This window comes from Streptomyces sp. NPDC104831 (genome assembly GCF_055583025.1).
On record NZ_JBVJOT010000030.1, the window covers coordinates 1 to 56997 of the forward strand.

A 56997-nucleotide genomic window follows, 5' to 3' on the forward strand; every position below is an offset into this window, starting at 1 on the left:
CGCCGGAGAGTTGGTGGTCGGGGCTGCGGGAGCGGGGGTGGGACGTCTTGTTGCATCCCCTCCCCCGAAGGAGCTCCCCTCGCTTCCCTGCTGTCGGCCCCCGCACGCGCGCGTGCGGGGCCCGACGTGTCGTCGGCGCCCGGTGCTCCCACGTCCGCGCGCGGTCTGCGGAGTGTCGGAACATGACCGGTTATGTCCGATCCATCAAGATATGCACGAAATCATTCTGTCGTGTAGGTCCGGTGGAGAGGAGTCCCAGGGTGAGCAGCGCATCGATGCCGCCGCACGGCTTCGCGACCGTCCGGGGGCGCGGCTACCGCCCCGACCAGGTCGACGCCTGCCTGGAGGCGCTGTCCGGGGACCGGGACGCCGCCTGGGAGCGGGCCGCCCGGCTGACCGTGCTCGCCAAGGACATGGAGGCCGAGGCGGTACGGCTGCGCGAGGCCGTCGCCCAGCTCGTGCCGCAGACGTACGAGACGCTGGGGGAGGGCGCGCAGCGGCTCTTCCAGCGGGTGCAGAACGAGGCGGCGGACCTCAGGGAGCGCGCCCGGCGCGCGGCCGGGCAGCAGGTCGCGCGGGCCGAGGCGGAGGCCGAGCGGGTCCGCCGGGAGGCACGGGAGGCGGCGGACGCCGTCCGGGCGGCGGCCGACGAGCACGCGCGGGGTCGGATCCTGGCCGCGCGGGCCGAGGCCAACGGCATCCGCGTCGGGGCCCGGCGCGAGGTGCGGGCGGCGCGCATGGAAGCGCTCGCGGCGGTGCGCGAGGCGCGGCAGCGCGCCGCCGGGACGCTCGCCGAGCACTCCCGGCGCAACGCCGGGCGCTGGGCCGCGGCCGAACGCGAGGCGGCCGAGCGGGCGGCGGAGCTGGACGCCCGGCACGCCGAGCGCGCGGACCGGGCCGACGCGGCACTGGCGGCGGCCGAGCGGGCGCTCCAGGAAGCCGGGAGGTACGCCCGGCGGTGCGAGGAGGAGGCACGCGCGCGTGCCGCCGGGATCGTCGCCGAGGCGCGGGCGCGCGAGGAGCGCATCGCCCAGGAGACCGAACGGGTGCTGCGCGAGCACGGTGACACCTGGGACGACGTCCAGGCGCACGTCGACTCGGCGCGCGACCGCCTGATGTCGCTGACCGGCAGGGTGGTCACCGAGTAGCCGGGCCGCCCGCCCCGGTCCGCCGGGTCATTCGGGGAGCACCGGGAACCGCCGGGGCGCCACCAGCAGCAGCACCACGAACGCCAGGGCCGCCGCGCACGCCGCACCGAGGTAGACGGCGTGCACCGCGTCGGCGATGGCCCGCCGGGTCGCCTCCGGGGCCGTGCCGGCGTCCAGCGCGCGGGTGACGGAGTCCAGGTCGCCGGCCCCGCCGAGCCGGGCGGCCAGCACCCCGTTGGCGATGGCGCCGAACAGGGACGCGCCGATCGTCTGGCCGGTCTGCCGGCAGAACAGCACCGAGGCGGTCGTGGTGCCCCGCTCCGACCAGCCCACCGTCGACTGCACCCCGACGATCAGCGGCAGCTGGTACAGGCCGAGCGCGCCGCCGAGCAGCAGCATCAGCAGCGTCGGCTGCCACCAGGACCCGGGGTAGGGCAGGAACGGGAACACGCTGAGGACGAGCGCGCCGAGGCCGATGCCGAGCAGCGCGGTGTCCCGGAAGCCGATGCGCCGGTAGACGTGCTGGCTGAGCGCGGCGGACACCGGCCAGCTGAGCGTCCACACCGACAGCACGAACCCGGCGGCGACCGGGCCGAGTCCGAGCACCGACTGCGCGTACGTCGGCAGGAACACCGCGGGCGCGACCATCAGCAGTCCGAGCGCGCCGAGCGACAGGTTGACGGCGGCGATCGTGCGGCGCCGCCACACCCACCCCGGGATGATGGGCTGCGCGGCCCGCCGCTCCACCGCGACCACCACGGCGACCAGGGCGAGGCCCGCGCCGAACAGGGCCAGCGACGGGGCCGACAGCCACGGCCAGGCGACCCCGCCCTGCACCAGCGCGGTCAGCAGCACCCCGCCGCACGCGAACACCGCGAGCGCGCCGGCCCAGTCCACGCGGGCGCGGCGGGCGGTCTCCCGTTCCGGTTCGTGCAGGTGACGCACGATCAGCCACAGGGCGGCGGCGCCGATCGGCAGGTTGATCAGGAAGATCCAGCGCCAGTCGGCGTAGGCGGCGAGCACTCCGCCGAGCCCGGGGCCGGCGACCGCGGAGACCGCCCAGACCGTGGACAGCCGGGACTGGATCCTCGGCCGCTCCGCCAGCGGGTACAGGTCGGCGGCGAGTGTCTGTATGGTGCCCTGCAACGCCCCGCCGCCCAGGCCCTGGACGATGCGGAACGCGATCAGCGCGGCCATGTTCCAGGCCGTCGCGCACAGCAGCGAGCCCGCCAGGAACACGGCCGCGCCCACCACCAGCACCGGTTTGCGGCCGAAGGTGTCGGAGAGCTTGCCGTAGACGGGGAGCGTGACGGTGACGGCGAGCAGGTAGCCGGAGAACAGCCAGGAGAAGACGGAGAACCCGCCGAGGTCGCCGACGATCTGCGGTACGGCCGTGGAGACGACGGTGGAGTCGAGCGCGGCCAGGGCCATCGCCAGCATCAGCGCGGCCACGACCGCCCCCCGCCGTCGTTCCCCCTGGCCCCGGGCCGTGCCGCCGCGTATCGCGGGTGTCGTGCTCCCCACCGTGGATCCCCTCCCCTGCTTCCCGTCGGAAGCTACCCAGGTGCCCCCTGCACCTATGTGTGGGACGACAGCTTTCCACGGCGGGCCGTCCGGGGCCCGGCGCGGCGCAGGGCGGAGGCCGCGCGCGCCGAAGGGTGGAGGAACCCCCGGGAGTGTCTCCACCCGGCGGTGGAGTCCCCCTAGGGGTTCCTCCGTACCTCGGCTCGGGGAGGGCTCGTCCCGGCGGAGGAGGAGCCGGGCCGGGCGCGGTCCTTAACCTGGTCCTACGCCGTCGGGGGGCGGCGGACCGCACCGGCGGGGGTGGGGTTTTCCCCCGGGGAAGAGGGGGCCGCGCACCAGCGCGCGACGCCCTCGCCGACCGCGAGACTCATCGGCGTAATCAAGACGACGCACCGGCACCAGGGGTGCCGCGCATGACCTGTCGACCGACATAGGAGACATACCGTGACATCGGCTGTGACCATTCCCAGGCACGGGGGTACTGGAGGGCGTACGGCCGTCGCGGCGCGGGCGCGGCAGGTCGTGAAGGCGTACGGGTCGGGGGAGACCCGCGTTGTCGCGCTGAACAGCGTCGACGTGGACATCGCCCGCGGGCGGTTCACCGCGATCATGGGCCCTTCCGGGTCCGGCAAGTCGACCCTGATGCACTGCCTCGCCGGCCTGGACACGGTGACGAGCGGTCAGATCTACCTGGACGAGACCGAGATCACCGGGCTGAAGGACAAGAAGCTGACCCAGCTGCGCCGGGACCGCATCGGCTTCATCTTCCAGGCGTTCAACCTGCTGCCCACGCTGAACGCCGTCGAGAACATCACGCTGCCCATGGACATCGCCGGCCGCAAGCCCGACCGGGCCTGGCTGGACCGGGTGGTGGAGACCGTCGGGCTCGCCGGGCGCCTCAAGCACCGCCCGACCCAGCTCTCCGGCGGCCAGCAGCAGCGCGTCGCCGTGGCCCGCGCCCTCGCCGCCCGCCCGGAGATCATCTTCGGGGACGAGCCGACCGGAAACCTCGACTCGCGCGCGGGCGCCGAGGTGCTGGGCTTCCTGCGCCGCTCGGTGGACGAACTCGGCCAGACCATCGTCATGGTCACCCACGACCCGGTGGCCGCCTCCTACGCCGACCGCGTGCTCTACCTCGCCGACGGCCGCATCGTCGACGAGATGCACCAGCCGACGGCCGAACAGGTCCTGGACCGCATGAAGGACTTCGACGCCCGGGGGCGTACGTCGTGACCGTCCTGAAGACCTCGATGCGCAACTTCCTCGCGCACAAGGGCCGCATGGCGCTGTCGGCGGTCGCCGTGCTGCTGTCGGTGGCGTTCGTGTGCGGCACCCTGGTGTTCACCGACACCATGAACACCACCTTCGACAAGCTGTTCCAGGCCACGGCCTCCGACGTCCAGGTCGGCGCCAAGAGCGCCTCCGACACCGGGGAGACGACCTCCCGCACCGGCAAGCCGCCGGTCCTGCCGGCCTCCGTCGTCGGCAAGGTCCGCGGCGCCCGGGGCGTGAAGTCGGCCGAGGGCACGGTGTTCTCCACCTCGGTGACCGTCGTCGACGCCGGCAAGGACAAGCTGTCGCCCGGCAACGGCGGACCCACCATCGTCGGCAGCTGGAACGGCAACGACGCCCGCACCATGGAGATCACCTCCGGCACCGCGCCCAAGGGCCCGGACCAGGTGATGGTCGACGCCGACACCGCCGACCGGCACGGCCTCGAGCGAGGCGACGACATCGGCCTGATCACGGCCGTCGGCACGCACCACGCGCGCGTGTCCGGCATCGCCGCCTTCAAGGTCACCAACCCCGGCGCGGCGATCTTCTACCTGGACACCCGGACCGCCCAGCAGACCCTCGTCGGCCGCACCGGTGTCTACACCACCGTCAACGTCACCGCCGACCGGGGCGTGAGCGACGAGCAGCTGAAGAAGAACGTCGTCGCCGTCCTCGGACACGACTACAAGGTGCAGACCGCCAAGGAGGTCGCCGACGCCAACCAGAAGCAGGTCCAGAGCTTCCTGAACGTCATGAAGTACGCGATGCTCGGCTTCGCCGGGATCGCCTTCCTGGTCGGCATCTTCCTGATCATCAACACCTTCTCCATGCTGGTCGCCCAGCGCACCCGGGAGATCGGCCTGCTGCGCGCCATCGGCTCCTCCCGCAAACAGGTCAACCGCTCGGTGCTGGTCGAGGCGCTGCTGCTCGGCGTGTTCGGCTCCGTGCTCGGCGTCGGCGCGGGCGTCGGCCTCGCCATCGGCCTGATGAAGCTCATGGGGCGGATGGACATGAAGCTGTCCACCGACGACCTGACGGTGGCCTGGACCACCCCCGCCCTCGGCCTGCTCCTCGGCGTGGTCGTCACCGTCCTCGCCGCCTACCTGCCCGCCCGGCGCGCCGGCAAGGTCTCCCCGATGGCCGCCCTGCGCGACGCCGGCACCCCCTCCGACGCCCGCTCCGGTGCCGTCCGCGCCGCCCTCGGCCTGCTGCTGACCGCCGCCGGCGCCTGGAGCCTGTACGTCGCCGCCACCGCCGAGAAGGCCAAGACCGGCTCCGGCTGGCTGGGCCTGGGCGTGCTGCTCACCCTGGTCGGCTTCGTCGTCGTCGGCCCGCTGCTCGCCGGCGCCCTGGTCCGCGTCCTCGGCGCGGTCCTGCTGCGGGTCTTCGGGCCCGTCGGCCGGATGGCCGAGCGCAACGCGCTGCGCAACCCGCGCCGCACCGGCGCCACCGGCGCCGCCCTGATGATCGGCCTGGCCCTGGTGGCCTGCCTGTCCGTCGTCGGCTCCTCCATGGTGGCCTCCGCCACCGACCAGCTGGACAAGACCGTCGGCACCGACTTCATCGTCCAGGACGACAACGGGCAGGTCATCACCAAGCAGGCGGTCCAGGCCGTCAAGGACACGCCGGGCCTGGCCCGGGTCACCGAGTACAAGCTCCTGGACGCGTCCCTGACCACACCGGACGGCCGCACCACCAGGAACGGGACGATCAACGCGGCCGACCCGACGTACGCCCGGGACGTGCGCACCGAGACCGTCGCCGGCAGCCTCGCCGACGCCTACGGGCCGGACTCGATGTCCGTCTTCGAGGGCTTCGCCGAGGACCACGGCATCAAGCTCGGCTCCACGGTCGCCGTCCGCTTCAAGGACGGCGGGACGGCGAAGCTGACCGTCCGCGCGATCACCAGCGACGAGGTCGTCGTCGACAAGGGCGCGATGTACGCCTCCATCGCCACGGTCGCCAAGTACGTCCCCGCCGACCGGATGCCGCTGGACGACCTGGTGTTCGCCACGGCGAAGGACGGCCAGGAGGACGCCGCCTACCGGGCGCTGAAGTCGGCGCTGCACGAGTTCCCGCAGTACACCGTGCGTGACCAGACCGACTACAAGCAGGAACTGAAGGACCAGATCGGCCAGCTGCTGAACATGATCTACGGCCTGCTGGCGCTGGCGATCATCGTCGCGGTCCTCGGCGTGGTGAACACCCTGGCGCTGTCCGTGGTCGAGCGGACCCGGGAGATCGGCCTCATGCGGGCCGTCGGCCTCTCCCGCCGCCAGCTGCGCCGCATGATCCGCCTGGAGTCCGTGGTGATCGCCGTCTTCGGCGCCCTGCTGGGCCTCGGCCTCGGCATGGGCTGGGGCGCCACCGCGCAGAAGCTCCTCGCCCTGGAGGGACTGACCGTCCTGGACATCCCCTGGCCGACGATCGCCGGCGTGTTCATCGGATCCGCCTTCGTGGGCCTGTTCGCCGCCCTGGTCCCGGCGTTCAGGGCCGCCCGGATGAACGTGCTGAACGCGATCGCGACCGACTAGCCGCACCGGCCCGGTCCGGCCCCCGCGCACGGGGGGCCGGACCGGGGCCACGGCCACCGCACACGGGGGTTGCGGGGGAGCGCCCGGCGCCGGGAAGCCCGCCAGGGCATCCCGGCGCCGGCCCGCGTGCGCACGGGGCACCGCCCGGCGCGGGCACCCCCGTCCGCGGGCACCTTCCGCACCCGTGGCCCCGGGACTTGTCCACAGGGCCGGGCCCGAGGTTGTCCACAGGCCACCGCACGGCCGCCGACACCGTCGTACGCTGGACAGCCCCGGCCCGCCGCACGAGTCGGGCCCTTCGTGTCGCCGACCCCCTGGACGGAAAAAGCCTCCATGAGCCTGCACGGTCTGCTCGACGCCGTCGTCAAGGACCCCGCCCTCGCGGAAGCGATGCGCGCGGCAGCGGACGGCAACCGCCCGCACGTCGACCTGATCGGCCCCCCGGCGGCCCGCCCCTTCGCCGTCGCCGCCCTGGCCCGGGACGCCGGCCGCCCGGTGCTGGCGGTCACCGCGACCGGCCGCGAGGCGGAGGACCTCGCCGCCGCCCTGCGCTCCCTGCTGCCGCCCGAGGGCGTCGTGGAGTACCCCTCCTGGGAGACCCTCCCGCATGAGCGGCTCAGCCCGCGCAGCGACACCGTCGGCCGCCGCCTCGCCGTCCTGCGCCGCCTCGCCCACCCCCGCCCCGACGACCCCGAGACCGGCCCCGTCTCCGTCGTCGTGGCCCCCGTGCGCTCCGTGCTCCAGCCGCAGGTCAAGGGCCTCGGCGACCTGGAGCCGGTGGCCCTGCGCACCGGCCAGAGCATCGATCTGGACGAGGTCGTCGAAGCCCTCGCGGCCGCCGCCTACGCCCGCGTGGAGCTGGTCGAGAAGCGCGGCGAGTTCGCCGTGCGCGGCGGCATCCTGGACGTGTTCCCGCCCACCGAGGAACACCCCCTGCGCATCGAGTTCTGGGGCGACGAGGTCGAGGAGATCCGCTACTTCAAGGTCGCCGACCAGCGCTCCCTCGAAGTCGCCGAACACGGCCTGTGGGCGCCCCCCTGCCGCGAGCTGCTGCTCACCGACGACGTCCGCGCACGCGCGCGCGCCCTCGCCGAGGACCACCCCGAGCTGGGCGAACTGCTCGGCAAGATCGCCGAGGGCATCGCCGTGGAGGGCATGGAGTCCCTGGCCCCGGTCCTGGTGGACGACATGGAGCTGCTCCTCGACGTGCTGCCCAAGGGCGCCATGGCCGTCGTCTGCGACCCCGAGCGGGTCCGCACCCGCGCCGCCGACCTCGTCGCCACCAGCCAGGAGTTCCTGCAGGCGTCCTGGGCGGCCACCGCGGGCGGCGGCGAGGCCCCCATCGACGTCGGCGCGGCCTCCCTGTGGTCCATCGCCGACGTCCGCGACCGCGCGCGCGAGCTGGACATGATGTGGTGGTCGGTCTCCCCGTTCGCCGCCGACGCCGACGCGGCGGGCGACGCCGACACCCTCAAGCTCGGCATGCGCGCCCCCGAGACCTACCGCGGCGACACCGCGCGCGCCCTCGCCGACACCAAGGGCTGGCTCGCCGACGGCTGGCGCACGGTGTTCGTCACCGAGGGCCACGGCCCGGCCGCCCGCACGGTGGAGGTGCTCGGCGGCGAGGGCATCGCCGCCCGCCTCGACTCCGACCTCGGCGAACTGAGCCCGTCGGTGGTGCACGTCTCCTGCGGCTCCATCGAGTACGGCTTCGTGGACCCCGCGCTGGGCCTCGCCGTGCTCACCGAGACCGACCTCTCCGGTCAGCGCACCGCCGGCCGCGAGGGCGCCCGCATGCCGGCCCGCCGCCGCAAGACCATCGACCCGCTCACCCTGGAGCCGGGCGACTACATCGTCCACGAACAGCACGGCGTCGGCCGCTACATCGAGATGGTGCAGCGCACCGTGCAGGGCGCCACCCGCGAGTACCTGGTCGTGGAGTACGCGCCCGCCAAGCGCGGCCAGCCCGGCGACCGGCTGTACATCCCGACCGACCAGCTGGAGCAGATCACCAAGTACGTCGGCGGCGAGGCACCCACCCTGCACCGCCTCGGCGGCGCCGACTGGACCAAGACCAAGGCCCGCGCCAAGAAGGCCGTCAAGGAGATCGCCGCCGACCTGATCAAGCTGTACAGCGCGCGCATGGCCGCCCCCGGCCACGCCTTCGGCACCGACACCCCCTGGCAGCGCGAGCTGGAGGACGCCTTCCCCTACGCCGAGACCCCGGACCAGCTCACCACCATCGCCGAGGTCAAGGAGGACATGGAGAAGTCGGTCCCCATGGACCGCCTGATCTGCGGCGACGTCGGCTACGGCAAGACCGAGATCGCGGTGCGGGCCGCCTTCAAGGCCGTACAGGACGGCAAGCAGGTCGCCGTCCTGGTGCCCACCACCCTGCTGGTCCAGCAGCACTACGGCACGTTCTCCGAGCGGTACGCGCAGTTCCCCGTCAACGTGCGCGCCCTGTCCCGCTTCCAGACCGACACCGAGGCCAAGGCCGTCCTGGAGGGCCTGAAGGAAGGCTCGGTGGACGTCGTCATCGGCACCCACCGCCTGTTCTCCTCCGAGACCAAGTTCAAGGACCTCGGCCTGGTCATCGTCGACGAGGAGCAGCGCTTCGGCGTCGAGCACAAGGAGCAGCTGAAGAAGCTCCGCGCCAACGTCGACGTGCTGACGATGTCCGCCACCCCGATCCCGCGCACCCTGGAGATGGCGGTCACCGGCATCCGCGAGATGTCCACGATCACCACGCCCCCCGAGGAGCGCCACCCGGTGCTCACCTTCGTCGGGCCGTACGAGGAGAAGCAGATCGGCGCCGCCGTCCGCCGCGAACTGCTGCGCGAGGGCCAGGTCTTCTACATCCACAACCGTGTCGAGTCCATCGACCGCGCGGCGGCCAGGCTCCGCGAGATCGTCCCCGAGGCGCGCATCGCCACCGCCCACGGCCAGATGTCGGAATCCGCGCTGGAACAGGTCGTGGTCGACTTCTGGGAGAAGAAGTTCGACGTGCTGGTGTCGACCACGATCGTGGAGTCCGGCATCGACATCTCCAACGCCAACACCCTCATCGTGGAGCGCGGCGATACCTTCGGCCTGTCCCAGCTGCACCAGCTGCGCGGCCGGGTCGGCCGGGGCCGCGAGCGCGGGTACGCCTACTTCCTGTACCCGCCGGAGAAGCCGCTGACGGAGACCGCGCACGAGCGCCTGGCCACCATCGCCCAGCACACCGAGATGGGCGCGGGCATGTACGTCGCGATGAAGGACCTGGAGATCCGCGGCGCCGGGAACCTGCTCGGCGGCGAGCAGTCCGGCCACATCGCCGGCGTCGGCTTCGACCTGTACGTCCGCATGGTCGGCGAGGCCGTCGCCGACTACCGGCGCCAGCTGGAGACCGGCGGGATCGAGGAGGAGCCGCCGCTGGAGGTCAAGATCGAGCTGCCCGTCGACGCGCACGTCCCGCACGACTACGCGCCCGGCGAGCGCCTGCGCCTGCAGGCGTACCGCTCGATCGCCTCCGCCAACAGCGAGGAGGACGTCAAGGCCGTCCGCGAGGAACTCACCGACCGCTACGGCAAGCTGCCCGAACCGGTGGAGAACCTGCTGCTGGTGGCCGGCCTCAGGATGCTCGCGCGCGCCTGCGGCGTCGGCGAGATCGTGCTCCAGGGCACCAATATCCGCTTCGCGCCGGTGGAGCTGCGCGAGTCGCAGGAGCTGCGCCTCAAGCGGCTCTACCCCGGCACGGTCATCAAGTCCACCGCCCACCAGGTGCTGGTCCCGCGCCCGAAGACCGCGAAGGTCGGCGGCAAGCCCCTGGTCGGCCGCGAACTGCTGGCCTGGGTCGGCGAGTTCCTCACCTCCGTCCTGGGCTAGCGCGGGGTGTACGGCGACGGGGGCGGCGCGGGGGAACGACGGGCGGGGCACGGGACCGGGGGCGCGCGTGCGGATCGGTGAACCGGCGGAGGCGACCGGCACGACCCCGCGCGCCCTGCGCCACGGCCATGGCGCCCCAGCGCGGCGCTGACCACCGAGGCGGGCCCGTCCTCGGCGGTCAGGCCGGCGGACAGGGGGGTGATCAGCGGGTGTCCCTCGGCGGTCTTCGCCAGCGGCTCCGCCCGGCGGCCGACGGCGACGACCCGGGCGCCCCCGGCGGCGAACGCGCGCGCGGCGGCCCGGCCGATGCCGGTGCCGGCGCCGGTCACGAGGACGGCACGAGGGGGCTGGTCCACGGGGGTGCTGTTCTCGGTCACGCGGGGATTCTCGGACCCTGACGCCAAGGACAAGGTCAAGCGGGACTCGCCGGGCGGACAAACCGGTACGTGTCGCCCTATCAGATGATGAGGCCCCATCTGCTGGACGGCGACGGGAAGTTACCGTGGGGAGCGGAACGATCCGCCCCGCTCCTGACGGGCGGACCAGCACGAGCAAGGGGGACGCACCGTGACGCGTCTGAGGGGCGGGGTGGTCACCGCCGTGGCCATGCTGGTCGCCGCGACCGGCTGTACGGCCGAGCAGAGCAAGGGGTCCGCCGGGCCCGAGGAGACCGGAGGCGGGGGCGCGGCCCTGTCCGCCGCCGCCTCACTGACCGTCAAGGGGCGGGCTCCGAAGACCGGTTACTCCCGCGACCGGTTCGGCACCGCCTGGGCGGACACCGACTCCAACTCCTGCGACACCCGCGACGACATCCTCAAACGCGACCTGAAGAACGTGAGGTTCACCGGCGGCGACTGCAAGGTCTCCTCCGGCCTGCTGGACCCCGACCCCTACTCCGGCAAGGAGATCACCTACCGGCGCGGGCGCAGCCAGGTCGACATCGACCACGTCGTGGCCCTCTCCGACGCCTGGCAGAAGGGCGCCAAGTACTGGGACGCGGCCAAGCGCATCGCCCTGGCCAACGACCCGCTCAACCTGCTCGCGGTCGACGCCAGCACCAACCGCGGCAAGGGCGACGGCGACGCGGCCACCTGGCTCCCGCCCAACAAGGACTACCGGTGCGGATACGTCGCCGCCCAGGTCGCGGTCAAGAAGAAGTACGGCCTGTGGGTCACCGCCGCCGAACAGTCGGCCATGAAGAAGGTCCTCGCCGGCTGCCCGGACCAGAAGCTGCCCACCGGCGGCAACCCGACCCGGGCACCCGAACGCTTCCGGGCCCGCTGACCGGGTAGCTTCCGGGCCCGCTGACCGGGTAAACCGCTGTCCCGGGGGGGTGCGGCCCCGCCTACCGTGTCCGTCATGGACATCAAGGTCAGCAGCATCGCCGAGCGGCCCGACCGGCTGCCGGCGGTGTTCGGCATGCCCGACACCTGGCCGGAGTTCGTCACCAACGACCCCGTGGGCGTCACCCACTACGGCCGCATCCCCACCGAACTCCCGGAATACGCCCTGTTCGCCGAGGACGTCGACGGCCAGGTCGTCGCCCACGCCTACAGCGTGCCCTTCGCCCTCGACGCGCCCGGCCGGGGCACCCTGCCCGCCCGGGGCTGGGACCAGGTCCTCGCCTGGGCCTTCGCCGACCTGCGGCACGGCATCCGCCCGGACACGGTGAGCGCCGTCTCGGTCACCATCGCCCCGCACGCCCAGGGCCGGGGGCTGTCCGCCGTGCTGCTCGCCGCGATGCGGGACAACGCCCGCGCCCGCGGCTTCCGCGAGGTCGTCGCCCCCGTCCGGCCGAGCGCCAAGCACCGTGAACCGCACACCCCGATCGCCGAGTACGCCCGCCGGGTCCGCCCTGACGGGCTGCCCGAGGACCCGTGGCTGCGCGTCCACGCCCGGGCCGGGGCCACCTTCGACTCCATCGCCCCGGCCTCCATGACCGTCGGCGGCTCGCTGGAGGAGTGGCGCCGCTGGACGGGGCTGCGCTTCGACCGCCCCGGCGACATCGAGGTGCCCGGCGCGCTGGTCCCGGTCCGCTGCGAACCGGAGCGCGGGTACGCCGTCTACGTCGAACCCAACGTCTGGCTGCGGCACCCGCTGTGACCCGGCGCCGGGCCCGGCCCCCTACCGGTCCTTACAGCGAGTCCAGGTCGATGATCTTCCCCGCGGGCTTGTCCGCGGGGACCGGACGGCCGTAGTCGCCGAACGCCAGGTGTATCTGCTCCTTGGCCTTGGCCCCGCTGTCGATCCGCAGCAGGTACGGCTTGCCCTCGGTCGCCACGTGCGCCGTGTAGTCGTCCTTGCCGTCCTTCTCGTGCAGGACGATCGCGGGCGTGCCGTCGACCTTGGTGGTCTTGCCGCGGGTGGCCTCCGTGTCGCCGTCGCTCACGTCGCCGAGGATCGTGTCCAGGTCGCAGAAGCTCGCGATGTCCTTGGCGTCCTGGCCCTTGACGGCCATCTTGGTCCACTTGCCGGCGAGCATGTCGACGGCCGCGTCGGTGTCCTCCTTGGACTCGCCCTCGCTCTGGGCGCGCAGGAACTTCTCGTCGTACTTCATGTAGACGGTGCTGCCGGTCTTGATCAGATCGGTCCTGCCCTGGCCGCCGATGCTCATCGTGCCGGCGCAGCGGCCCTTCTTGTCGAGGGCGATGTCGATCGCGATGACGCCCTTGCTCTCGTCGTCGGGGACCTGGCCCTTCAGGCGCAGGGACGAGGCGCCGGTGGTGGTCTTCATCGCGCGCTCGGCGATCTCACCACCGCTCAGCCCGGCGAACGGGCCCTTCGGCTTGCTGTCGGCCGAGTCGTTCCCCGACTGGCAGCCGGTGGTGAGTCCCGCGGTGGCCGCGGCGGCGAGACAGAGAGCGGCGAATGCGGTACGACGCATGACGGTTCCTTGCTGAGAGAGGTGTTCTGATGAGCGGGGAGCCGAGGGCTCCGGGGTGAGTGGTACGGGGATGAGCGGTACGGGGGTGAGCGGTAGGGGCGCGGGTGGTGCGGGTGTCGGGGTGTGCGGGGCCGGCGCGGGGTGAGTGTCCCCGCCCCGGGGTGGGCAAACGGGGTCAGGCCTTCTTCCAGTCGCCGCAGTCGGTCGTCTTGAAGTAGCCGTCCGAGGCGCTGATGGTGACGACGGCCGTGCCGGTCACGTTGTTGTTGGCGATGATCGAGTCCAGGCCCTGGCCGGCGTCCTTGCTGCGCTCCCAGTAGCAGGAGTCGTCGGCGTTCCCGGTCGACTTGTAGGTGCCCGGCGCGATGTCCGTACCCACCTTGAACATACCCCCGTCGCCCTCCATGGAGGTGGCGGGCGTGCCCTTCGCCTTCGGGTCGACGGCCTCCCAGTCGGCGCAGCCGTTGGACTTGAACAGCTTGTCGGTGGCCTTGATGGTCACGTAACTCGTGCCGCTCACGTTGTCGTTGGCGAGCGTGGAGTCCAGTTCGCCGGAGGCGTCCTTGGCGCGCTCCCAGTAGCACATGTCATCGGTGTTGCCGGTCGTCCGGTACGTCCCCGGCTTGATGTCGGTGCCGACCTGGTACTCGCCGTCGCCCCCGAAGGCGGCCTTCTTCTCCTCGGCGGCCTTGGCGGCGCCCGAGTCCTCCGAGCCGTCCGCGCCCTTGCCGCCGCCGTCACCGGGCCGGTGCCCGGCCGAGGCCGAGGAACCGGCCTTGGCGCCGCCGCCGGAACCGCCGTCCTTGTCGTCGTTGCCGGCGGTGGCGGACACGGCCCCGATGACGGCGAGCCCCACTACCGCGCCGATCGCGACCTTGGCCTTCATGCCCATGACGAATCCCTCCCCGAATGCGGCGGCCTCCCCCTCCGGTGACCGCTCGTTCGCTGGGTCAATAACAGCAGAGCGTGTGAACCGAGTCAACACGATTCACACCTTTGAGTCTGTACACGGCCGTGAACCCATGGATCTTGTGTACGCCGGTATGCTCGGCGCACACACGGGACGAGGGGAGCGAAGCCGGTGCAGGACAACGCGACAGAGGTGACCGCGGCCGGGATCGCCCGGCTCGCCGGGGTGGGGCGGGCCGCCGTCAGCAACTGGCGCCGCAGGCACGCCGATTTCCCCAAGCCTGTCGGCGGCAGCGAGACCAGCCCGTCCTTCGCCCTGGCCGAGGTCGAGACCTGGCTGCGCAAGCAGGGCAAACTCGCGGAAGTACCCCTGCGGGAACGGGTCTGGCAGCAGCTCGCCGGCCATCCGGAAGGCCCGCTGACGGCCCTGGTGCACGCGGGATGCGCGCTGCTGCTGATCCACGAACGCCCCACGGTCTGGCTCGACGCGAGCGCCGGCTCCGACGCGAGGCTGGCCGCGATGCTGCCGGGGGCGCTGGAGAAGGTGCTGACACCTCGATTGGGAGGCGCGCGGGGACGCGGGGGTGGCGGCCGGGGAGTGGGCGCGGGAGCGGGCGCGGGCGCGGGCGGCGGTGTGAACGCGGCTTTCGGGCGGTCCGGTGGGAGCGCCCCTCTCCAGAACCCGGCTGTGAACGCGGATTCGGCGTCGTCCGATGTGAACGCCGGCGCCACCACGCCCGACGTGCACACGGACGCCACCGCGTCCCGTGTGAACGCCGACCCCACCACGCCGACTGTGAACTCCTCGCCGGCGACGCCGACTGTGAACACTCCGCCCCGTGTTCACGCCGAACCAGCCGTTCACGCCACACCACCCGTGCACGCGAAGCCGGCGATGCACACCGCCGCGCCCACCCCCACCCCACCCGCGCCCACCCCGCCGTTCACCTCCACCCCGCCCCTGCCTCCCACCCCCGCCCTCACCACCCCCACCGGCCCCCAGCTCCTCCCCTCCGTCCCCTTCCTGCGCGGCGCCGCCGAACTCGCCGCCGAGATCGGCGCCCGGCAGACGTTCGAGTTCCTGCTCGGCCGGCACCTGGACGCCAACCCGCGCCAGTACACGCTCACCCCGGCCGAACTGGCGGGCCTCATGGCCGACCTGGCCGGCCCCGCCCGCACCGTCCTGGACCCGGCCTGCGGCACCGGCGCCCTGCTGCGCGCCGTCGACCCCCGCCCCGACCAGGAGCTGTACGCCCAGGACAGCGCCCCCGAACTCGCCGCGCTCAGCGCGCTGCGGCTGGCGCTGCACAGCCGGGCCACCGTGCGCGCCGCCGTCGGCGACACCCTGCGCGCCGACGCCCACCCCGCGCTGCGCGCCGACGCGGTCCTGTGCCATCCGCCGTTCAACGAGCGCAACTGGGGCCACGACGAACTCGCCTACGACCCCCGCTGGGAGTACGGCTTCCCGGCGCGCACGGAGTCCGAGCTGGCCTGGGCGCAGCACGCGCTGGCCCGGCTGGCCGACGGCGGCACCGCCGTCCTGCTGATGCCGCCGGCCGCCGCCTCCCGCCGCTCCGGGCGCCGGATCCGCGCCGATCTGCTGCGCCGGGGCGCGCTGCGGGCCGTGGTCGCGCTGCCGGTCGGCGCGGCCCCGCCGTACAACATCCCGCTGCACCTGTGGGTGCTGCGCCGCCCCGGCCGCACACCGGCGGCCCCCGAGGTGCTCCTCGTGGACACGGGACGGTTCGCCGGGGAGGCGCGCGGCGGCCCCGACTGGGAGGCGGTACGGGACGCGGTGCTGGACGCCTGGCGGACCTACGCGCGCGCGGGGCGGCTCGCGGAGCGGCCCGGGCTCGCCCGGTCCGTGCCGGTCATCGAACTCCTCGACGACGACGTGGACCTCGCCCCCGCCCGCCATCTGCCGCCGGCCGCGCTGGCCGAGGGCGCCGAGCAGCTCACCCAGGTGCGCGAACGCCTGGGCGCGACCCTGCGCCTGACCGCCGACCTCACCCCGCCGCCCGCCGCCCCGGCACCGCCCGCGCGCTGGCCGCTGACCACCGTCGGCGAACTCGCGCGCGGGGGCGCGCTGGTGATGCGTACCGGCGGAAACGGCGGCCACGCGCGCGTGCCGGTGCTCACCGACCACGACGTCCTCGCCGGGACGGCGCCCTCCGGCACGCTGCCCGAGAGCGAGGAGGAGGCCGTGCTGACCGAACCGGGCGACATCGTCGTGCCGGTGCTCGGCGGCGGTGCGGTGGCGCGGGTGATCGACGAGGCGACGGGGGGCGCCGCCCTGGGGCGCAACCTGGTGCTGCTGCGCCCCGATCGGACGGCGCTCGACCCGTGGTTCCTGGCCGGGTTCCTGCGCGGTACCGCGAACAACCGGCAGGCCAGCAGCTACGCCTCCACCGCGACCCGGCTGGACGTGCGCCGGCTGCACCTGCCCCGGCTGCCGCTGGAGGAGCAGCGGCGCTACGGCGCGCGGTTCCGCGCGCTCGACGAGTTCGAGCGGGCCCTGCGGCACGCGAGCCGGCTCGGGGAGCAGCTGGTGCGCGGGATGTACGACGGGCTCACCGACGGCACGGTGGCCCCGGACTGATCCCGCGCGGCCACCGGACAACGGTTCGGCACAACCCCGATCACTTGTCCCTGGCGGGCCATATGCTCGAAGCGACAACCGCGCGCCCGGCGCGGTCCGGGCCCCCGCGGACCGGCACGGGCGGGCGGCCACGCCCACTTCCAGGATCGGGAGCAGCCATGCAAGGCCACGGCTACGGACAGCCGGTGAAGCAGCCGCCGCACACCGCGTGGCTGGTTTTCCTGCGTGTGCTGTTCGTGGCGCTCGGGATCCTCACCTTCGGCTTCCTGTCCTGGGTGATGCTGCTGCGGCTGGCGGCCGTCACGCGCCGGTCGCTGGACTGGGGGCTGTTCGTGGCGGTGCTGGCCGCCGACGCCCTGGGCGTCGTCCTGCTGGCGGTGGAGCCCGGCGACGAGATCCACACCGCGGGCGGCTACGCGGGCCTGTTGCTGGTGATCGGCACGCTCGTGGGCGCGATCGCGTACTACCTGGCCGCGGACATCCGCCACTTCCTGCTGCGCCAGGAGGCGTACGCGACGCCGCCCGGCGCCCCGGCGTACGGCTACCCGGCCCCCGCGACGCCGTACGGCGCGACGACCGTACCGACCGCGCCGACCGCTGCGGGCACCCCGGTCGTACCGGCTCCGCCGACCATGCCGATCACCCCGATCGCCCAGGCCGCGCACGGGGCGCCCGTCGCGCCGCACACCCCGCCCCCGGTGCCGCACACGCCCGTGCCCGCGCCCCCGCCGGCCGGCCCGGCGCCGCATCGCCCGGCGCCCGCGCGGATCGACCAGGTGCGCGCGGAGCTGGACGAGCTGAGCGACTACCTGCGCCGGCGGGACGGCCACGAGGGCGGCCGGTGAGCGGGGCGACGGGACGCGTCGTCGCCGGTCGCTACGAACTGTCCACGCTCATCGGGCAGGGCGGCATGGGCCAGGTCTGGACGGCGTACGACCGGCGGCTGGACCGGCGGGTGGCGGTGAAGCTGCTGCGCCCGGACAAGGTGGCGGGCCAGGAGGCGGACGAGCTGCGCCGCCGCTTCCTGCGCGAGTGCCGGGTCACCGCGCAGGTGGACCACCCCGGCCTGGTGACCGTGCACGACGCGGGCAGCGAGGGCGAGGAGCTGTTCCTCGTGATGCAGTACGTCGACGGCGCCGACCTGTCCGACCACCTCGCCGAGCACGACCCGTACCCGTGGCCGTGGGCGGTCGCGGTGGCCGCGCAGCTGTGCGCCGTGCTGAGCGCCGTGCACGCCGTGCCGATCGTGCACCGCGACCTCAAGCCGCGCAACGTGATGGTGAAGCAGGACGGCACGATCACCGTGCTCGACCTCGGCGTGGCCTCGGTGATGGACACCGACACCACCCGCCTCACCCACACCGGCTCCCCGATCGGCTCGCCCGCCTACATGGCGCCCGAGCAGGCGATGGGCGGCGCGGTCGGCCCGTACACCGACCTGTACGCGCTCGGTGTGCTCCTGCACGAACTGCTCAGCGGCGAGGTGCCGTTCGCGGGCTCCACGGCGCTCGGCGTGCTGCACCGGCACCTGTACGAGCCCCCGCTGCCCGTGCGCCGGATCCGCCCCGAGGTCCCCGAGGCGCTGGAGGCGCTGGTGCTGCGCCTGCTCGCCAAGGACCCGCAGCACCGGCCGGCGTCCGCGCAGGAGGTCTACGAGGACCTGGCACTGCTGCTGCCCGGGCGCGGCACCCCCACCGGGGCGCCCCTGGACCCCACGCGCCCCTTCCTGCGCCCGCACGCCCCCTGGCCGGACCGCGCGCGGACACCCGCGCCGCGGCCCGCCCCCGTCGCGCCCGCGCCGCCGGTGGCCGAGAAGCCGGACGTCGCCGCCGCCGTGGACGAGGTCAAGCGGCTGCTGGGGGAGGGCCGCATCACCCAGGCCGTGGACATCCTGGGCGCGATCCTGCCGGCCGCCGCCGAGCAGCACGGCGAGCACTCCCCGGTCGTCCGCACCCTGCGCAAGCAGTACGTGGCCACCCTGCTGGACGACGGCCAGTACCGGCGCGCGCTGCCCGAACTGCGCCGGCTCGCCGACGAACGCGCCGCCGAGGCCGGCCAGGCGGACCCGCAGTCGCTGCGCTACCGCTACGAGGCCGCGCAGTGCCTGGAGCAGCTCGGCGAACCGGCGGCGGCGCTCGCCGAGTACCGCGCGCTGCTGCCGTACTACGAGAACCAGTACGTCTCCGGGGACCCGCACCTCGCCCACGAGGTGCGCCGGCGCATCGGCCATCTGCTGCTCGCGCTCGGCGACCGGCCGGCCGCCCACGACACGCTCGCGCGGCTGGTGCTGGACGTCGAGCGGCTGCACGGCCCCGGCCACCCGCTGGCCGTGGAGGTGCGGCGGACCCTCCAGTGGCTCGGACAGGTGCGCGGATAGATTGTCCGTCGGTTTCGTCAGGCACGCACGGGTGCAAGCCGCCGTGCGCGACAAAGGGGTGGGGCAATGGCCGGTCACCGGCAGTCCAAGAAGCGCAGATACATCGCCTGGGGAGTGGCCGGCACGGTGGTCGCCGCCGGCGCCGGCATCGCCGCCCAGACCTCCATGGCCGCCACTTCCTGGCCGGCGCAGAAGACGTTCACCGGCCGTGCGTTCGACACCTGCACCGCGCCCTCGCTGTCCGCGATGAAGGCATGGAACACCGGCTTCTACGGCGCCGCCGCCGTCTACGTGGGCGGCAGGAACCGCGGCTGCGCGCAGCCCAACCTCACCGCGTCCTGGGTGAAGTCGGTGAACTCCCTCGGCTGGAAGCTCGTCCCGATCTACGTCGGCGCCCAGCCGCCCTGCCAGACCGGCTCCAGCCCCGAGAAGCTGAGCGCCGCCACGGCCGCCTCCCTGGGCGCGAAGGACGCCGCCGACGCCGTGGCCAAGGCGTCCGCGCTGCGCATGAAGGCCGGCAGCCCCATCTACCTCGACATGGAGGCGTACGACGTCAAGGACAAGGCGTGCAACGACGCCGTGCTGACGTACGTGCGCTCCTTCATGAAGACGCTGCGCGCCAAGACCTACCGCGGCGGCTACTACGGCTTCACCGGCTCCAGCGCCAAGGCCGTCGCCACCGCGGCCGACAAGAAGGACCTGCCGGGCAACCTCTGGTACGCGCTGTACGACAAGAAGAACACGACGACCGCGGACTGGCCGTGGGGCGCCGCCCAGTTCACCCCCCACAGCCGCGGCCACCAGTACATGGTCAACAGCAAGGAGACGCGCGGCGGCGTCACGCTGACCGTCGACCGCAACGCCTGGGACGCCCCGGTGGCCGTCATCGGCTGATCCGGCGGACCGCCGCGAAGCGGCGCGGCGGTGCCCGAAGCGGGCGCGAATCGTTGGTCGAATGGGTTGGCCGCGGCCTGCCCACTGCCTACCATCGATCATCGCAAGACTTTGTGCACCGTCGCACAATCTCCCCCAGGAGGTTTCCTTGCACCGCCGCCGTCGCACCGCGCTCGTCCTCACCGCCGCGATCGCCGCCGCGGCCCCCCTGCTGACCGCCTGCGGAAGCGACGCGCATCCGGGCGCCGCGGCCGTCGTCGGCGGGCAGCGGATCACCGTCGCCCAGCTGGAGAACCGGGTCGACGAGGTCCGCCGGGCCCAGCGGGCCGCGGTGCCGGACGACACGCAGTACCAGCAGGTCGTCTCCTCCACCAGCAGCCTCACCCGCGACACCCTGCACAACATGGTGCTCGACCGGGTCCTGCACCACGCCGCCCGGGACAAGGGCGTCTCGGTCACCCGCAAGGAGATCCAGCAGATGCGCGCCGGCCTGGAGCAGCAGGCCGGCGGCGGCAGGGGCCTGGAGATGGCCTGGCTGCAGAAGTACGGCATCTCACCGGCCCGTCTCGACGACAACCTGCGCCTGCAACTGGAGGCGCAGAAGCTCGCCGCCAAGCTCGGCACCGACACCAGCCAGCCCGCGTTCTGGCAAGCCCTGTCCAAGGCGTCCACGAACCTCCACGTCGACCTCAACCCGCGCTACGGCACCTGGGACGTGCAGAAGAGCAGCCGGGTGGACGCCAAGACCCCGTGGGTCCGGGAGATCACGGCGGCGGGCGGGCAGCCGGTGACGGCGTAGGCGGGACGGTGTGGGCGGCGGGTTAGGTCATACGATCACACGAGTCCTCGGCCCTGTGGACAACTCGATCCACGCTCTCGCGCCGTGGGTTACGTTCGGATCGTGAACGAATCCAGTGCCGAAGCCCGTCCCGCCCCCGGCCCGGAGGCCGCGCCCGGCCGCGTCGTCCTGCTGACCACCAGCCACCGCGTCGCCCCCGGCCTGCTGTCCTGGCCCGCCTGGCAGGCCCTCGGCGCCGCCGACGCCGTGCTGTGCGCGGACGGCGCGCATCCCCAGCTGCCGTATCTGCGCGAGGCCGGGATAGCGGTGACGCAGGCGTCCCCCACCGCGCCGGAGCTGGTCGACGCCTGCGCCGGCGGGCGGACGGTGGTGGTCGTGGCGACCGGCGAGGGCGAGCCGGCGCTCACCGACGGCCTCGCCCGCCTGGCCGGCTCCGGCCGGGTCGCCATGCCCGAGCTGGAGCTGCTCCCCGCCTCCTACGACCTGCCCGGCGCCCGCCTGCTCGACCTGGTCCAGGTCATGGACCGCATCCGCGCCGAGTGCCCCTGGTCCTCCCGGCAGACCCACGAGGGCCTGGCCAAGTACGGCATCGAGGAGGCCTACGAACTGGTCGAGGCGATCGAGGCCGGCGACCGCGCGGAGCTGCGCGAGGAGCTGGGCGACGTCCTCCTCCAGGTCGTCTTCCACTCCCGGATCGCCGAGGAGCACCCGGACGCGCCGTTCTCCGTCGACGACGTGGCGGGCGGCATCGTCGCCAAGCTCGTCCACCGCCACCCGCACGTCTTCGGCGACGAGGTGGCCGAGACCCCGGAGGACGTCAAGGAGCATTGGCTGCGCACCAAGGCCGAGGAGAAGCGGCGCACCTCCGTGACGGAGGGCGTCCCGCTCGGCCAGCCCGGCCTGGCCCTCGCCGCCAAGCTCGCCTCCCGGGTGCGTACGGCGGGCCTGGAGGTGCCCCTGCCCCGGGGGGAGGGCATCGGGTACGAACTGCTGGCGCTGGCGGTGCGCGCCGAGGCGGACGGCGTCGACCCCGAGGCGGCGCTGCGGGCGGCGGCCCGGGTGTACCGGGACGCGATCAAGGACAGCGAGGCGGCGCGCGCGGCCGGCGGCGGAGAGGAGGGCGAGGGAGCCGAGGGGGACGAGGGGGACGAAGGGTAGGTACGGCCTCGGCGCCCTGCTCGACCGGCAGGGCAGGGCAGGGGAGGGCAGGGGAAGAGGAGTTCCGGTGCGGTCACCGCGAGGCGGCCGGCCTCGGTCACCGCGCCGCCCGCAAGGCCCCCGGCGGGCCGCCCGGGGCTCCGGATACGGTCGAGGAGTGACCGAGCAGCACCATCCCGACCAGCCGGGCCCCGACCAGCCGGCCCCCGCCCTCTTCACGTGGGAGTTCGCCGCCGACCCCTATCCCGCCTACGCCTGGCTGCGCGAGCACGCCCCGGTGCACCGCACGCGGCTGCCGAGCGGGGTCGAGGCGTGGCTGGTCACCCGGTACGCCGATGCCCGGCAGGCCCTGGCCGACCAGCGGCTGAGCAAGAACCCGGCGCACCACGACGAGCCCGCGCACGCCAAGGGCAAGACCGGCATCCCCGGCGAGCGCAAGGCCGAGCTGATGACGCACCTGCTGAACATCGACCCCCCGGACCACACCCGGCTGCGGCGGCTGGTCAGCAAGGCGTTCACCCCGCGCCGGGTCGCCGAGTTCGCGCCCCGGGTGCAGGAGCTGACCGACCGGCTCATCGGCCGGTTCGCCGAGACCGGCTCCGCCGACCTCATCCACGACTTCGCCTTCCCGCTGCCCATCTACGCCATCTGCGACCTGCTCGGCGTCCCGCGCGAGGACCAGGACGACTTCCGGGACTGGGCGGGCATGATGATCCGGCACGGGGGCGGACCGAGGGGCGGGGTCGCACGGTCGGTGAAGAAGATGCGCGGCTACCTCGCCGAGCTGATCCACCGCAAGCGCGAGGCGCTGTCCGCCACGCCCGCGCCCGGCGAGGACCTGATCTCCGGCCTCATCCGCGCCTCCGACCACGGCGAGCACCTCACCGAGAACGAGGCCGCCGCCATGGCCTTCATCCTGCTGTTCGCCGGCTTCGAGACCACCGTCAACCTCATCGGCAACGGCACCTACGCCCTGCTCACCCACCCCGGGCAGCGCGCCCGGCTCCAGGACTCCCTGGCCCGCGGCGAACGGGACCTGCTGGAGACCGGCGTCGAGGAACTGCTGCGCTACGACGGCCCGGTGGAGCTGGCCACCTGGCGGTTCGCCACCGAGCCGCTGACCATCGGCGGGCAGCGGATCGCGCCGGGCGACCCGGTGCTCGTCGTCCTCGCCGCCGCCGACCGGGACCCCGAGCGGTTCGCCGGCCCGGACGTGCTGGACCTCGGCCGCCGCGACAACCAGCACCTCGGCTACGGCCACGGCATCCACTACTGCCTGGGCGCGCCGCTCGCCCGGCTGGAGGGCCAGACCGCGCTGGCCACCCTGTTCACCCGCCTGCCCGACCTGCGGCTGGCCGCCGATCCGGCCGAGCTGCGCTGGCGCGGCGGGCTCATCATGCGCGGCCTGCGCACCCTGCCGGTGGAGTTCACGCCGACCGCCTGAACACAGTCTCTCCCCGAGGAAATGACACTTTCTCAACTCTGTGATCTTCACGTGATCTGTGCGGCATGAACTTGTGACAAGTGATCGTCTGCCGATACGTTCACCCATCAGCGCGGCGAGCGGCTCCAACCGCCGCGCCGGCCCTGCTGTCGCTCGAAAGGCTTCTGCATGCTCTCCGGGAACGGCCGACACCGTCGCCCCCGCCAGGCTCCGGCCCTCCTCGTCGCGGCCGGCGTGACCGGCTCCGCCATCGCCATCCCGCTGCTCGGCGCCGCGAGCGCCAACGCGGCCGACGGCACCACGTGGGACAAGGTGGCCGAGTGCGAGAGCGGCGGCTCCTGGAGCGCGGACACCGGGAACGGGTACCACGGCGGCCTGCAGATCTCGCAGGACGACTGGGACAAGTACGGCGGCGGCCAGTACGCGGCCAGCGCCGACCAGGCCAGCCGCCAGCAGCAGATCGCCGTCGCCGAGAAGATCCTGGCCGACCGGGGCACCACCCCCTGGGCCACCTGTGCCCTGCTGTCCGGCCTGACGCGGGACTCGGGCTCCATGGACGTCGACACGGGCGTGGGCGGCTCCGGCGGCACCGGTGACCCGTCCGGATCGGCCGGCGGCTCCGGCACCTCCGCGACCCCCGACGCCTCCGACCCGTCCGGGCTGCCGGACGCGTCGCCCTCCACCGGCACCGGCCCCGCCGACGGCTCCTCCTCGGCGGACCCGACCGGCACGCCCACCGCCGAGCCGGGCAAGGGGAAGGGCAGCGGCAAGGGGAAGGGCAAGGGCACCGGCGCCGGCAAGGACGCGGGTACGGGCGCGGACAAGGAGGCCGGCGAGGACGCGGGCGGGGCGGCGGACAAGGCCACGGGCGAGGACGCCGGTTCCACCGGGACCGAAACCCCCAAGTCCGACAAGTCCGCCACGCCGGACACCGGAAGCCTCCCGGGCGCCGAGGGCTCCCCGACGCCCACCCCGGACACCGGGGTCGTGAACAACCCGCAGCGGGCGGCCGGTTCCTGGAGCCTGGTCGACACCGGCACCGTCGGCACCGGCGGGCGCCACCGGGGCGGGAGCGCGGACGAAAATGTGACAAACGGTCAGAACGCCACCCCGTCCGGCCGGCACGCCTCCCGCGAACCGGACACCTACACGGTCCGCGCGGGCGACTCGCTGTCCTCCATCGCCGACTCCCTTGACGTCGACGGCGGGTGGCACGCGCTGTACGCCGGCAACAAGAAGGCCATCGGCGCCGACCCGGACCGCATCACCGCCGGTCAGACCCTGGATGTCCAGGGCGAAACGGGCTGAAAACGGCGGGACTTGACGCCCCGCTTGATGCCTGGATGTCCGGTTTGGCGAAAGTGTGGGATGAGTCTCAGAAGCCCTGATCGTCTTTGAAATTCCGGCGATCACCTGTCTACGGTCGAAGCCGCTCGTCACCACGAGCCCCGGCAGCCGCCACGCCGAATCCTGCCAGCGGCCGCCCGGGAACAGTCGTCGCGTCAAGCGCCGTAGGCAGGAGCGGGGGACCCAAGGTAAGTGCCGGGCCCAGCAGTTGAAGCTGGGACCGGCTGGGGGTGAAGCCGCGTCACGCGCAAGCGGACGACGCGGCCGGGCAACTCAACCGGCCCGAACCCGACAGCTCACCTCGCAGGCGTCGGTGAGGGGAATCGATCCATGCTGTTTACCGGCAAGGGCAAGCACCGTCGTCCGTCCAAGGCCGTCCGCGCCGTCACGCTCGCCGGTGTCACCGGCGCCGCCGTCGCCGCCCCGCTGATGGCGGCCGGCAACGCCTCCGCCGCCACCGCCTCCCAGTGGGACACGGTCGCCCAGTGCGAGTCCGGCGGCAACTGGTCCATCAACACCGGCAACGGCTACTACGGCGGTCTGCAGTTCTCCGCCTCCACCTGGGCCGCGTACGGCGGCACGCAGTACGCCTCCACCGCCGACAAGGCCTCCAAGGCGCAGCAGATCTCCGTCGCCGAGAAGGTCCTCGCCGCCCAGGGCAAGGGCGCCTGGCCGGTCTGCGGCACGGGCCTGTCGAGCTCCCCCTACAACGGCTCCGCCCCGAGCACCCCGGCGCCGTCCGCCCCGTCCACGCCGTCCACCCAGGGCTCGGGCACCTCCACCCGCTCCGCCGACCAGCAGGCCGCCTCCCGCTCCGCCGAGCGCCCGGCCGCCTCCACCGGCACGAGCAAGAGCACCGGCGGCAGCACGGGCAAGACCGTCACCACCCCGACCGGCAAGAAGGTCGAGAAGGGCGACGGCGAGTACAAGGTCGTCCAGGGCGACACGCTCGGCACCATCGCCGCGCGGCACCAGGTCGCGGGCGGCTGGGAGAAGCTGTTCGAGCTGAACAAGGACATCGTCCAGGACGCCGACCTCATCTACCCGGGTCAGCAGCTCCACCTGAAGTGATCGCCGGCCGCCCGGCCGGCCCCCAGGGCCCGCACATCCCGGCGGGCCCCCCGAGAGCCACGGACCCGCACGGGCGGGCGTACCCCTGAAGTCCCCGGGGTGCGCGCGTCCCGGCGGATCCCCCCGCAAGACCCCGTGCGGGTCACCCCCGTCCCCACGGGCTCCCCGCCCCGGCGCGTTCTCCCCCGTACGCGCCGGGGCGGGGCTTTTTGCGTGCCCGCCCCGGCACCCGGCGCCCCCCGGCCACCCCGACCCCCTTTGTTTCGATCCAAAACAAAAGGTACCGTCGGTCTGTCCACGGGACGGTCGGTCGGTGGCCGAGGCGCCCGGGACGGTTAGGCTCTAGTCGCAAGGCACACCAGCCCCGCACTTCCAGCGTCACATCCAAGAAGGAGATGCTCGTGCCGTCCATCGACGTCGTCGTAGCCCGGGAAATCCTGGACTCCCGAGGCAACCCCACGGTCGAGGTCGAGGTCGGCCTCGACGACGGCAGCACGGGTCGTGCCGCCGTCCCGTCCGGCGCCTCGACCGGCGCCTTCGAGGCCATCGAGCTGCGCGACGGTGACCCGAACCGCTACCAGGGCAAGGGCGTCGAGAAGGCCGTCCTGGCCGTCATCGAGCAGATCGGCCCCGAGCTGGTCGGCTACGACGCCACCGAGCAGCGCCTGATCGACCAGGCCATGTTCGACCTGGACGCCACCGACAACAAGGGCTCCCTCGGCGCCAACGCCATCCTCGGCGTCTCGCTCGCCGTCGCCCACGCCGCCTCCGAGGCCAGCGACCTGCCGCTCTTCCGCTACCTGGGCGGCCCGAACGCGCACCTGCTGCCGGTGCCGATGATGAACATCCTGAACGGCGGCTCGCACGCCGACTCCAACGTGGACATCCAGGAGTTCATGATCGCCCCGATCGGCGCGGAGTCCTTCTCCGAGGCGCTGCGCTGGGGCACCGAGGTCTACCACACCCTGAAGAAGGTCCTGAAGAACAAGGGCCTGTCCACCGGCCTCGGCGACGAGGGCGGCTTCGCCCCCAACCTCGGCTCCAACCGCGAGGCCCTCGACCTCATCCTCGAGGCGATCAAGGAGGCCGGCTACACCCCCGGCGAGCAGATCGCCCTGGCGCTCGACGTCGCCGCGTCCGAGTTCTACAAGGACGGCTCGTACGTCTTCGAGGGCAAGAACCGCACCGCCGCCGAGATGACCGAGTACTACGCCGAGCTGGTCGAGGCGTACCCGCTGGTCTCCATCGAGGACCCGCTGTTCGAGGACGACTGGGAGGGCTGGAAGACCATCACCGACAAGCTCGGTGACAAGGTCCAGCTCGTCGGCGACGACCTGTTCGTCACCAACCCGGAGCGCCTGGCCAGGGGCATCGAGGAGGGCGCCGCCAACGCCCTGCTGGTCAAGGTCAACCAGATCGGCTCGCTGACCGAGACCCTGGACGCCGTCGAGCTGGCCCAGCGCAACGGCTTCAAGTGCATGATGTCCCACCGCTCCGGCGAGACCGAGGACGTCACCATCGCCGACCTGGCCGTCGCCACCAACTGCGGCCAGATCAAGACCGGCGCCCCGGCCCGCTCCGAGCGCGTCGCCAAGTACAACCAGCTGCTGCGCATCGAGGAGATCCTCGACGACGCCGCGGTGTACGCCGGCCGCAGCGCCTTCCCGCGCTTCAAGGGCTGAGCCGACCCCACCCGGGGCAAGTCCTAGCCAGTCGTACGTACGTCCCCGGACCCGGTCCCGTACCGTGTCCGGGGACGTACGCGCGTGTGACGGGAGGCGGGGAAGATGGGCGTGAGGGACCGTGACCGGTTCTCCACCGCGACCAGGATCAGGCTGCTCGGCGAGCAGACCGCGGCCCGCGTCTACCGCTCGCAGACCAAACGGCAGGCCCGCCGCTCCCGGCTCACCGGCCGCGCGGCGCTGCTCGCGCTGGTGCTGTGCACGATGGTCGTCGCCCTCGCCTACCCGATGCGGCAGTACGTCTCCCAGCGCGCGGAGATCGCCGACCTCCAGCGCCGGCAGCAGCAGGCCCGCGAGCGGGTCGAGCAGCTGCGGGACCTCAAGGCGCGCTGGCAGGACGACGCCTACGCCGAGCAGCAGATCCGCCGCCGGCTGCACTACGTACGGCCCGGCGAGACCGGGTACGTGGTCGTCGACCCCGGCGCGGCCAAGCAGTCCCGCGCCGACCTCGGGGCCGCCCGCCGGCCCTGGTACGCGAACGTCTGGGACGGCGTCGACAAGTCCGACGCCTCCGACCAGTGAACCGACAGAAAGTCTCCGACAGCCAGTCATGGAAACCCCTCCGCCGCCCACTCCGCGCACCGAGCCCACCGACGCGGACGTAGAGGCCTTCAAGCAGCAGCTGGGCCGCCCGCCGCGGGGCCTCAGGGCCATCGCGCACCGCTGCCCGTGCGGTCAGCCGGACGTCGTGGAGACGGCACCGCGCCTTCCCGACGGCACGCCCTTCCCGACGCTGTACTACCTGACGTGCCCGAAGGCGTCCTCCGCCATCGGCACGCTGGAGGCCGACGGCGTGATGAAGGAGATGACCGAGCGGCTCGGGCGCGACCCGGAACTGGCAGCCGCCTACCGGGCCGCGCACGAGGACTACCTCCGGCGCCGCGACGAGATCGAGGTCCTCCAGGGCTTCCCGAGCGCGGGCGGCATGCCCGACCGGGTGAAGTGCCTGCACGTCCTCGTCGCCCACTCGCTGGCCGCCGGCCCGGGCGTGAACCCGCTCGGCGACGAGGCCCTGGCGATGCTGCCCGAGTGGTGGCGCAAGGGCGCCTGCGTGACGCCCGAGACGACCGAGGGGGACGAGAAGTGACCCGTGTGGCCGCCGTCGACTGCGGTACGAACTCCATCCGGCTGCTGGTCGCGGACGCCGACCCGGCGACGGGCGAACTGACCGAGCTGGACCGCCGGATGACGATCGTGCGGCTCGGCCAGGGCGTCGACCGCACCGGACGGCTCGCCCCCGAGGCGCTGGAGCGCACCTTCGCCGCCTGCCGCGAGTACGCGGAGGTCATCAAGGAGCACGGCGCCGAGCGGGTCCGTTTCGTCGCCACCTCCGCCTCCCGGGACGCCGAGAACCGCGAGGACTTCACGCGCGGCGTCCTGGACATCCTCGGGGTGGAGCCGGAGGTCATCACCGGCGACCGGGAGGCCGAGTTCTCCTTCACCGGCGCCACTAAGGAACTCACCGGCCGCACCGACCTCGCCCGGCCCTACCTGGTGGTGGACATCGGCGGCGGCTCCACCGAGTTCGTCGTCGGCGACGACCACGTCCGCGCCGCGCGGTCGGTGGACATCGGCTGCGTGCGCATGACCGAGCGGCACCTGGTGCACGACGGGAAGGTGTCCGACCCGCCCGCCCCGGAGCGGATCGCCGCCATAAGGGCCGACGTCGAGGCCGCCCTGGACCTGGCCGAGCGGACGGTCCCGCTGCGCGAGGCGCGCACCCTGGTGGGCCTCGCAGGGTCCGTCACCACGGTGGCCGCGATCGCCCAGGAGCTGCCCGAGTACGACTCCGCGCGCATCCACCACTCCCGGATCTCCCGGGACCGGGTGCGCGAGATCACCGAGTGGCTGCTGCGCTCCACGCACGCCGAGCGCGCCGCCGTGCCCTCCATGCACCCCGGCCGGGTCGACGTCATCGGCGCGGGCGCCCTCGTCCTGCTGGCGATCATGGAGCGCACGGGCGCCGAGGAGGTCGTGGTGAGCGAGCACGACATCCTCGACGGCATCGCGTGGTCGGTGGCGTAGCTCTCTTTTGTTACCGGTCGGTAGCAATCCGCTGAGCAGGTTCGATAACGTTTGAGCGACCTCAAGGGCCCCCTCGGGGGCCCTTTGCCGCAGGCGCGCGGAAAAGTTCGTGAAGTTCTTCACAAGGATTTCGGTCCCGGGGGACCCCCGAAAGGGGCCGGTTGGCCCTTCCGGGGGGTCAAAAGCCGTTTGAACATGTTCAGATGAAGGGCGCGAAGGGGCCCTGGAGGAGGTTGTTCCGGAGGTGTCACGACGCGCTCACGGTCCCCCCGGCCCTCCGGAGAGGCTGCTCACGCGGCCTTGACAACGGGGCGAACCGCCGCGCGGTTCCCCTCGGTCCGCATGACCTGCGTCACGCGGGGCGCGGAGTTTAACACAGGGCCTGTCGGTTCTTGTGAAGGGGCGCACGAGCGACCCCCTCGGGGCAGGTGGATACTCGATGGCATGAGCACCACGGAGCGTCCCAGGATCCTCGTAGTAGGCGGTGGGTACGTAGGCCTGTACGCAGCTCGGCGCATCCTCAAGAAGATGCGCTACGGCGAGGCGACCGTCACGGTCGTCGACCCCCGGTCGTACATGACCTACCAGCCCTTCCTCCCCGAAGCCGCCGCCGGCAACATCTCCCCTCGCCATGTCGTCGTCCCGCTGCGACGCGTGCTGCCGAAGGCGGAGATCCTCACCGGCCGGGTCACCACCATCGACCAGGACCGCAAGGTCGCCACGATCGCCCCGCTGGTGGGCGAGGCGTACGAGCTGCCCTTCGACTACCTGGTCATCGCCATGGGCGCGGTCTCCCGCACCTTCCCGATCCCCGGCCTCGCCGAGCAGGGCATCGGCATGAAGGGCATCGAGGAGTCCATCGGCCTGCGCAACCACGTCCTGGAGCAGCTGGACAAGGCCGACTCCACGACCGACGAGGAGATCCGCCGCAAGGCGCTCACCTTCGTCTTCATCGGCGGTGGCTTCGCGGGTGCGGAGACCATCGGCGAGGTCGAGGACATGGCCCGGGACGCGGCCAAGTACTACAAGAACGTGTCCCGTGAGGACATGCGCTTCATCCTCGTCGACGCCGCCGACAAGATCCTTCCCGAGGTCGGCCCGAAGCTCGGCCAGTACGGCAAGGAGCACCTGGAGAGCCGGGGCGTGGAGATCTACCTCTCCACCTCGATGGACTCCTGCGTCGACGGCCACGTGGTGCTCAAGAACGGCCTCGAGGTCGACGCCAACACGATCGTGTGGACGGCCGGCGTCAAGCCGAACCCGGCGCTCGCCCGCTTCGGCCTGCCCCTCGGCCCGCGCGGCCACGTCGACTGCGAGCCCACGCTCCAGGTCAAGGGCACGGACTACATCTGGGCCGCCGGTGACAACGCACAGGTCCCGGACCTCGTCGGCCGCAAGGCGGGCAACGAGAACGCCTGGTGCCCGCCGAACGCCCAGCACGCGCTGCGCCAGGCCCGGGTCCTCGGCGACAACGTGATCTCCGGCATGCGGGGCTTCCCGCAGAAGGAGTACGAGCACGCCAACAAGGGCGCCGTCGCCGGCCTCGGCCTGCACAAGGGCGTGGCGATGATCGTCATGGGCAAGATGAAGATCAAGCTCAAGGGCCGCCTCGCCTGGTACATGCACCGCGGCTACCACGGGCTGGCGATGCCGACCTGGAACCGCAAGATCCGCGTCTTCGCCGACTGGACGCTCGGCATGTTCCTCAAGCGCGAGGTCGTCTCCCTCGGCGCGATGGAGAACCCCCGCGAGGAGTTCTACGAGGCCGCCAAGCCGGCGCCGGTCGCCGCCAAGCCGGAGGAGAAGGCCAAGGCCTCCTGACCTCCCGGTCACCCGTTCCGAGCCCGAAGGGGCCGCCTGCCATCCGTGGTGCGGGCGGCCCCTTCGGGCTGTCCGGCGCCCAACCACCCCTGGAGAGCGGCAAGTCGGGACAAACGCGCGGTGCCGGGCGGACCCGGCGCGCGGCGGGGGCGAGGGGAGTGTGGCGCGTACCCGCTTTTTACCCGGCCGCAACACGGCGTGGGGACTACGGCCGGGCCCCGCGTGTGTTTACGTGGTGTTGGCATTCCGGGATCGTCCGTCACGGAGGTGTGCGTCATGGCCGACGCCGCACAGCGGCTGAGGAGTCTTGCCGAACAGGTGCTGGGAGCCCCGCTCCCGGTGCGGCTGGTGGCCTGGGACGGATCGCAGGCCGGTCCGCCGGACGCGCCCGCGCTCGTCGTGCGCAACCGCCGCGCCCTGCGCCGCATGCTCTTCAAACCCGGTGAACTGGGCCTCGCCCGCGCCTGGGTCTCCGGTGACCTGGACGTCGAAGGCGACCTGTACACCGTGCTGGACGCGATGGCGGGCCTCGTCTGGGAGCGCGGCGAGGACGCCCGCACCCTGCGCCAGGCCGTGCGCGACCCCGCCGTCCGGGCCGCCGTCCGGGACCTGCTGAAACTGGCCGGCCCCCCGATCCCGCCCACGCCGCCGCGCGAGGAGATGCGCAGACCCCGCCGGCACCTGCACACCCGCCGCACCGACAAGCGGGCCATCAGCCACCACTACGACGTCGGCAACGACTTCTACGAGATCGTCCTCGGTCCCTCGATGGTGTACTCCTGCGCCTACTGGGAGGACGACGGCACCCTGGAGACCGCCCAGCGCGACAAGCTCGAACTGGTCTGCGCCAAGCTGGGCCTGAAGGAGGGTCAGCGGCTGCTGGACGTCGGCTGCGGCTGGGGCTCCATGGCCATCCACGCGGCCCGGGAACACGGCGTGAGCGTCGTCGGGGTCACCCTGTCGCAGGAGCAGGCCGCGTACGCCCGCAAGCGCGTCGCCGACGCGGGGCTGACCGACCGGGTGGAGATCAGGGTCCAGGACTACCGGGACGTCGTGGACGGCCCCTACGACGCGATCTCCTCCATCGGCATGGCCGAACACGTCGGCGCCGAACGCTACCTGGAGTACGCCCGCCAGCTGTACGCCCTGCTCAAGCCCGGCGGCCGGCTGCTCAACCACCAGATCGCCCGCCGCCCGCAGCGGGACGAGTCGGCGTACGAGGTGGACGAGTTCATCGACGCCTACGTCTTCCCCGACGGGGAGCTGGCCCCCATCGGCACCACCGTCACCCAGCTGGAGCGGGCCGGGTTCGAGGTGCGGGACGTGGAGTCCATCCGCGAGCACTACGCCCGCACCCTGCGCCGCTGGGTGGGCAACCTGGAGGGCGACTTCGACCGCGCGATCCGGCTCACCAGCCCCGGCCGCGCCCGGGTGTGGCGGCTCTACATGGCCGCCTCCGCGCTCGCCTTCGAGCGCAACCGGATCGGCGTCAACCAGGTCCTCGCCGTCCGCACCCCCGTCTCCGGGGCCTCCGGGCTCCCGCTGCGTCCCCGCACCTGGCACGGCTGACGGGCCGGCGCGTACGCGAAGGGGGCTCCTTCCCGAGGGGCCCCCTTCACCGTCGTCGTACGCCCGGTTACTCGGCCTTGATCGCCGTGAGCATGTTCAGCCGGGCCGCGCGGCGGGCCGGCCACAGGGCCGCCAGGACGCCGATCAGGCCCGCCAGCAGCAGGAAGACCGCCATCCGGCCCCAGGGCAGGATCAGTTCGTACGTCGGTATCTTCATGGCCAGCAGCTCGCCGGCCGCCCAGCCGAAGAACACGCCCAGGCCGAGGCCCAGCACCCCGCCGAACAGGGAGATCACCAGGGACTCCAGGCGGACCATCCGCTTGACCGCCCGGCGGTCCAGGCCGATCGCGCGGAGCATCCCGATCTCCTGCGCGCGCTCGAACACGGACATGGCCAGCGTGTTGACGACACCCAGTACGGCGACGATCACCGCCATGCCGAGCAGGCCGTAGACCATGTTGAGCACCTGCGTGAACACGTTCCCGATCTCACGCGAGATGTCCTGCTTGTCCTGGATCCTGATCGCCGGATTGGTGCCGAGGGTCTTCACCAGCCCGCTCCTGGCCGCGTCGGACGCGCCGGCCGCCGTCTTGACCATCACCTGCATGTCGGCCGGGTCGGTCAGGTGCGGGGTGAGGACCTTGTTGTCGAGGATGATCCCGTTGAACATGTCGTTGCCCTCGTAGACCCCGGCGACGGTCAGCCGGCGGGCCGCGCCGTCCTCGAAGTGCGCGGTGAGCCGCGAACCGGCCTTCCAGCCGTGTTTCTCGGCCCGGTCGTCGTCCACGACGATCCGGTCGCCGCCCACCGAGAAGGAGCCGTCGGTCACCTTCAGGTCGGTCAGCTCGCCGATGGCCGCGCCGTCGACGCCGGTCAGCCACTGGGTGCCGCCGTCGATACGGGACTCGCCGGTGCGCAGCGGGCTGCTGGCGGTGACGCCGTCGGCGGTGGCGAGCTTCTTCGCCACGTCGGGGGAGAGCGGACCGCTGTTGGCCATCGAGACGACGTAGTCGGCGCGGATCGCCGAGCTGGCCAGCCGGTCGATGGACGTCTGCAGGCTGCCCGCCATCACCGTCATGCCGGTGATCAGGGTCAGGCCGATCATCAGCGCGGAGGCGGTGGCCGCGGTGCGGCGCGGGTTGCGCACCGAGTTCTGGCGGGCCAGTTTGCCCGCGACCCCGAAGGCGCGCAGCACCGGAGCGGCGGCGGCGATCAGCGGGCGGGACAGCAGCGGGGTCAGCACGAACACGCCGATGATCAGCAGGACCGCGCCGATGCCCATCGGGCCCTGGGCGGACTCGGCGTCCATGCTCGTGGCCGTCAGGACCACCGCGACACCGGCCGCCGCGAACAGCGCGCCCAGCGTGTTGCGCAGCACCAGGGACTTGGTGGTGGCCTTGGCGTGCAGGCTGCTCATCGCCGCCACCGGCGGGATCTTCGCGGCCCGGCGTGCGGGCAGCCAGGCGGCCAGGACGGTGACGAGGATGCCGACGGCGAGGGCGGCGACCACCGTGCCGGGGCTGATCACCAGCGGTCCGTCGGGCACGGTCTCGCCGAAGGAGCCCAGCAGGGAGCGCAGGCCCGCGCCGATGCCGATGCCGGCGGCCAGACCGGCCACGGCGGCGATCGTGCCGACCGCGAACGCCTCGATCAGCACCGAGCGGGTGACCTGGCGGCGGGAGGCGCCGACCGCCCGCAGCAGGGCCAGCTCCCGGGTGCGCTGGGCGACCAGCATGGTGAAGGTGTTGGCGATGATGAACGTGCCGACGAACAGGGCGATGCCCGCGAACACCAGCAGCATCTGCCGCAGGCCGTTCATGGAGTCGGCGATCGCCACCGCCTGGTCGTCGGCGAGCTGCTCGCCGGTGGTGGTCTCGACCAGCCGGGCGGGCAGCGCCTTGTCGAGCGCGTCCTTCAGCCGCTCCTGGCTGGTTCCGGCCGCGGCCCGCACGTCGATCTCGTCGTACGTGCCCTTCTTGCCGAACAGGGACTGCGCGGTCGGCGTGTCGAACAGGGCGAGGCTGCCGCCGGCGGCCACGTTGCCGTCGTCGGTGGTGAAGATGCCGCTGATGGTGGGCGTCAGGACCGGGCCGTCGACGGAGAGGCGCACGGTGTCGCCGACCTCGAAGCCGGCCCGCTTCGCGGTCGCCGAGTCGATCAGCACCTCGCCCTTGCCGCGCGGGGCGTGGCCGCTGACGAGGGGGTAGCGGGGGTCCTTGGTGCCCCAGTAGTTGCCGCCGGCCGACTGCCAGTCGCCGCCGACGAGCTCGCCGTCCTTGCCGGCGACGGCGGTGAAGCCCGTGACGACACCGCCGGCGGAGGCGGCCCCGGGAACCTTGGCGGCCCGCTCCAGCAGGGCCTGGGTCAGCTCGGGGGTCCGCCCGACCCGATCGCCCTCGGAGTCCTGGGACTTGGGGCGTACGGCGACGTCGACCTGGTCGAAGCCCTTGGCGGAACTCTTCTGGTAGGCCTGGGAGATGGTGTTGGTGAAGACCAGCGTCCCGGAGACGAACGCCACGCCGAGCATGACGGCGAGCACGGTCATCATGAGCCGGGCCTTGTGCGCGAGGACGTTGCGCAGGGCGGTGCGGAACATCAGCTGGTACGGCCCTTCGCGTCGAACTGCTTCATCGTGTCGAGGACGGACTCGGCCGTCGGGCCGTGCATCTCGTCGACGATCCGGCCGTCGGCCAGGAAGATCACGCGGTCGGCGTAGGCGGCGGCCACCGGGTCGTGGGTCACCATGACCACCGTCTGGCCCAGCTCGCGCACGGAGTTGCGCAGGAAGCCGAGGACCTCGGCGCCGGAGCGCGAGTCCAGGTTGCCGGTGGGCTCGTCGCCGAAGATGATCTCCGGCTTGGCGGCGAGGGCCCGGGCGACGGCGACGCGCTGCTGCTGGCCGCCGGAGAGCTGGGAGGGCCGGTGGCCGAGCCGCCCGGAGAGCCCGACCATGTGGATGACCCGGTCCAGCCACGCCTTGTCCGGCTTCCGGCCGGCGATGTCCATCGGGAGCGTGATGTTCTCCAGCGCGGTCAGTGTCGGCAGCAGGTTGAACGCCTGGAAGATGAAACCGATCTTGTCCCGGCGCAACCTGGTGAGCTGCTTGTCCTTCAGGGAGCCCAGCTCGGTGTCGCCTATCCGCACGGACCCGGAGGAGAAGGTGTCCAGACCGGCCACGCAGTGCATCAGCGTCGACTTGCCGGAGCCGGAGGGGCCCATGATGGCGGTGAACTCGGCGGCGCGGAAGTCGACGGAGACCCGGTCCAGGGCGACCACCCGGGTCTCACCCTGCCCGTAGATCTTCGACAGCTCCGTGGCGCGTGCGGCCACTGCGGTGGTCCGGCCGGCGGTGGGTGTGGTGGTCACGGGACGGTGCTCCTGTCGGGACGGCGTGTTCGCTGGGGACCGTTCCATCGTCCCGGCGCGGAGCACGCGCGGAGTCAGCCGCTGTTCCGGTTCCGGGGGGCGACTCGGGTCGCACGGGAGGCCGTCGTGTCATACCTGGGGAGGACGGCCGACCCCGAGAAGGAGGGGGGACGGCCCGGCCGTCCGTTCGGGATCCCGTTAACCGGGGGACCGGTCTTGTTCGGACGGTGAAATTCCGTCATTTCGCGTACACGCGCGCACCTCTCGCGTCACGCTATTGGCAAGTGCGGATGGCGAGTTCCAACGGCTGATGCACCCTCAGACGCCAATAAAATAAGACAACATCGGCCCACCCGTCCGCTGTTCGAGGGATGGGTCCCGATAGGCTCGGACCCTCGATGCGGAGCCCCTGGCAAGCCCGGATGGTGGAATGCAGACACGGCGAGCTTAAACCTCGCTGCCCCTTCGCGGGCGTGCCGGTTCGAGTCCGGCTCCGGGCACTTTCCGCCCTTTTCGGGCGATTCGCTGGCTGTTGATCCACCCCCGCCGCTCACCGGGTGCCGTGTGGCCCGCCGCGTGTGCGCGTACCCCCGCTCCGGCACTCCATGCCTTCCGGGTCATTGACAGGGAGGAGTGAGGGGCGGAGACTCGCCGCAACTTGGTGAAGGAAAGTTCACCAGGCGAACAGCGGTGAGAGAAGGGGACGGCGATGCGTACCACCGTGGGGATCATCGGGGCGGGACCGGCCGGGCTGCTGCTCGCGCGGCTGCTCCATCGCGCCGGGATCGAGTCGGTCGTCCTGGAGAGCCGCGACCGCGCCTACGTCGAGCAGCGGCAGCGGGCCGGGATCCTGGAGCAGGGCACGGTGGACGTGCTGCGCGCCGCCGGGGCCGGGGAGCGGATGGACCGGGAGGGGCTGCGGCACGACGGGATCGAGCTGCGCTTCGACCGGCGCCGGCACCGCGTCGACTTCCCCGCGCTCACCGGCGGACGGTCCGTGACCGTCTACGCCCAGACCGAGGTCTGCAAGGACCTCATCACGCTTCAGCTGGAGGAGGGCGGGCCGCTGCTGTTCGAGGCCGAGGCCCTGGCGGTGGAGGGCGCCGAGGGCGGCCGGCCGCGCATCCCCTTCCGGTACCAGGGGCACGAGGACGTGCTGGAGTGCGACTACGCCGTCGGCTGCGACGGGTTCTGGGGCGTGGCCCGCAAGGCCTTCCCGGCCGGGGTCTCCCGGGTGTTCGAGCGGTCCTACCCGTACGCCTGGCTCGGCGTCCTCGCCGACGTCGCCCCCTCGCACGACGAACTCGTCTACGCCCGTCACGACCGCGGCTTCGCCCTGCTGTCCATGCGCTCCCCGTCCGTATCCCGGCTCTACCTCCAGGTGCCCGCCGGGACGGACGCAGGCCGGTGGAGCGACGAGGAGATCTGGGACGAGCTGGAGCGGCGGCTGGAGACGGACGACGGCCGGCGGCTGGAGCGCGGCCCCCTCACCCAGAAGTCGGTCACCCCCATGCGCTCCTTCGTGCACGAGCCGATGCGGCACGGCCGGCTGTTCCTCGCCGGCGACGCCGCGCACATCGTGCCGCCGACCGGCGCCAAGGGCCTGAACCTCGCCGTCGGCGACGTCGTCACCCTCGCCCGGGCGCTCGCCCACGAGCGGGAGACCGGCTCCCCGGACCTCCTCGACGCCTACTCCGCGACCTGCCTGCGCCGTGTCTGGCAGGCCGAACGCTTCTCCTACGACATGACGACCCTGCTGCACCGCGCCCCGGACGCCACCCCCTTCGACGCCCGCCTCCAGCGGGCCCGGCTGGAACGCATCGCCGCCTCCCGCGCGGCCGAGACCGACCTCGCGGAGGCGTACACGGGATTCCCGCTCGGTTAGCCGTACGTCCGTGGCCGGGAATCGGGCGCGCGCGTAGCGTGTTGGGCAGCACGCAAGGGGAAGGATCCTCCTCAAGTATCATGGTCGATCCTTTGCCAATCCATTACTCTGGAGCCAAGACTGCACTCGGCAGTCATGGAGGAGTGAAATGAGGAGCAGCAACCCGGTCTTCTCGCGACGGGGCTTCAGCCGCGACAACGGCTACGCCGGCTTCAACACCGCACCGCAGGCCGGGTCCGCACAGGGCACCCCCTACGCGCCGAACCCGTACGCGCAGAACCCCTACGCCCAGAACCCGTACGCGCAGTCGGACGTCCGGGCACCGGCCGCCGCCGACCGGATGACCATGGACGACGTCGTCCTGCGGTCGGCCCTCACGCTCGGCACGGTCGCGGTCGGCGCCGTCCTCGCCTGGGTGCTGCTGCCGGTCTCCGGCACCAGCTACGGCCTGGCCTTCGGCGCCGCGATCGTCGCGTTCGTGCTGGCCATGGTCCAGAGCTTCAAGCGCACCCCGTCGCCCGCGCTGATCCTCGGGTACGCCGCCTTCGAAGGCGTCTTCCTCGGCGTCTTCAGCGAGATGTTCAACAGCCGCTGGAGCGGCGCCCCGTTCCAGGCGGTGCTCGGCACCATGGCGGTCTCCGGTGCGACCCTGCTGGTCTACAAGGCCGGCTGGATCCGCGTCACCGCCCGCTACGCCCGCGTCGGCATCGCCATCGCGATGGCCTTCATGGTGGTCATGGCGATCAACCTCCTGCTGGTGGCGTTCGGCGTCGCCGAGGACGGGGGCCTGCGCAGCTTCGGCCCGCTCGGCGCGCTCGTCGGCATCATCGCGATCGTGCTCGGCGCGTTCTTCCTGACGCTCGACTTCAAGCAGATCGAGGACGGCATCGCCTACGGCGCCCCGCGCAAGGAGTCCTGGCTCGCCGCGTTCGGCCTCACCATGACCCTGGTGTGGATCTACGTCGAGATGCTGCGCCTGGTGGCCATCTTCAGCAGCAACGACTAGCGACGGTCACATGACGGCGAAGTGCCCCGGGTGCGTCACCCGGGGCACTTCGGCGTTCAGAGCAGCTTGCGCGCCGCCCTCCTCAGGTCGTACTCGTGCACGATCGCCTTGGCGTGGCCGTACGCCAGGTCGTACTCGTGCCGGAGCCAGCTGACCTTCTCCTCGAAGCGGAACAGGGCCGGGCCCTCTTCTACGGCGCGCAGCCAGTCGGAGACCTCACGACCGGTGCAGTGCGGGATGCGGGCGAGCAGATTGCGGTGGGTCTCCTCGGAGAAGACGTGGGACATCGGCGCCTCCGGACACAAAGGGGATGTAAGCCGGTCCTTCACGTCACCGTGCCCGAGCGTTCGCGAGTTGGCAACAGTGCGGGGCGTTACGCTCGGCGGGTGGTTGATACGACGCCCCTGACCCAAGCAGTGGACCATTTCGCCGACCGGTTGCGGGCCGCGCCGCAGAGCCGGCTCCAGCGGGGAGCCGCCGCCCAGGCGCTGGCGCTGGCCCGGGAGCTGTCCGGATGGGCCCAGCGCGAGGAGGCGCCCGGCGCCGAGCCCCGCCGGATGCCGGACGCCGGGATGTTCGCCGCCGCCGACCAGATCCTGGTGGCCGCCCATGACCTCGCGGTCGTGCTGGACAGCGACGCGCAGGTCGCCGAGGCGGTACGGCTGGTGGAGGAGGCCCGGCAGCGGGCCGGGGTCTGACCGGCCCCGGGGACCGCGCCGACGGGGACCGCGGGGACCCGAGGCACTACAGGGACGCGATCACCCGGTCGGCCAGGATGTACACCATGTCCTCGCCGCAGGCGAAGGTGAGGGTGTAGGCGCCCGAGATGCCCGAGCCGCCCAGGAGGTACGGCGTCCGGCCCGACTCCAGGGCCGCGGCCAGCCGTTCCGCCGTCTCGCGGTGGCCCGGGGTCATGCACAGGGTGGTGCCGTCGGCGAAGACGTAGACGTCGAGCGTGCCCAGCGGACCGGGGCGCACGTCGGCGAGCCGGACCTGCCCGGCGGCCAGCTCCTCCAGCACGGCCACCGTGCGCTCGTGGTCGTTGACGACCGGCGGCTGCGCCGGGACGAAGTCCGGGTGCGAGGGGTGCCGGCGGCGGGCCGCGGCCAGCTCCGGTGACTCGCCCCCGGAGAACTCCTCGGCGTCGGCGGTCGGCTCGGAGACCGGCTCCAGCGGCTCCAGACCCGCGAAGTCCGCCTGCCGGGGCATGAAGAGATCGGCCTCGGGCAGGCCGAACAGCAGCGGCGCGTCGGAGGCGTCACGGGCCTCCTGGGCCGCCCAGAAGGCGCGTGCCTCGGCCAGTTCCCGCTCCCGCTCCTCGGCCAGCGCCTCGGCCACGGCCGCCCGTATCCGGTCGGCGTCCATGGCGGAACGGGCGCCGGGCAGCAGGGCGCGCGCGGCGGCCGTCCGGTCGTCGGCGAGCTGCTGCTGCAACTCGGTGAGCTGGCGGCGCAGCTTCAGGACGGTGCGCAGGACGGCGACACCCACGGCGCCGGTGGCTGCCGTGGTGAGCAGCAGGGCGATCGGCATGGCGCTCACTGACATACTCCCGGTTCAAAGTCGACCCCCGACTTCCTACATCAGCTTGAAGGGCGGACTAACCAGCTGTCAGTGCGTAACGTCACGAATCGGGCAGTACGTACGGCTCGTGGTTTCGCCGCACGCCGGGCGGACCAGCGCTGACCTGCGCTGATGTGCCCGGCGAGCGAGATAGGTCACATCATGGGGGAGATTGGGTCACGGAAAGGCCCAAAACCGTGGTGTTTCCCCGGTTGTGGGCCCTTCTGCGACGTACCGTGCGGGGCGCGTCACGGACGGTGGGTCAGCTGAGGCGCTCGATGACCATCGCCATGCCCTGGCCGCCGCCGACGCACATCGTCTCCAGGCCGAACTGCTTGTCGTGCCACTGCAGCGAGTTGATGAGCGTGCCGGTGATGCGGGCGCCGGTCATGCCGAAGGGGTGGCCGACGGCGATGGCACCGCCGTTGACGTTCAGCTTGTCGAGGTCGATGCCCAGCTCCCGGTAGGAGGGGATCACCTGGGCGGCGAAGGCCTCGTTGATCTCGACCAGGTCGATGTCGTCGATGGTCAGCCCCGCGCGCCGCAGGGCCTGCCTGCTGGCCTCGACCGGGCCGAGGCCCATGATCTCGGGGGAGAGGCCGGAGACACCGGTGGACACGATCCGGGCGAGCGGGGTCAGGCCCAGCTCGCGGGCCTTGGTGTCGGACATGATGACGAGCGCGGCGGCGCCGTCGTTGAGCGGGCAGCAGTTGCCGGCCGTGACGAGTCCGTCCGGGCGGAAGACCGGCTTCAGGCCGGACACGCCCTCCAGGGTGACGCCGGCGCGCGGGCCGTCGTCCTTGCCGACCACCGTGCCGTCGGGGAGGGTCACCGGGGTGATCTCGCGCTCCCAGAAGCCGTTCTTGATGGCCTGCTCGGCGAGGTTCTGGGAGCGGACGCCGAACTCGTCCATCTCCTCGCGGGTGACTCCCTTGGAGCGGGCGAGGTTCTCGGCGGTCTGGCCCATCGCGATGTACGGGTCGGGCAGCAGGCCGTCCTCGCGCGGGTCGTGCCAGGTCGTGCCCTCCTGCCGGGCGACGGCCTCGGTGCGGGCCTCGGCCTCGGCGAACAGCGGGTTGTGCGTGCCCGGCATGCCGTCCGAGCTGCCCTTGGCGTAGCGGGAGACCATCTCCACACCGGCCGAGACGAAGACGTCGCCCTCGCCGGCCTTGATGGCGTGCAGCGCCATGCGGGAGGTCTGCAGGGAGGAGGAGCAGTAGCGGGTGATCGTGCAGCCCGGCAGGTGGTCCATGTCCATCTGCACGGCGACGACGCGGCCGAGGTTGTGGCCCTGCTCGCCGCCGGGCAGACCGCAGCCGAGCATCAGGTCGTCGATGTCCCTCGGGTCGAGCTCGGGGACCTTGGCGAGCGCGGCCTGGATGATCGTGGCGGTGAGGTCGTCGGGGCGCAGGTCCTTCAGGGAGCCCTTGTTCGCGCGGCCGATGGGGGAGCGGGCGGTCGAGACGATGACGGCTTCGGGCATCACGGCTCCAGAGGAAGGGGGTCGGGCAGGGCCGGTTCGGAAGTTACCCGGCCGTATGGCCCGGGTCACCGGTGTCGCGGTGTGACACTGACCGCAGTTTCCAAGCGCTTGCTTGGCCGCCTCGCGGCGGTCACGCCGACGGGGCCGCCGGTTCCGCTTCCGGGACGTGGCGGCGGCGTCTGCGCTTGAGCAGCGCCCACGGTCCCCGCGGCCCCGTCGGCATCGCCGCCGTGACCTCGGTGCCCGCCTCCGCCGCCGCCTCGGCCGCGGCCCGCGCGACGGGCAGGAAACCCTCGCGGCGCGACACGTCCGGCCGCTCCTCCTCCGCCGGCCACAGCCCCAGCGCCGCGCACACCGTCGGCAGGACCGCCATCGCCGCCGTCGCGTACCCCTCCGCCGACGGGTGGTAGTTGTCCGGGCCGAACAGCTCCCGCGGATTCGCCTCGAACTCCGGCCCGAGCAGATCGCCCAGCGACACCGTGCGCCCGCCCTGTGCCACCACCCCGATCGTCTGGGCCGCCGCCAGCTGCCGGGACGCCCGCCGGGCCAGCCAGCGCAGCGGCTGCTGCACCGGCTCGATCGTGCCGAGGTCGGGACAGGTGCCGACCACCACCTCCGCACCGGCCGTGCGCAGCCGCCGGACCGCCGCCGACAGCTGCCGTACCGACTGGGTCGGCGGCATCCGGTGGGTCACGTCGTTCGCGCCGATCATGATCACGCACACGTCCGGGACGGGCCCCGGCGCCGACAGCACCCGTCCCACCTGGCGGTCCAGGTCGTCGGACCGCGCGCCGGTCACCGCCACGTTCCGCAGCTCCACCGGGCGCTCCGCCACCGCCGCCAGCCCCGACGCCAGCAGCGCCCCGGGCGTCTGGCCCGCCCGGTGCACGCCCTGTCCCGCCGCCGTGGAGTCGCCGAGCATCGCCAGGCGCAGCGGCGGCTCGCCCGGGATGTCGTACACGCGCCCGTACACGCCGTCGGCCACCGGCACCCGGTCGCCGCGCCCGTTGCCCAGCTGGCGCCGCGCCAGCCGCACCTCCGCCAGCACCAGACCGACGACGGCCGCGCCGACCAGACCGGCCCCGCCACCGCCGTACGCCGCCCCGGCCGCGATGCGCCGGGCCACCCGTGCCCTCGACATGCTCGTCATGCGTCGCCGCCACCTCCTCGTAGCCGTACACCCACTCCTTGCCCCGTACGGACCGTGCGTCAATCTCGACGGGGAGTGAACGGCCGCGCCCGCCGCGCGGGTGGCCTTAGGCTGGCGACACCACTACGAACGCATCCTTTTATGCAGCGACCGGAGACAACGGTGCAATACCACGACTCGATGATCAGCCTCGTCGGCAACACCCCGCTGGTACGGCTCAACAACGTCACCAAGGGCATCCGGGCGACCGTCCTGGCCAAGGTGGAGTACTTCAACCCCGGCGGCTCCGTGAAGGACCGCATCGCCCTGCGCATGATCGAGGCCGCCGAGAAGAGCGGCGAGCTGCGGCCGGGCGGCACGATCGTCGAGCCGACCAGTGGGAACACCGGTGTCGGTCTCGCCATCGTGGCCCAGCAGAAGGGCTACAAGTGCATCTTCGTCTGCCCGGACAAGGTGAGCACCGACAAGATCAACGTGCTGCGCGCGTACGGTGCCGAGGTCGTCGTCTGCCCGACCGCCGTGGCGCCGGAGCACCCGGACTCCTACTACAACGTCTCCGACCGGCTCGTCCGTGAGACCCCCGGCGCCTGGAAGCCCGACCAGTACTCCAACCCTAACAACCCCCTCTCGCACTACCACTCCACCGGCCCCGAGCTGTGGGAGCAGACCGAGGGCAGGATCACCCACTTCGTGGCGGGCGTCGGCACCGGCGGCACCATCTCCGGCACCGGCCGCTACCTGAAGGAGGCCAGCGAGGGGAAGGTCAGGGTCGTCGGCGCCGACCCGGAGGGCTCGGTGTACTCCGGCGGCTCGGGACGGCCGTACCTGGTCGAGGGCGTCGGCGAGGACTTCTGGCCGACCGCCTACGACCGCGAGGTCGCGGACGAGATCGTCGCCGTCTCCGACAAGGACTCCTTCCAGATGACCCGCCGGCTGGCCAAGGAGGAGGGCCTGCTGGTGGGCGGCTCCTGCGGCATGGCCGTCGTGGCCGCGCTGAAGGTCGCCGAGCGGCTCGGCCCGGACGACGTCGTGGTGGTCCTGCTCCCGGACAGCGGGCGCGGCTACCTCAGCAAGATCTTCAACGACGAGTGGATGGCCGACTACGGCTTCCTGGAGGACGAGGGCCCCAGCGCCCGCGTCGGGGACGTCCTGAACGACAAGGTCGCCGGCTCCATCCCCTCCCTGGTGCACATGCACCCGGAGGAGACCGTCGGCCAGGCCATCGAGGTGCTGCGCGAGTACGGAGTCTCCCAGATGCCGGTCGTCAAGCCGGGCGCCGGCCACCCGGACGTGATGGCCGCCGAGGTCGTCGGCTCCGTGGTGGAACGCGAGCTGCTGGACGCCCTGTTCAGCAAGCGCGCCTCGCTGGACGACCCGCTGGAGAAGCACATGTGCTCCCCGCTGCCCCAGGTCGGCTCCGGCGAGCCGGTCGGCGACCTGATGCAGGTGCTGGGCGAGGCGGACGCGGCGATCGTCCTGGTCGAGGGCAAGCCGACCGGTGTGGTCAGCCGTCAGGACCTGCTCGCCTTCCTCGCCAAGGGCGGGAACAGGTAGCCGCGTTCGGTGCGGGGACGGGGTTCGCGCAAGTGGTACGAGCGTGTCACGTGCGCGCAGCACCCGCTTAACACGCGTCCGGCAGATTAGGGGGCGTCGGCAGGGCGGGATCGGCTCCCCGCCCGGGCCGGCGCCGAACGGCGCCAAGGACCTCCGGAGCGGCTCCCGGACCTCCATGGACGCCAAGGACGCGCACGTCCGGCCCGACCGGCCCGCGTCCCGCGCGGGGACCGCCGTCGTCCCGCCCCCCGGCAACGGGGGTGCGGCGGTCCCCGCGAAAGCTTCTTCCGCGCCCGGGCCGGCGCCGCTCCCGCGGCCCCGGTTGCCCGCCGCCGCGGTTCCTCAGTCGACGGTCGCGGTGGTGGTCGCTTTCCAACTGCCCAGCAGCGCCAGCCGTTCCGCCGTTTCCGAGCGCGGCTGCGGGGTGTAGACCACCAGCGTCTGGTCCGGCTGGGAGGGGACCGTCAGGGATTCGTAGGGCAGGGTCAGCAGGCCCGCGACCGGGTGCCGGATCCGCTTCACGCCGTAGGAGCACTCCCGGACCTCGTGGTCCGCCCACAGCCGGCGGAAGTCCTCGCTCTTCACGGAGAGTTCGCCGACCAGCGCGCACAGCCCGGCGTCGTCGGCGTACCGCCCGGCCCCGACCCGCAGATGGGCCACCGCCTGCGCGGCCACCGCCGCCCACTCGGGGTACAGCTCCCGGGCGCCCGGGTCGAGGAAGAGCTGCCGGGGCATGTTGCGTTCGGCCGGCGCCATCCGGCCGAAGCCGTTCAGCGCGTCGGCGAGCGCGTTCCACGCCAGCACGTTCATGCGGTGGTCCAGCACGAACGCCGGGCTGCGCTCCATGCCGTCGAGGAGCGCCTGGACGCCGGGGCGGACCCGGGACGCCGCGGCGGGCCGCGCGCGCCGCCGGCCGGGGCGCGCCACCGCCCGCAGGTACGCGTGCTCGGTGTCGTCCAGCCGCAGCACCCGCGCGACCGCGTCCAGCACGGCGTCGCTGACGCTCGCGCCCCGGCCCTGTTCCAGCCGGATGTAGTAGTCGACGCTCACGCCCGCGAGCTGGGCCACCTCCTCGCGGCGCAGGCCCGGCACGCGGCGCCGCCCGTGCGCGGGCAGCCCCACCTCCTCGGGCCTGATGCGGGCGCGGCGCGAGCGCAGGAAGTCGCCCACCTCTGCTTCGGTCCAGTCCCCGTCCATGCGCCGATCGTAGGGGACCGGGGCCGGTCCCATCCTGGTACTGGCAGACCCAGGAAAAGCGCATCCCTGGGTGCGGTCCCCGGACCCGGCGAGAGTGGTGCCGACCGCCGGGGAACCGCCCCGGACGGCAGCCGTCGAGGGAGCACCCATGTCGTACGAGAGCCTGTCCGGCCGTACCGCCGTCGTCACCGGAGCCGCCAGCGGCATCGGCGAGGCCGTCGCCCTCCGACTGGCCGCCGAGGGCGCCCGGGTGGCACTGCTCGCCCGCCGCGCGGACCGGCTCGACGCGCTCGCCGGGAAGATCCGGGCGGACGGCGGGCAGGCGCTGGCCGTGGTCGCCGACGTCACCGACGACGCGTCCGTGACGGCCGCCCGGGACCGGGTCCAGGAGGCGTTCGGGGCCGTCGACCTCGTCGTCAACAACGCCGGCGTCATGCTGCCGGGCCCGGTGGAGGAGGGCCGGCTCGACGAGTGGCGGCGGATGCTGGACACCAACGTCACCGGAGTGCTGCGGGTCGTGGGCGCCTTCACCGCCGACCTGGTCGCCGCCGCGGCGGCGGGACGCGCCGCCGACCTGGTGAACGTCTCCTCCATCTCCGCCCACCTGACCTTCCCCGGCTACACGGTGTACGGGGCGACCAAGGCGGCCGTCACGCACCTGTCGCAGTCGCTGCGCACCGAGCTGGGACCGCGGGACGTCCGGGTCACCAACATCGAGCCGGGACTGACCGAGACCGAGCTGAAGACGTTCGTCCGCGACCCGGAGCTGTCCGGGCAGCTGGAGGGGATGTTCGAGGAGATCGGGGCGCTGTCGGCGGCGGAGGTGGCGGACGTCGTCGCCTACGTGGCCAGCCGCCCCCGGCACGTCAACCTCCGCCAGATCATGGTGCTGCCGACCCGGCAGGCGTGAGGCACCCGGGGCCGCTCAGTCCTCGGGCGCGGGGCGGTCGCGGCCGGCCGGGGGTTCCCGGTTGAGGCGCACGGCCTGCGCCGCGTTGACGCCGACGATGCCGAACCAGGCGACCGCCATCCCGGACAGCCCGGCCATGCCGCCCGCGATCGCGGACAGCGGGATCGCCAGGACCAGGGTGATCAGCGCGAAGCCGTACCGCTCGGCCCAGGAGTCGCCCGCGCCCGGCCGCCGGGTCGTGCGGGCGTCGGCGAGCCGCCGCTCGGCCAGCTGCCGGCGCACCCGGCGGTCCACCGCGTCGTCGATCCGCCGCTCGACCTTCTCCAGGAACGAGTCGACGAGGGCCGCGTCGTAGTCCTCGCCCAGCTCCGCGCGGGCCCGCACGGTCGCCTCCAGCTCCCCGCGCAGGTCGGAGTCCTCGCGGAGGCCGGGATCCGTCCGGGGGGCGGGGTCCTTTCCGGGGCCGGCGTCGCGAGGGTCGCGTGTGTCCATGCCGGCCAGCCTAGGGAGCGCCGGGCCCCACCGCACTGGTGCCAGCCCCCGGTTCCGGCACCGGGACGGCCGGCGGGGCGTCCGGCGGCGGGATGCGGCGGGCGACGAGCCGGTACAGCAGCGCCGGCACGGCCAGGCCGACGATCCAGGAGATGTCCGCGCCGCCCAGCGGGTCCACCAGCGGGCCGGTGTAGAAGCCGGTGGCGAGGAACGGCAGCTGGGCCAGCAGACCGGCCGCGTACACCGCGAGGGCGTCCCAGCGCCAGGCGCCGTAGCGGCCGTGCGGGTCGGCGAGGGCCGCGAGGTCGTAGCGCTCCTCGGAGATCAGGTAGTAGTCGACCAGGTTGATCGCCGACCAGGGCGTGAAGAAGGTCAGCAGGAACAGCAGGAAGTCCTTGAAGGAGGCCAGGAAGCCGTCCTTGCCCAGCAGGGCCACCGCGGTGCCCGCCGTCATCACCAGCGCGATGTACGCCACCCGGCCCGCCCGGGACAGCCGGCGCTGCCCGCGGAAGCCGCTCACGCCGGTCACCAGGGACATGAAGCCGCCGTAGGTGTTGAGGACGTTGACGGTGAGCTTGCCGAGGGCGATGGCGAAGTACAGGAAGGACGCGACCAGGCCGGTGCCGCCGAGGCCGACGACGTAGCCGACCTGACTGTCCAGGAAGCCCTCCCCGGCCGTGGCCGCGACCAGCACGCCGAAGGTCATGGAGATCTGGGAGCCCAGCGCCGAGCCGGACAGCGTCCACCAGAACGTCGCCTTCGCGGACGTCGTACGCGGCAGATAGCGGGAGTAGTCCGCCACGTACGGCCCGAACGCCAGCTGCCAGGACGCCGACAGGGACACCGCCAGCAGGAACACCGGCGCCGAGAAGTGGGCGTCGTGCAGCAGCGCCGAGGTGTCGGCGCGGTCCAGGAGGCGTACGGCGAGATACCCGAAGGCGAGCGCGCACACCGTGCTCGCCACCCGGCCGAGGGCGTGCACGACCCGGTACCCGGCGGTCGCGATGACTCCCGTGACCGCCGCGAAGACGAGGATCCCGGTGGTGTCGTCCGTGTGCGTCAGCTCGCCCACCGCCTGACCGGCCAGCACGCTGCCGGACGCGAAGAAGCCGACGTACATCACGACCACCAGCAGCAGCGGGACGACCGCCCCGCGCACCCCGAACTGCGCCCGCGACTGGATCATCTGGGGCAGGCCGAGGCGCGGGCCCTGCGCGGAGTGCAGGGCCATCACCGCGCCGCCGAGCAGGTTGCCGAGCAGCAGGCCGAGCACCGACCAGACCACGTCGCCGCCGAAGACGACCGCGAGGGCGCCGGTGACGACGGCCGTGATCTGGAGGTTGGTCCCCAGCCACAGCGTGAACTGGCCGAAGGGCCTGCCGTGCCGCTCCTCGTCCGGGACGACGTCGATGGAGCGCGGCTCCACGAACTGTGCCATGCGTTCTCCCCACACCGGGCTGTATAACGGTATGCAGCGACACACTGTCTGAATAGGCGGCCGGTGTTTGTCAATGCCCCGGCGCTGTACTCTCCCGGGGCGTCGAGGAGATCTGGAGGGGGAGTACGTCATGAGCGCGAGCGACAGCCCTGCGACCCGGTTGCAGGCGCTCTTCGAGGGCCACCGGCTCACGCCGACCCAGCGCCGCATCGCGCACAGCATGGTGCGCCGGGCCGCCGACGTGCCCTTCCTGTCCAGCGTGGAGCTGGCCGAACTGGCCGGGGTCAGCCAGCCGTCGGTGACCCGGTTCGCGGTCGCCCTCGGCTTCGACGGCTACCCCGCCCTGCGCCGGCACCTGCGCGAGGTCGTCCCGGCCGAACCGGCCACCGGCGACGGCGCCTACAACGAGTACCAGCAGGCCGTCGAGGCCGAGATCGAGAACCTCAGGCACCTGGCCGAGCTGCTCGCCGACCCGCGCCCGGTGCGGCGGGCCGGCCGGATCCTCGCCGCCTCCCGCCCGCTGCCGGTGCTCGGCCTGCGCGCCGCCGCCTCCCAGGCCTACGGCTTCGCCTACTTTGCCGCCAAGGTCCACCCGGACGTCCGGCTGCTCCACGAGGGCGGCACGATGGTCCACGACCGGATCGACGCGGCCGTCCGGGCTGGTGCCACCGCCCTGCTGTGCTTCGCGCTGCCCCGGCATCCGCGGGAGGTCGTGGACACCCTCGCCTACGCCAAGGGCGCGGGGCTGACCGTGGTCACGGTCGCCGACTCGGCGTTCGCGCCCGTCGCCGTCCACTCCGACCTGCTGCTGCCCGCCGCCGTCGGCACCGGGCTCGCCTTCGACACCGCCTGCGCGCCGATGCTGCTCGGCCGGGTGCTGCTGGAGGCGCTGTGCGACGACCTGCCGGACGCCCAGGCCCGGCTGGAGGAGTTCGACGCCAAGGCGGCGGCCCGGGGGCTGTTCGCGGAGTGAACCGGGCGAACCGGGTGAATCGGGTGCCTTGGCCCCGTCGCTCTCAGATTCGTCTCAGGTTCTGCCATTAGCTTCTCCGGCGAGACACGAGCGCTGTGTGGACACGTGACACGGGAGGCTGACGTGGCGCGCGCGGGACGCGGAGTACGCGGAGTACGCGGAGGACAGGGACTGGCGCGGGTGGCGGTCGTCGTACGGGCGGGCGCCGCGCCGCTGTGGTGGCTGGGAGCGGTCGCCGCCGGACTCGGGGCCGTCCCCGAGGGGCTCACCGGGCGGCGGATCGGGGTGACGGCGGGGGCGGCGCTGTTCCTGCTGGGCGCGGCCGGTGTGGTGCTGGCCCGCCGGGGCCGGTACGTGGCGCTCGCCCGCGGGGCGGCCCGCGCGGGCAAGTACGACGTGCTCCAGGACCGGGCGGTGACCGTGCGCGCCTGGCGCCGGGGGCACCGGTGGTGGCTGCTGCTGGGCTGGGCGCTCGCGCTCGGCTCGGCGTTCGCGGTGCCCGCGGCCGGCGGGCTGCTGCTGGCCGGGCTCGGTGCCGGGCTGTGGCTGAAGGCGGCCTGGATCGGGCGGCTGGAGCGGTCCGCCGAGGCCCTGCTGTGGGTGCGCGTCGACTGGCTGGGCCGGGGCGGCGGGGGTCCGGCGGGCAAGGCGGTGAAGAGCCTGCGGGCCACGGGTGTCGCGGCCGGCGACGCGGCCCCGGGCGGGGCCCGCCGCCGTACCCCGGCGCTGGTCTGAGCGGCCCTCAGACCTCCAGTTCCTCCTCGATCCTGCGCAGCTGGTGCCGGGCCATCGCGAGGTTGGACCGGGAGGAGTCCAGCACGAGGTACAGGAACAGCCCGTTGCCGCCGCGGCCCTTGAGCAGGCGGATCAGGTGGTACTGGCCGGTGAGGGTGATCAGGATGTCCTCGATCTCGCCCTTGAGGCCGAGGAGTTCCATCGTGCGCATCTTGGCGCGGACGACGTCGGTGTTGCCCGCGGCGGCCACGTTCAGGTCGAAGCCGGTGCTGTCGCCCATCGTGCCCAGCGCCATCCCGCTGGTGTAGTCGACGAGCGCGGCGCCGGTGGCGCCCGCGATGGTGGTGAGGGCCTGCTTCAGCGCGGTGGCGGTGTCGGACATGGTGGTCCTCTCAGCTGTCGGTTGCGGTGCGGGTCTCGGCGGTCGCGGGGGCGCCAGGGCCCCGGGTGCGGGGCGGGAGGGCGCCGGGGAGCGGGCGGGCGGCCTCGGCGGCGTCCAGCAGCTCCCCGATGCGGGCGCCGGCCCGGCGGCCCTCCAGGTGCAGCCGGCCCACGTTGACCCGGTCCTGGGCGAGCAGCGTCAGCACGGCGGTGCGGCCGGCCGCGTACGTGGCGACGTAGCCGCGCTCGCCGCGCACCAGCAGCTCCCGCAGGGCGCCGTTGCCGGTGGCGTCGGTGACCCGTACGGCGACCCCGAGCGCGGCGGCGGTGAGCGCGGCCAGGCCCTCGGGGTCGACGCCGGGGGTGTCGTGGGCGACGACGAGTCCGTCGACGCCGGCCGCGAGGGCGCCGGTGAGCTGCGGGACCCGGGTGCGCAGCCGGTGCAGTTCGGCCAGCACGGTGCGCAGGTCCTCCTCGGTCGCCATCAGCTGTCTCCTCTCGGCGGTGCGGTGCCGTTCAAAGCGCCTCCAGCGCATCCCTGAGCCTCTTCAGCAGCGCGATGTCGGGGTCGGTGGTGACCGGGCGGGGCGGTGGTGCGGGCGGCGGGGCGGGGTCCGGGGACACCGGCGCGATCCGTCCGGCCGCGGTGAGCCGGCGGACGTCGACCAGCGTGTGGAAGGCCTGCCGGCCGAGGTCCCGGGCGATGTCGGCGGCCGTGCGCACCCCGTCCACGCGGTCCAGGACGGCGCGCTGCCGGGGGGTGACCGGCGCCGCGGGGGCGCGGCCGGGGTCGGTGTGGCGCAGCGGGGCGCTGTCGGCGGCCGGGTCGGGCCACAGCCGGTGCAGCAGCAGCCGGCGGCGCAGCGTCTCCCGTTCCAGCGCGACCACCGGCACCGAGGGCAGCGGGCCGGGCCGGGGCCCGGCCTCGTACCGGAACCGGCCCGGGGTGCCGCTCGGCGCCAGCGCGAAGTACCCGGCGTCGTACAGCGCGTCCAGGTGGCACAGCTCCAGCGCCCCGGTGGGCAGCACGCCGGAGCGCAGCAGCAGCGCGGCGGCGTGCGCGGGGCCCGGGGCCCGTGCCGCGGCCCGTTGCCAGGCGGCGGCCGCGAGGGTGCCGTGGGCCGTGAGGAGCACGTCGAGGCCCGGGGCGAGGGGGCTCTCGGCGTGCACCACCCGGCCCTCGGCGAGGCGCAGCACGCCGTGCTCGCGGACCAGGACGCCGGTGGCCCGCTCCTCGGCGAGCCGGGTCAGCATCGGGGACAGGGCGCGCGCGGCCCGCCTGTCCCGCACCGGCAGGGCCGGCGGAGGGATCCGGACCATGGTCATCCCAGCACCAGCCGGGCGGCCATCTCGCCGAGCCGGATCCGGGCGAGCGCGAGATTGCCCTCCGCGCGGCCGAGCCACAGGTGCAGGAACACGCTGCTGTCGAAGGAGGTGTCCACGAACCGCAGCAGGTGGTAGCTGTCACCGTTGCTGACGATGAGGTCCTCCACGGGCGGCGGCCCGGTGCCGGCCGCCGCGAAGGTGCCGTGCTCGGCGGCCGTCCGGGCCAGTTCGGCGGCCTCGGCGGCGGCCGTCTCGTGGTCGCCGCCGGGGGCCTCCCCGACCGTGCCGAGGGCCAGTCCGCTCGTCCAGTCCACCAGCGCGGCCCCCCGGGCACCGGGCAGTCGCATCGCTTCCAGTAAGCACTCGTCGATTCCGGGCACCGTGGCTTCCTCCCGCCTGGGACGCCGGCTGAGTGACGCCGACACTACGCATCGTGTGCGCGGGAGGTGAGTGGTTTGGCATTTTCCGGTGGAACATGCGTCCGGCGTACTAGTGTTGCCCAACTGGCGTGTGTCCCACAGCAGTTCAGTCATTTGTTCGGCTGGCGGACGAGCGCGTCAAGGGCTCCCGGGAGCACGGGGGGTGGTGAGCCCGGACGCGTGCGCCCCTCCGGAGTCGGCCACCACCCCGGCGGCCGTCCGGACCCGCCGCGCGGTCGCGAAGGCGCGGGTCACCCGGGAAGCGGGCCGGCCCCGCGATGTCCCGCACGGCCTCCGGTCCCGCGGTGCCGCCGTCCCCCTGATGCCGGTGGCGTCCGGCAGGCCCGCCATGCCCCCCGCCCGGAAGACCCCGCCCGGGCCGTCCCCTGTATTGACTAGCTCTATTCAGATGGACAGGATGTGAATAGTCGTAGGCATAGGAGGCAGAGATGTCGGGACCCCGACCCGTACGAGCACCGCGCGGCACGGAACTCAGCGCCCTGGGATGGCAGCAGGAAGCCGCCCTGCGCATGCTGCAGAACAACCTCGACCCCGAGGTCGCCGAGCACCCCGACAAGCTCGTCGTCTACGGCGGCACCGGCAAGGCCGCCCGCGACTGGCGCTCCTTCGACGCCATGGTCCGCACGCTGAGGACCCTCAAGCAGGACGAGACCATGCTGGTCCAGTCCGGCCGCCCGGTCGGCGTGATGCAGACCCACGAGTGGGCCCCGCGCGTCCTCATCGCCAACTCCAACCTGGTCGGCGACTGGGCCACCTGGGAGGAGTTCCGCCGTCTGGAGGCCCTCGGCCTGACCATGTACGGCCAGATGACCGCCGGCTCCTGGATCTACATCGGCACCCAGGGCATCCTCCAGGGCACCTACGAGACCTTCGCCGCCGTCGCCGCGAAGAAGTTCGGCGGCACGCTCGCCGGGACCATCACGCTGACCGCCGGCCTCGGCGGCATGGGCGGCGCCCAGCCGCTCGCCGTCACCATGAACGACGGCGTCGCGATCTGCGTCGACTGCGACCCGCGCGCCATCGAGCGCCGCATCGAGCACCGCTACCTCGACGTCAGGGCCGACTCCCTCGACCACGCGCTCCGGCTGGCCGTGGAGGCCCGCGACGCGCGCCGCCCGCTGTCCATCGGCGTCCTCGGCAACGCGGCCGACCTGGTCCCGCGGCTGCTCGCCATGAACGCCCCGATCGACATCGTCACCGACCAGACCTCCGCCCACGACCCGCTGTCCTACCTGCCGGCCGGCACGGCCTTCGAGGACATGGCCGACGAGTCCGCGAAGGACCCGGCCGGCTTCACCGCCCGCGCCCGCGAGTCCATGGCCCGGCACGTGGAGGCCATGGTCGGCTTCCTGGACGCCGGTGCCGAGGTCTTCGACTACGGCAACTCCATCCGGGGCGAGGCGAGGCTCGCCGGCTACGACCGGGCGTTCGCCTTCCCCGGCTTCGTCCCCGCCTACATCCGCCCGCTGTTCTGCGAGGGCAAGGGCCCCTTCCGCTGGGCCGCGCTGTCCGGCGACCCGGCCGACATCGCCAAGACCGACAAGGCGATCCTGGACCTGTTCCCGGAGAACGAGTCCCTGGCCCGCTGGATCAGGCTGGCCGGCGAACGGGTCCACTTCCAGGGCCTGCCCGCGCGGATCTGCTGGCTCGGCTACGGCGAGCGGGACCGGGCCGGCGAGCGGTTCAACGACATGGTCGCGAGCGGGGAGCTGGCCGCGCCGCTGGCCATCGGCCGGGACCACCTGGACTGCGGATCGGTCGCCTCGCCGTACCGGGAGACCGAGGCCATGCGCGACGGCTCCGACGCGATCGCCGACTGGCCGCTGCTGAACGCCATGGTCAACGTGGCCTCGGGCGCGTCCTGGGTGTCCCTCCACCACGGCGGCGGCGTGGGGATGGGGCGGTCCATCCACGCGGGTCAGGTGACGGTGGCCGACGGCACGAAGCTGGGCGGCGAGAAGATCCGGCGCGTCCTCACCAACGACCCGGGGATGGGCGTCATCCGGCACGTGGACGCCGGATACGACATCGCCGAGTCCGTCGCGGGGGAGCGGGGGGTCCGGGTGCCCATGCGCGAGGGTGACGAGGCGTGACGGTGCACGAGGCCGGACACGGCGGCCCTTCGGCGGGGGCCGGCACCTCGTCGCCGTCCGCGGGGGTGGCCGTACCCGCCCGCGCCGGCGCCTCCTTCCAGGAGATGTGGCGTGAGCTGCTCCCCATCGGCCGGCACCCCGGATCCGGCGGCTACCGGCGGTACGCCTGGACCGGGGCCGACGCCGAGTGCCGGGCCTGGTTCGAGGAACAGGCCGGGGCGCGCGGGCTGACGTATGAGGTCGACCGGAACGGGAACCAGTGGGCCTGGCTGGGGGACCCGTCCGCCGGGGACGCCGTCGTCACCGGGTCCCACCTGGACTCCGTACCCGACGGCGGGGCCTTCGACGGGCCTCTCGGAGTGGTGTCCTCCTTCGCCGCGCTGGACGAACTGCGCGGCCGGGGCGCCGAGTTCACCCGGCCCCTCGCCCTCGTCAACTTCGGTGACGAGGAGGGGGCCCGGTTCGGGCTCGCCTGTGTCGGGTCGCGGCTCACCGCCGGTCAGCTCACCGCCGAGCAGGCGCACCGGCTCACCGACGGCGACGGGACCGGCCTGCCCCGGGCCATGGAGGCGGCCGGGTACGACCCGGACGCCATCGGACCCGACCCCGAACGGCTCGCCCGCATCGGCGCCTTCGTGGAGCTGCACGTCGAACAGGGGCGCGCGCTCGACCTGTCCGGCGAGAGGGTGGGCGTCGCCAGCGCCATCTGGCCGCACGGGCGGTGGCGGTTCGACTTCCGGGGCGAGGCCAACCACGCCGGCACCACCCGGCTGGCCGACCGGCGCGACCCCATGCTGTCGTACGCCGAGACCGTGCTCGCCGCCCGCCGCGAGGCCGAACTCGCCGGCGCCGTCGCCACCTTCGGGAAGATCGTGGTGGAACCGAACGGCGTCAACGCGATCCCCTCGCTGGTGCGCGGCTGGCTGGACTCCCGCGCCGCCGACCAGGAGACCCTGGACACGGTCGTCGGGGGAGTGGAGGAGGCCGCGCGCGCGTACGCCGCCGCGCACGGCGTCGGTCTCGACGTCGTCCGGGAGTCCTTCACCCCGGTGGTCGAGTTCGACCACGCGCTGCGGGACGAACTCGCCCGGATCCTCGGCAAGGACACCGGCCTGACCGTGCCCGTCCTCGGCACCGGGGCGGGACACGACGCCGGAATCCTGTCCGCGAGCGTGCCGACCGCCATGCTGTTCGTGCGCAACCCCACCGGTGTCTCGCACTCCCCGGCCGAGTTCGCGGCCGAGGACGACTGCGTGGCCGGGGTGCGCGCACTCGCCGACGTACTGGAAGGGCTGGCCTGCCGGTGACCAAGGGAACCTACTGGCTGGAGCACGCCTGGCTCGGCGACCGCGTCGAGCCGGGCGTGGCCGTGGACGTGGCCGGCGGGCGCGTCGACGCCGTGCGCACGGACGTGGCCGCCCCGCCGCCCGGCGCCGAGGTGCTGCGCGGACTGACCCTGCCGGGGCTCGCCAACGCCCACTCGCACGCCTTCCACCGTGCCCTGCGCGGCACCGCACAGGTCGGGTCCGGCACCTTCTGGACGTGGCGCGAGGTGATGTACTCCGTCGCCGACCGCCTCACCCCGGACACCTACCACGCCCTGGCCCGCGCGGTGTACGCCGAGATGGCCCTCGCCGGCATCACCTGCGTCGGCGAGTTCCACTACGTGCACCACGCCCCCGGCGGCACCCGCTACGCCGACCCCAACGCCATGGGCGAGGCGCTGATCGCGGCCGCCGCCGAGGCCGGCATCCGGATCACCCTCCTCGACACCTGCTACCTCTCCGCCGGCTTCGGGGAGCCGCCGGACGCCCACCAGGCGCGGTTCTCCGACGGCAGTGCGCAGCGGTGGGCCGAACGCTGCGCGGTCCTCGCGGACCGGGACCACGCACGGATCGGGGCGGCGATCCACTCCGTACGGGCCGTGCCCGCCGGCCAGCTGTCCACGGTGGCGGAGTGGGCCGGGCAGCGGCGGGCGCCGCTGCACGTGCACCTGTCGGAGCAGACCGCCGAGAACG

47 protein-coding genes, 1 tRNA gene, 1 pseudogene and 1 riboswitch (1 of these 50 only partly in view) are annotated in these 56997 nt (G+C 73.1%); of the genes and pseudogenes, 32 read left to right on the top strand and 17 right to left on the bottom strand.

From position 1 onward, the window contains the following. Window positions 1-260: 260 nt before the first annotated feature. Window positions 261-1148 (top strand): cellulose-binding protein, encoded by an 888-nt coding sequence (locus ACZ63H_RS21030; RefSeq protein ID WP_469867144.1) that lies wholly within the window; start codon window positions 261-263, stop codon window positions 1146-1148. A gap of 27 nt (window positions 1149-1175) precedes the next feature. Here ACZ63H_RS21030 and ACZ63H_RS21035 read toward each other — a convergent pair whose 3' ends face one another. After that, window positions 1176-2672: an MFS transporter gene (locus tag ACZ63H_RS21035; RefSeq protein ID WP_469867146.1), complete on the bottom strand. Its 1497-nt coding sequence runs from the start codon at window positions 2670-2672 to the stop codon at window positions 1176-1178. A gap of 444 nt (window positions 2673-3116) precedes the next feature. On the opposite strand from ACZ63H_RS21035, the gene ACZ63H_RS21040 reads away from it, so the two are divergent. From ACZ63H_RS21040 to mfd, 3 genes are all read left to right on the top strand, one after another. Continuing rightward, window positions 3117-3905 (top strand): ABC transporter ATP-binding protein, encoded by a 789-nt coding sequence (locus ACZ63H_RS21040; protein WP_469867148.1) that lies wholly within the window; start codon window positions 3117-3119, stop codon window positions 3903-3905. Then, window positions 3902-6481, top strand: coding sequence for an ABC transporter permease (locus tag ACZ63H_RS21045; protein ID WP_469867150.1), 2580 nt, complete (start codon window positions 3902-3904; stop codon window positions 6479-6481). Before ACZ63H_RS21040 ends, ACZ63H_RS21045 begins: the two co-directional genes overlap by 4 nt. Window positions 6482-6814: 333 nt before the next feature. After that, on the top strand, window positions 6815-10351 hold the full coding sequence (gene mfd / locus ACZ63H_RS21050) for a transcription-repair coupling factor (RefSeq protein WP_469867151.1): 3537 nt from the start codon (window positions 6815-6817) through the stop codon (window positions 10349-10351). Between the two features lie 122 nt (window positions 10352-10473). On the opposite strand, the pseudogene ACZ63H_RS21055 reads toward mfd, so the two are convergent. Beyond that, window positions 10474-10728 (bottom strand): annotated as a pseudogene (locus tag ACZ63H_RS21055) (SDR family NAD(P)-dependent oxidoreductase); the annotation flags it as partial. Between the two features lie 190 nt (window positions 10729-10918). On the opposite strand from ACZ63H_RS21055, the gene ACZ63H_RS21060 reads away from it, so the two are divergent. Continuing rightward, window positions 10919-11635, top strand: coding sequence for an HNH endonuclease family protein (locus tag ACZ63H_RS21060; RefSeq protein WP_469867153.1), 717 nt, complete (start codon window positions 10919-10921; stop codon window positions 11633-11635). A gap of 75 nt (window positions 11636-11710) precedes the next feature. Then, complete coding sequence (locus tag ACZ63H_RS21065) at window positions 11711-12454, top strand: GNAT family N-acetyltransferase (RefSeq protein WP_469867155.1); 744 nt, start codon at window positions 11711-11713, stop codon at window positions 12452-12454. A 31-nt stretch (window positions 12455-12485) separates the two neighbouring features. On the opposite strand, the gene ACZ63H_RS21070 is transcribed toward ACZ63H_RS21065, so the two are convergent. Continuing rightward, window positions 12486-13235, bottom strand: coding sequence for a hypothetical protein (locus ACZ63H_RS21070; protein WP_469867157.1), 750 nt, complete (start codon window positions 13233-13235; stop codon window positions 12486-12488). A gap of 175 nt (window positions 13236-13410) precedes the next feature. After that, entirely contained in the window at window positions 13411-14127 is a 717-nt protein-coding gene (locus ACZ63H_RS21075) for a hypothetical protein (protein WP_469867159.1), read from the bottom strand. Window positions 14128-14316: 189 nt separating this feature from the next. Between ACZ63H_RS21075 and ACZ63H_RS21080 the strand changes: the two genes are divergently transcribed. The 15 genes from ACZ63H_RS21080 (at window position 14317) to ACZ63H_RS21150 (ending at window position 32990) form a co-directional block, all read left to right on the top strand. Beyond that, on the top strand, window positions 14317-16743 hold the full coding sequence (locus tag ACZ63H_RS21080) for an N-6 DNA methylase (protein ID WP_469867161.1): 2427 nt from the start codon (window positions 14317-14319) through the stop codon (window positions 16741-16743). Between the two features lie 158 nt (window positions 16744-16901). Then, window positions 16902-17588, top strand: a complete 687-nt coding sequence (locus tag ACZ63H_RS21085; RefSeq protein ID WP_469867163.1) for a hypothetical protein — start codon at window positions 16902-16904, stop codon at window positions 17586-17588. Between the two features lie 38 nt (window positions 17589-17626). Then, the gene (locus ACZ63H_RS21090; protein ID WP_469867284.1) at window positions 17627-19120 is read left to right on the top strand and encodes a protein kinase domain-containing protein; all 1494 of its coding nucleotides are present in this window, start codon (window positions 17627-17629) and stop codon (window positions 19118-19120) included. A gap of 66 nt (window positions 19121-19186) precedes the next feature. Then, entirely contained in the window at window positions 19187-20014 is an 828-nt protein-coding gene (locus tag ACZ63H_RS21095; protein ID WP_469867164.1) for a glycoside hydrolase domain-containing protein, read from the top strand. Between the two features lie 148 nt (window positions 20015-20162). Continuing rightward, window positions 20163-20813 carry a SurA N-terminal domain-containing protein gene (locus ACZ63H_RS21100; RefSeq protein ID WP_469867166.1) on the top strand — a complete coding sequence of 217 codons (651 nt, stop codon included), beginning with the start codon at window positions 20163-20165 and terminating at the stop codon, window positions 20811-20813. Window positions 20814-20915: 102 nt separating this feature from the next. Then, window positions 20916-21971 (top strand): nucleoside triphosphate pyrophosphohydrolase, encoded by a 1056-nt coding sequence (locus ACZ63H_RS21105; RefSeq protein ID WP_469867168.1) that lies wholly within the window; start codon window positions 20916-20918, stop codon window positions 21969-21971. 157 nt (window positions 21972-22128) lie between these two features. Then, a complete protein-coding gene (locus ACZ63H_RS21110; protein WP_469867170.1) occupies window positions 22129-23415 on the top strand; it encodes a cytochrome P450 family protein in 1287 nt (428 codons plus the stop codon). A 168-nt stretch (window positions 23416-23583) separates the two neighbouring features. Next, window positions 23584-24723 (top strand): transglycosylase family protein, encoded by a 1140-nt coding sequence (locus ACZ63H_RS21115; RefSeq protein WP_469867172.1) that lies wholly within the window; start codon window positions 23584-23586, stop codon window positions 24721-24723. A 189-nt stretch (window positions 24724-24912) separates the two neighbouring features. Further along, a riboswitch (cyclic di-AMP (ydaO/yuaA leader) is annotated at window positions 24913-25087 on the top strand. A 5-nt stretch (window positions 25088-25092) separates the two neighbouring features. After that, on the top strand, window positions 25093-25833 hold the full coding sequence (locus ACZ63H_RS21120; protein ID WP_469867173.1) for a transglycosylase family protein: 741 nt from the start codon (window positions 25093-25095) through the stop codon (window positions 25831-25833). 401 nt (window positions 25834-26234) lie between these two features. After that, window positions 26235-27515: a phosphopyruvate hydratase gene (gene eno, locus ACZ63H_RS21125; RefSeq protein WP_030788173.1), complete on the top strand. Its 1281-nt coding sequence runs from the start codon at window positions 26235-26237 to the stop codon at window positions 27513-27515. Window positions 27516-27620: 105 nt separating this feature from the next. Further along, a complete protein-coding gene (locus ACZ63H_RS21130) occupies window positions 27621-28097 on the top strand; it encodes an FtsB family cell division protein (RefSeq protein WP_467934249.1) in 477 nt (158 codons plus the stop codon). 28 nt (window positions 28098-28125) lie between these two features. Beyond that, the gene (locus tag ACZ63H_RS21135; RefSeq protein WP_469867176.1) at window positions 28126-28662 is read left to right on the top strand and encodes a DUF501 domain-containing protein; all 537 of its coding nucleotides are present in this window, start codon (window positions 28126-28128) and stop codon (window positions 28660-28662) included. After that, on the top strand, window positions 28659-29600 hold the full coding sequence (locus ACZ63H_RS21140) for a Ppx/GppA phosphatase family protein (RefSeq protein WP_469867177.1): 942 nt from the start codon (window positions 28659-28661) through the stop codon (window positions 29598-29600). The genes ACZ63H_RS21135 and ACZ63H_RS21140 overlap by 4 nt, the downstream gene beginning before the upstream one ends. Window positions 29601-30044: 444 nt before the next feature. Further along, window positions 30045-31421, top strand: coding sequence for an NAD(P)/FAD-dependent oxidoreductase (locus tag ACZ63H_RS21145; RefSeq protein ID WP_469867179.1), 1377 nt, complete (start codon window positions 30045-30047; stop codon window positions 31419-31421). Window positions 31422-31697: 276 nt separating this feature from the next. Continuing rightward, the gene (locus tag ACZ63H_RS21150; protein ID WP_469867180.1) at window positions 31698-32990 is read left to right on the top strand and encodes a class I SAM-dependent methyltransferase; all 1293 of its coding nucleotides are present in this window, start codon (window positions 31698-31700) and stop codon (window positions 32988-32990) included. Window positions 32991-33057: 67 nt separating this feature from the next. On the opposite strand, the gene ACZ63H_RS21155 is transcribed toward ACZ63H_RS21150, so the two are convergent. Together ACZ63H_RS21155 and ACZ63H_RS21160 are read right to left on the bottom strand one after the other, a co-directional pair. Next, window positions 33058-35586 carry an ABC transporter permease gene (locus ACZ63H_RS21155; RefSeq protein WP_469867182.1) on the bottom strand — a complete coding sequence of 843 codons (2529 nt, stop codon included), beginning with the start codon at window positions 35584-35586 and terminating at the stop codon, window positions 33058-33060. Then, window positions 35586-36356, bottom strand: coding sequence for an ABC transporter ATP-binding protein (locus ACZ63H_RS21160; protein WP_469867184.1), 771 nt, complete (start codon window positions 36354-36356; stop codon window positions 35586-35588). The genes ACZ63H_RS21155 and ACZ63H_RS21160 overlap by 1 nt, the downstream gene beginning before the upstream one ends. A gap of 416 nt (window positions 36357-36772) precedes the next feature. On the opposite strand from ACZ63H_RS21160, the gene ACZ63H_RS21165 reads away from it, so the two are divergent. The 3 genes from ACZ63H_RS21165 to ACZ63H_RS21175 all read left to right on the top strand — a co-directional run bounded on the left by ACZ63H_RS21165 (window position 36773) and on the right by ACZ63H_RS21175 (window position 39247). Then, window positions 36773-36856 (top strand) — tRNA-Leu (locus ACZ63H_RS21165). 209 nt (window positions 36857-37065) lie between these two features. Next, the gene (locus ACZ63H_RS21170; RefSeq protein ID WP_469867186.1) at window positions 37066-38241 is read left to right on the top strand and encodes a 4-hydroxybenzoate 3-monooxygenase; all 1176 of its coding nucleotides are present in this window, start codon (window positions 37066-37068) and stop codon (window positions 38239-38241) included. Between the two features lie 148 nt (window positions 38242-38389). Further along, on the top strand, window positions 38390-39247 hold the full coding sequence (locus ACZ63H_RS21175; protein WP_469867188.1) for a Bax inhibitor-1/YccA family protein: 858 nt from the start codon (window positions 38390-38392) through the stop codon (window positions 39245-39247). 56 nt (window positions 39248-39303) lie between these two features. On the opposite strand, the gene ACZ63H_RS21180 is transcribed toward ACZ63H_RS21175, so the two are convergent. Then, window positions 39304-39534, bottom strand: coding sequence for a DUF4287 domain-containing protein (locus tag ACZ63H_RS21180; RefSeq protein WP_318203156.1), 231 nt, complete (start codon window positions 39532-39534; stop codon window positions 39304-39306). 99 nt (window positions 39535-39633) lie between these two features. Here ACZ63H_RS21180 and ACZ63H_RS21185 point away from each other — a divergent pair, with 99 nt between their 5' ends. Beyond that, a complete protein-coding gene (locus tag ACZ63H_RS21185) occupies window positions 39634-39945 on the top strand; it encodes a hypothetical protein (RefSeq protein WP_469867190.1) in 312 nt (103 codons plus the stop codon). A 46-nt stretch (window positions 39946-39991) separates the two neighbouring features. On the opposite strand, the gene ACZ63H_RS21190 is transcribed toward ACZ63H_RS21185, so the two are convergent. The 3 genes from ACZ63H_RS21190 to ACZ63H_RS21200 all read right to left on the bottom strand — a co-directional run bounded on the left by ACZ63H_RS21190 (window position 39992) and on the right by ACZ63H_RS21200 (window position 43440). Continuing rightward, on the bottom strand, window positions 39992-40786 hold the full coding sequence (locus ACZ63H_RS21190; RefSeq protein ID WP_469867191.1) for a hypothetical protein: 795 nt from the start codon (window positions 40784-40786) through the stop codon (window positions 39992-39994). A gap of 283 nt (window positions 40787-41069) precedes the next feature. Further along, a complete protein-coding gene (locus tag ACZ63H_RS21195; protein WP_469867193.1) occupies window positions 41070-42290 on the bottom strand; it encodes an acetyl-CoA C-acetyltransferase in 1221 nt (406 codons plus the stop codon). Window positions 42291-42420: 130 nt separating this feature from the next. Then, the gene (locus ACZ63H_RS21200) at window positions 42421-43440 is read right to left on the bottom strand and encodes an SGNH/GDSL hydrolase family protein (RefSeq protein ID WP_469867195.1); all 1020 of its coding nucleotides are present in this window, start codon (window positions 43438-43440) and stop codon (window positions 42421-42423) included. A 162-nt stretch (window positions 43441-43602) separates the two neighbouring features. On the opposite strand from ACZ63H_RS21200, the gene ACZ63H_RS21205 reads away from it, so the two are divergent. After that, the gene (locus tag ACZ63H_RS21205; protein WP_469867197.1) at window positions 43603-44994 is read left to right on the top strand and encodes a cystathionine beta-synthase; all 1392 of its coding nucleotides are present in this window, start codon (window positions 43603-43605) and stop codon (window positions 44992-44994) included. 342 nt (window positions 44995-45336) lie between these two features. Here ACZ63H_RS21205 and ACZ63H_RS21210 read toward each other — a convergent pair whose 3' ends face one another. Continuing rightward, the gene (locus tag ACZ63H_RS21210; RefSeq protein ID WP_469867199.1) at window positions 45337-46191 is read right to left on the bottom strand and encodes a helix-turn-helix transcriptional regulator; all 855 of its coding nucleotides are present in this window, start codon (window positions 46189-46191) and stop codon (window positions 45337-45339) included. A gap of 148 nt (window positions 46192-46339) precedes the next feature. Here ACZ63H_RS21210 and ACZ63H_RS21215 point away from each other — a divergent pair, with 148 nt between their 5' ends. Beyond that, complete coding sequence (locus ACZ63H_RS21215; protein WP_469867201.1) at window positions 46340-47101, top strand: SDR family oxidoreductase; 762 nt, start codon at window positions 46340-46342, stop codon at window positions 47099-47101. A 15-nt stretch (window positions 47102-47116) separates the two neighbouring features. Here ACZ63H_RS21215 and ACZ63H_RS21220 read toward each other — a convergent pair whose 3' ends face one another. Beyond that, window positions 47117-47593, bottom strand: coding sequence for a hypothetical protein (locus tag ACZ63H_RS21220; protein ID WP_469867202.1), 477 nt, complete (start codon window positions 47591-47593; stop codon window positions 47117-47119). 10 nt (window positions 47594-47603) lie between these two features. Then, complete coding sequence (locus ACZ63H_RS21225; protein ID WP_469867204.1) at window positions 47604-49031, bottom strand: purine-cytosine permease family protein; 1428 nt, start codon at window positions 49029-49031, stop codon at window positions 47604-47606. A 130-nt stretch (window positions 49032-49161) separates the two neighbouring features. On the opposite strand from ACZ63H_RS21225, the gene ACZ63H_RS21230 reads away from it, so the two are divergent. Beyond that, window positions 49162-50004, top strand: coding sequence for a MurR/RpiR family transcriptional regulator (locus ACZ63H_RS21230; RefSeq protein ID WP_469867205.1), 843 nt, complete (start codon window positions 49162-49164; stop codon window positions 50002-50004). Window positions 50005-50184: 180 nt separating this feature from the next. Then, entirely contained in the window at window positions 50185-50739 is a 555-nt protein-coding gene (locus tag ACZ63H_RS21235; protein WP_469867207.1) for a hypothetical protein, read from the top strand. Between the two features lie 7 nt (window positions 50740-50746). Here ACZ63H_RS21235 and ACZ63H_RS21240 read toward each other — a convergent pair whose 3' ends face one another. From ACZ63H_RS21240 to ACZ63H_RS21255, 4 genes are read right to left on the bottom strand one after another with little or no spacing between them, the layout of a single operon-like run. After that, a complete protein-coding gene (locus tag ACZ63H_RS21240) occupies window positions 50747-51121 on the bottom strand; it encodes a roadblock/LC7 domain-containing protein (protein WP_469867209.1) in 375 nt (124 codons plus the stop codon). A 10-nt stretch (window positions 51122-51131) separates the two neighbouring features. Further along, window positions 51132-51605, bottom strand: coding sequence for a roadblock/LC7 domain-containing protein (locus tag ACZ63H_RS21245; RefSeq protein WP_469867211.1), 474 nt, complete (start codon window positions 51603-51605; stop codon window positions 51132-51134). 31 nt (window positions 51606-51636) lie between these two features. Beyond that, on the bottom strand, window positions 51637-52446 hold the full coding sequence (locus ACZ63H_RS21250) for a transcriptional regulator (RefSeq protein ID WP_469867213.1): 810 nt from the start codon (window positions 52444-52446) through the stop codon (window positions 51637-51639). Further along, entirely contained in the window at window positions 52443-52826 is a 384-nt protein-coding gene (locus ACZ63H_RS21255) for a hypothetical protein (RefSeq protein WP_469867214.1), read from the bottom strand. The genes ACZ63H_RS21250 and ACZ63H_RS21255 overlap by 4 nt, the downstream gene beginning before the upstream one ends. A gap of 488 nt (window positions 52827-53314) precedes the next feature. On the opposite strand from ACZ63H_RS21255, the gene hutU reads away from it, so the two are divergent. The 3 genes from hutU to ACZ63H_RS21270 all read left to right on the top strand — a co-directional run. Then, a complete protein-coding gene (gene hutU / locus ACZ63H_RS21260; RefSeq protein ID WP_469867216.1) occupies window positions 53315-54979 on the top strand; it encodes a urocanate hydratase in 1665 nt (554 codons plus the stop codon). A gap of 104 nt (window positions 54980-55083) precedes the next feature. Continuing rightward, window positions 55084-56286: an allantoate amidohydrolase gene (locus tag ACZ63H_RS21265; protein ID WP_469867286.1), complete on the top strand. Its 1203-nt coding sequence runs from the start codon at window positions 55084-55086 to the stop codon at window positions 56284-56286. Next, window positions 56283-56997: the 5' portion of a formimidoylglutamate deiminase gene (locus ACZ63H_RS21270; RefSeq protein ID WP_469867218.1), read on the top strand. 623 nt of this gene lie beyond the right edge of the window; 715 of the gene's 1338 nt are visible here — the first part of the coding sequence; the start codon lies at window positions 56283-56285; its stop codon lies beyond the right edge, outside the window. The genes ACZ63H_RS21265 and ACZ63H_RS21270 overlap by 4 nt, the downstream gene beginning before the upstream one ends.

Excerpts from the sequence above, each read along its gene's own strand:
- hutU (WP_469867216.1), top strand. The coding sequence starts at position 53,315 with ATGTCGGGACCCCGACCCGTACGAGCACCGCGCGGCACGGAACTCAGC.
- ACZ63H_RS21175 (WP_469867188.1), top strand. The coding sequence starts at position 38,390 with ATGAGGAGCAGCAACCCGGTCTTCTCGCGACGGGGCTTCAGCCGCGAC.
- ACZ63H_RS21240 (WP_469867209.1), bottom strand. The coding sequence starts at position 51,121 with ATGTCCGACACCGCCACCGCGCTGAAGCAGGCCCTCACCACCATCGCG.
- mfd (WP_469867151.1), top strand. The coding sequence starts at position 6,815 with ATGAGCCTGCACGGTCTGCTCGACGCCGTCGTCAAGGACCCCGCCCTC.
- ACZ63H_RS21065 (WP_469867155.1), top strand. The coding sequence starts at position 11,711 with ATGGACATCAAGGTCAGCAGCATCGCCGAGCGGCCCGACCGGCTGCCG.
- ACZ63H_RS21195 (WP_469867193.1), bottom strand. The coding sequence starts at position 42,290 with ATGCCCGAAGCCGTCATCGTCTCGACCGCCCGCTCCCCCATCGGCCGC.
- ACZ63H_RS21155 (WP_469867182.1), bottom strand. The coding sequence starts at position 35,586 with ATGTTCCGCACCGCCCTGCGCAACGTCCTCGCGCACAAGGCCCGGCTC.
- ACZ63H_RS21115 (WP_469867172.1), top strand. The coding sequence starts at position 23,584 with ATGCTCTCCGGGAACGGCCGACACCGTCGCCCCCGCCAGGCTCCGGCC.
- ACZ63H_RS21215 (WP_469867201.1), top strand. The coding sequence starts at position 46,340 with ATGTCGTACGAGAGCCTGTCCGGCCGTACCGCCGTCGTCACCGGAGCC.
- ACZ63H_RS21120 (WP_469867173.1), top strand. The coding sequence starts at position 25,093 with ATGCTGTTTACCGGCAAGGGCAAGCACCGTCGTCCGTCCAAGGCCGTC.
- ACZ63H_RS21200 (WP_469867195.1), bottom strand. The coding sequence starts at position 43,440 with ATGACGAGCATGTCGAGGGCACGGGTGGCCCGGCGCATCGCGGCCGGG.
- ACZ63H_RS21230 (WP_469867205.1), top strand. The coding sequence starts at position 49,162 with ATGAGCGCGAGCGACAGCCCTGCGACCCGGTTGCAGGCGCTCTTCGAG.
- ACZ63H_RS21220 (WP_469867202.1), bottom strand. The coding sequence starts at position 47,593 with ATGGACACACGCGACCCTCGCGACGCCGGCCCCGGAAAGGACCCCGCC.
- ACZ63H_RS21225 (WP_469867204.1), bottom strand. The coding sequence starts at position 49,031 with ATGGCACAGTTCGTGGAGCCGCGCTCCATCGACGTCGTCCCGGACGAG.
- ACZ63H_RS21075 (WP_469867159.1), bottom strand. The coding sequence starts at position 14,127 with ATGGGCATGAAGGCCAAGGTCGCGATCGGCGCGGTAGTGGGGCTCGCC.
- ACZ63H_RS21265 (WP_469867286.1), top strand. The coding sequence starts at position 55,084 with ATGTGGCGTGAGCTGCTCCCCATCGGCCGGCACCCCGGATCCGGCGGC.
- ACZ63H_RS21135 (WP_469867176.1), top strand. The coding sequence starts at position 28,126 with ATGGAAACCCCTCCGCCGCCCACTCCGCGCACCGAGCCCACCGACGCG.
- ACZ63H_RS21170 (WP_469867186.1), top strand. The coding sequence starts at position 37,066 with ATGCGTACCACCGTGGGGATCATCGGGGCGGGACCGGCCGGGCTGCTG.
- ACZ63H_RS21180 (WP_318203156.1), bottom strand. The coding sequence starts at position 39,534 with ATGTCCCACGTCTTCTCCGAGGAGACCCACCGCAATCTGCTCGCCCGC.
- ACZ63H_RS21210 (WP_469867199.1), bottom strand. The coding sequence starts at position 46,191 with ATGGACGGGGACTGGACCGAAGCAGAGGTGGGCGACTTCCTGCGCTCG.
- ACZ63H_RS21150 (WP_469867180.1), top strand. The coding sequence starts at position 31,698 with ATGGCCGACGCCGCACAGCGGCTGAGGAGTCTTGCCGAACAGGTGCTG.
- ACZ63H_RS21245 (WP_469867211.1), bottom strand. The coding sequence starts at position 51,605 with ATGGCGACCGAGGAGGACCTGCGCACCGTGCTGGCCGAACTGCACCGG.
- ACZ63H_RS21085 (WP_469867163.1), top strand. The coding sequence starts at position 16,902 with ATGCAAGGCCACGGCTACGGACAGCCGGTGAAGCAGCCGCCGCACACC.
- ACZ63H_RS21145 (WP_469867179.1), top strand. The coding sequence starts at position 30,045 with ATGAGCACCACGGAGCGTCCCAGGATCCTCGTAGTAGGCGGTGGGTAC.
- ACZ63H_RS21130 (WP_467934249.1), top strand. The coding sequence starts at position 27,621 with ATGGGCGTGAGGGACCGTGACCGGTTCTCCACCGCGACCAGGATCAGG.
- ACZ63H_RS21070 (WP_469867157.1), bottom strand. The coding sequence starts at position 13,235 with ATGCGTCGTACCGCATTCGCCGCTCTCTGTCTCGCCGCCGCGGCCACC.
- ACZ63H_RS21250 (WP_469867213.1), bottom strand. The coding sequence starts at position 52,446 with ATGACCATGGTCCGGATCCCTCCGCCGGCCCTGCCGGTGCGGGACAGG.
- ACZ63H_RS21095 (WP_469867164.1), top strand. The coding sequence starts at position 19,187 with ATGGCCGGTCACCGGCAGTCCAAGAAGCGCAGATACATCGCCTGGGGA.